This window comes from Stenotrophomonas sp. a6, assembly GCF_030913325.1.
GTDB classification, from domain to species: Bacteria; Pseudomonadota; Gammaproteobacteria; order Xanthomonadales; family Xanthomonadaceae; genus Stenotrophomonas; species Stenotrophomonas maltophilia.
This window is the reverse complement of sequence record NZ_CP133161.1, coordinates 224206-277665: the sequence shown is the minus strand read 5'-3', so window position 1 is coordinate 277665 and position 53460 is coordinate 224206. Positions and strand designations below refer to the sequence as shown.

General features: G+C 67.0%; 57 protein-coding genes, 1 tRNA gene and 1 riboswitch (2 of these 59 cut by a window edge). Of the genes, 21 read left to right on the top strand and 37 right to left on the bottom strand.

The annotated features are described in order from the left end of the window. Positions 1 to 90, top strand: the end of a protein-coding gene (locus tag Q9Q79_RS01290) for an MFS transporter (protein ID WP_005407717.1). 1245 nt of this gene lie to the left of the window's left edge; the window shows 90 of its 1335 coding nt (coding positions 1246–1335); its start codon lies beyond the left edge, outside the window; its stop codon occupies positions 88 to 90. 67 nt (positions 91 to 157) lie between these two features. Further along, a complete protein-coding gene (locus Q9Q79_RS01285; RefSeq protein WP_099530536.1) occupies positions 158 to 454 on the top strand; it encodes a hypothetical protein in 297 nt (98 codons plus the stop codon). Positions 455 to 674: 220 nt separating this feature from the next. Here Q9Q79_RS01285 and Q9Q79_RS01280 read toward each other — a convergent pair whose 3' ends face one another. From Q9Q79_RS01280 to Q9Q79_RS01265, 4 genes are all read right to left on the bottom strand, one after another. Beyond that, positions 675 to 2327 (bottom strand): M28 family metallopeptidase, encoded by a 1653-nt coding sequence (locus Q9Q79_RS01280; RefSeq protein WP_005407715.1) that lies wholly within the window; start codon positions 2325 to 2327, stop codon positions 675 to 677. Positions 2328 to 2432: 105 nt separating this feature from the next. Then, the gene (locus Q9Q79_RS01275) at positions 2433 to 3365 is read right to left on the bottom strand and encodes an MBL fold metallo-hydrolase (protein WP_024956158.1); all 933 of its coding nucleotides are present in this window, start codon (positions 3363 to 3365) and stop codon (positions 2433 to 2435) included. Positions 3366 to 3598: 233 nt separating this feature from the next. Further along, a complete protein-coding gene (locus Q9Q79_RS01270; RefSeq protein ID WP_024956159.1) occupies positions 3599 to 3895 on the bottom strand; it encodes a hypothetical protein in 297 nt (98 codons plus the stop codon). 210 nt (positions 3896 to 4105) lie between these two features. Continuing rightward, complete coding sequence (locus tag Q9Q79_RS01265) at positions 4106 to 5398, bottom strand: tryptophan--tRNA ligase (protein ID WP_076739073.1); 1293 nt, start codon at positions 5396 to 5398, stop codon at positions 4106 to 4108. A gap of 108 nt (positions 5399 to 5506) precedes the next feature. Between Q9Q79_RS01265 and Q9Q79_RS01260 the strand changes: the two genes are divergently transcribed. Next, a complete protein-coding gene (locus Q9Q79_RS01260) occupies positions 5507 to 6316 on the top strand; it encodes a hypothetical protein (protein ID WP_059034869.1) in 810 nt (269 codons plus the stop codon). 72 nt (positions 6317 to 6388) lie between these two features. Here the strand turns inward: Q9Q79_RS01260 and Q9Q79_RS01255 are convergent, their stop codons facing one another. The 3 genes from Q9Q79_RS01255 to rocF form a co-directional block, all read right to left on the bottom strand. Beyond that, complete coding sequence (locus Q9Q79_RS01255) at positions 6389 to 6610, bottom strand: CsbD family protein (RefSeq protein ID WP_004153772.1); 222 nt, start codon at positions 6608 to 6610, stop codon at positions 6389 to 6391. 206 nt (positions 6611 to 6816) lie between these two features. Beyond that, entirely contained in the window at positions 6817 to 6954 is a 138-nt protein-coding gene (locus tag Q9Q79_RS01250; RefSeq protein WP_005407710.1) for an entericidin A/B family lipoprotein, read from the bottom strand. 160 nt (positions 6955 to 7114) lie between these two features. Beyond that, on the bottom strand, positions 7115 to 8035 hold the full coding sequence (rocF, locus tag Q9Q79_RS01245; RefSeq protein WP_201863758.1) for an arginase: 921 nt from the start codon (positions 8033 to 8035) through the stop codon (positions 7115 to 7117). A gap of 130 nt (positions 8036 to 8165) precedes the next feature. On the opposite strand from rocF, the gene Q9Q79_RS01240 reads away from it, so the two are divergent. Next, positions 8166 to 8513: a hypothetical protein gene (locus Q9Q79_RS01240; RefSeq protein ID WP_049454229.1), complete on the top strand. Its 348-nt coding sequence runs from the start codon at positions 8166 to 8168 to the stop codon at positions 8511 to 8513. Positions 8514 to 8537: 24 nt separating this feature from the next. Here the strand turns inward: Q9Q79_RS01240 and Q9Q79_RS01235 are convergent, their stop codons facing one another. After that, positions 8538 to 9308, bottom strand: a complete 771-nt coding sequence (locus Q9Q79_RS01235; protein ID WP_005411960.1) for a DUF3011 domain-containing protein — start codon at positions 9306 to 9308, stop codon at positions 8538 to 8540. Between the two features lie 594 nt (positions 9309 to 9902). On the opposite strand from Q9Q79_RS01235, the gene Q9Q79_RS01230 reads away from it, so the two are divergent. Both Q9Q79_RS01230 and Q9Q79_RS01225 read left to right on the top strand, forming a co-directional pair. Continuing rightward, a complete protein-coding gene (locus Q9Q79_RS01230; protein WP_005407705.1) occupies positions 9903 to 10310 on the top strand; it encodes a hypothetical protein in 408 nt (135 codons plus the stop codon). 80 nt (positions 10311 to 10390) lie between these two features. Further along, on the top strand, positions 10391 to 10690 hold the full coding sequence (locus Q9Q79_RS01225) for a hypothetical protein (protein ID WP_005407704.1): 300 nt from the start codon (positions 10391 to 10393) through the stop codon (positions 10688 to 10690). 257 nt (positions 10691 to 10947) lie between these two features. Here Q9Q79_RS01225 and Q9Q79_RS01220 read toward each other — a convergent pair whose 3' ends face one another. The 6 genes from Q9Q79_RS01220 to birA form a co-directional block, all read right to left on the bottom strand. Beyond that, positions 10948 to 11250, bottom strand: a complete 303-nt coding sequence (locus Q9Q79_RS01220) for an addiction module antidote protein (protein ID WP_005407703.1) — start codon at positions 11248 to 11250, stop codon at positions 10948 to 10950. A gap of 40 nt (positions 11251 to 11290) precedes the next feature. Continuing rightward, complete coding sequence (locus tag Q9Q79_RS01215) at positions 11291 to 11596, bottom strand: type II toxin-antitoxin system RelE/ParE family toxin (protein ID WP_005407702.1); 306 nt, start codon at positions 11594 to 11596, stop codon at positions 11291 to 11293. Positions 11597 to 11787: 191 nt separating this feature from the next. Further along, positions 11788 to 11863 (bottom strand) — tRNA-Thr (locus Q9Q79_RS01210). Between the two features lie 40 nt (positions 11864 to 11903). Continuing rightward, positions 11904 to 12758, bottom strand: coding sequence for an SPOR domain-containing protein (locus Q9Q79_RS01205; RefSeq protein WP_005411958.1), 855 nt, complete (start codon positions 12756 to 12758; stop codon positions 11904 to 11906). A gap of 9 nt (positions 12759 to 12767) precedes the next feature. After that, on the bottom strand, positions 12768 to 13499 hold the full coding sequence (locus Q9Q79_RS01200; protein WP_005407698.1) for a type III pantothenate kinase: 732 nt from the start codon (positions 13497 to 13499) through the stop codon (positions 12768 to 12770). Beyond that, positions 13496 to 14461, bottom strand: a complete 966-nt coding sequence (birA, locus tag Q9Q79_RS01195; protein ID WP_043035430.1) for a bifunctional biotin--[acetyl-CoA-carboxylase] ligase/biotin operon repressor BirA — start codon at positions 14459 to 14461, stop codon at positions 13496 to 13498. Before birA ends, Q9Q79_RS01200 begins: the two co-directional genes overlap by 4 nt. Before the next feature lie 144 nt (positions 14462 to 14605). On the opposite strand from birA, the gene Q9Q79_RS01190 reads away from it, so the two are divergent. After that, positions 14606 to 14884, top strand: coding sequence for a hypothetical protein (locus Q9Q79_RS01190; protein ID WP_005407696.1), 279 nt, complete (start codon positions 14606 to 14608; stop codon positions 14882 to 14884). Beyond that, positions 14851 to 15642, top strand: a complete 792-nt coding sequence (locus Q9Q79_RS01185) for a M90 family metallopeptidase (RefSeq protein WP_197569412.1) — start codon at positions 14851 to 14853, stop codon at positions 15640 to 15642. The genes Q9Q79_RS01190 and Q9Q79_RS01185 overlap by 34 nt, the downstream gene beginning before the upstream one ends. Positions 15643 to 15727: 85 nt before the next feature. Here Q9Q79_RS01185 and Q9Q79_RS01180 read toward each other — a convergent pair whose 3' ends face one another. From Q9Q79_RS01180 to dusA, 4 genes are all read right to left on the bottom strand, one after another. Then, positions 15728 to 17152, bottom strand: coding sequence for a sensor histidine kinase (locus Q9Q79_RS01180; protein WP_032953760.1), 1425 nt, complete (start codon positions 17150 to 17152; stop codon positions 15728 to 15730). A gap of 25 nt (positions 17153 to 17177) precedes the next feature. Beyond that, positions 17178 to 17861, bottom strand: a complete 684-nt coding sequence (locus Q9Q79_RS01175; protein ID WP_004136763.1) for a response regulator transcription factor — start codon at positions 17859 to 17861, stop codon at positions 17178 to 17180. Positions 17862 to 17934: 73 nt separating this feature from the next. After that, positions 17935 to 18309, bottom strand: a complete 375-nt coding sequence (locus Q9Q79_RS01170; RefSeq protein WP_005407693.1) for a hypothetical protein — start codon at positions 18307 to 18309, stop codon at positions 17935 to 17937. A gap of 213 nt (positions 18310 to 18522) precedes the next feature. Beyond that, positions 18523 to 19554 (bottom strand): tRNA dihydrouridine(20/20a) synthase DusA, encoded by a 1032-nt coding sequence (gene dusA / locus Q9Q79_RS01165; protein WP_044569375.1) that lies wholly within the window; start codon positions 19552 to 19554, stop codon positions 18523 to 18525. 217 nt (positions 19555 to 19771) lie between these two features. Here dusA and Q9Q79_RS01160 point away from each other — a divergent pair, with 217 nt between their 5' ends. Further along, positions 19772 to 20191, top strand: coding sequence for a lysozyme inhibitor LprI family protein (locus Q9Q79_RS01160; protein ID WP_005407691.1), 420 nt, complete (start codon positions 19772 to 19774; stop codon positions 20189 to 20191). A gap of 42 nt (positions 20192 to 20233) precedes the next feature. Next, on the top strand, positions 20234 to 22015 hold the full coding sequence (locus Q9Q79_RS01155; RefSeq protein WP_012478814.1) for a peptidoglycan-binding protein: 1782 nt from the start codon (positions 20234 to 20236) through the stop codon (positions 22013 to 22015). A gap of 295 nt (positions 22016 to 22310) precedes the next feature. Here the strand turns inward: Q9Q79_RS01155 and Q9Q79_RS01150 are convergent, their stop codons facing one another. Further along, the gene (locus Q9Q79_RS01150; RefSeq protein WP_005407689.1) at positions 22311 to 22466 is read right to left on the bottom strand and encodes a hypothetical protein; all 156 of its coding nucleotides are present in this window, start codon (positions 22464 to 22466) and stop codon (positions 22311 to 22313) included. Between the two features lie 127 nt (positions 22467 to 22593). Between Q9Q79_RS01150 and Q9Q79_RS01145 the strand changes: the two genes are divergently transcribed. Then, positions 22594 to 23574 (top strand): cation transporter, encoded by a 981-nt coding sequence (locus Q9Q79_RS01145; RefSeq protein WP_005407688.1) that lies wholly within the window; start codon positions 22594 to 22596, stop codon positions 23572 to 23574. A gap of 111 nt (positions 23575 to 23685) precedes the next feature. After that, positions 23686 to 24111, top strand: a complete 426-nt coding sequence (locus Q9Q79_RS01140) for an organic hydroperoxide resistance protein (RefSeq protein WP_004153735.1) — start codon at positions 23686 to 23688, stop codon at positions 24109 to 24111. A 148-nt stretch (positions 24112 to 24259) separates the two neighbouring features. On the opposite strand, the gene mmsB is transcribed toward Q9Q79_RS01140, so the two are convergent. Genes mmsB through Q9Q79_RS01115 form a run of 5 tightly spaced genes read right to left on the bottom strand, consistent with a single transcriptional unit; the run spans position 24260 to position 29799 of the window. Beyond that, positions 24260 to 25150 (bottom strand): 3-hydroxyisobutyrate dehydrogenase, encoded by an 891-nt coding sequence (mmsB, locus tag Q9Q79_RS01135; RefSeq protein ID WP_005407687.1) that lies wholly within the window; start codon positions 25148 to 25150, stop codon positions 24260 to 24262. Then, complete coding sequence (locus Q9Q79_RS01130) at positions 25147 to 26322, bottom strand: enoyl-CoA hydratase/isomerase family protein (protein ID WP_012478810.1); 1176 nt, start codon at positions 26320 to 26322, stop codon at positions 25147 to 25149. The genes mmsB and Q9Q79_RS01130 overlap by 4 nt, the downstream gene beginning before the upstream one ends. Beyond that, positions 26319 to 27116, bottom strand: coding sequence for an enoyl-CoA hydratase (locus Q9Q79_RS01125; RefSeq protein WP_005411946.1), 798 nt, complete (start codon positions 27114 to 27116; stop codon positions 26319 to 26321). Before Q9Q79_RS01125 ends, Q9Q79_RS01130 begins: the two co-directional genes overlap by 4 nt. Next, a complete protein-coding gene (locus Q9Q79_RS01120; protein ID WP_005407684.1) occupies positions 27113 to 28279 on the bottom strand; it encodes an acyl-CoA dehydrogenase family protein in 1167 nt (388 codons plus the stop codon). Before Q9Q79_RS01120 ends, Q9Q79_RS01125 begins: the two co-directional genes overlap by 4 nt. Before the next feature lie 14 nt (positions 28280 to 28293). After that, complete coding sequence (locus Q9Q79_RS01115; RefSeq protein ID WP_012478809.1) at positions 28294 to 29799, bottom strand: CoA-acylating methylmalonate-semialdehyde dehydrogenase; 1506 nt, start codon at positions 29797 to 29799, stop codon at positions 28294 to 28296. Positions 29800 to 29914: 115 nt separating this feature from the next. On the opposite strand from Q9Q79_RS01115, the gene Q9Q79_RS01110 reads away from it, so the two are divergent. Both Q9Q79_RS01110 and Q9Q79_RS01105 read left to right on the top strand, forming a co-directional pair. Continuing rightward, the gene (locus tag Q9Q79_RS01110; protein WP_012478808.1) at positions 29915 to 31282 is read left to right on the top strand and encodes a short-chain fatty acyl-CoA regulator family protein; all 1368 of its coding nucleotides are present in this window, start codon (positions 29915 to 29917) and stop codon (positions 31280 to 31282) included. Positions 31283 to 31505: 223 nt separating this feature from the next. Beyond that, positions 31506 to 31676, top strand: coding sequence for a hypothetical protein (locus Q9Q79_RS01105; protein WP_201863760.1), 171 nt, complete (start codon positions 31506 to 31508; stop codon positions 31674 to 31676). On the opposite strand, the gene Q9Q79_RS01100 is transcribed toward Q9Q79_RS01105, so the two are convergent. Continuing rightward, positions 31670 to 33562: a patatin-like phospholipase family protein gene (locus tag Q9Q79_RS01100; protein WP_005407681.1), complete on the bottom strand. Its 1893-nt coding sequence runs from the start codon at positions 33560 to 33562 to the stop codon at positions 31670 to 31672. The two genes, Q9Q79_RS01105 and Q9Q79_RS01100, sit on opposite strands and share 7 nt — an antisense overlap. Positions 33563 to 33749: 187 nt before the next feature. On the opposite strand from Q9Q79_RS01100, the gene Q9Q79_RS01095 reads away from it, so the two are divergent. The 4 genes from Q9Q79_RS01095 to pncA all read left to right on the top strand — a co-directional run bounded on the left by Q9Q79_RS01095 (position 33750) and on the right by pncA (position 38172). Continuing rightward, positions 33750 to 34805: a bifunctional nicotinamide-nucleotide adenylyltransferase/Nudix hydroxylase gene (locus Q9Q79_RS01095; RefSeq protein ID WP_086016255.1), complete on the top strand. Its 1056-nt coding sequence runs from the start codon at positions 33750 to 33752 to the stop codon at positions 34803 to 34805. Between the two features lie 64 nt (positions 34806 to 34869). Further along, a complete protein-coding gene (locus Q9Q79_RS01090) occupies positions 34870 to 36279 on the top strand; it encodes a nicotinate phosphoribosyltransferase (protein ID WP_099474163.1) in 1410 nt (469 codons plus the stop codon). Positions 36280 to 36413: 134 nt separating this feature from the next. Continuing rightward, positions 36414 to 36643, top strand: a riboswitch (cobalamin riboswitch). A gap of 175 nt (positions 36644 to 36818) precedes the next feature. Then, positions 36819 to 37490 (top strand): epoxyqueuosine reductase QueH, encoded by a 672-nt coding sequence (locus tag Q9Q79_RS01085; protein ID WP_005411939.1) that lies wholly within the window; start codon positions 36819 to 36821, stop codon positions 37488 to 37490. A 55-nt stretch (positions 37491 to 37545) separates the two neighbouring features. Further along, positions 37546 to 38172 carry a bifunctional nicotinamidase/pyrazinamidase gene (gene pncA / locus Q9Q79_RS01080; RefSeq protein WP_024956219.1) on the top strand — a complete coding sequence of 209 codons (627 nt, stop codon included), beginning with the start codon at positions 37546 to 37548 and terminating at the stop codon, positions 38170 to 38172. 292 nt (positions 38173 to 38464) lie between these two features. Here the strand turns inward: pncA and purU are convergent, their stop codons facing one another. Further along, the gene (purU, locus tag Q9Q79_RS01075; RefSeq protein ID WP_005411937.1) at positions 38465 to 39316 is read right to left on the bottom strand and encodes a formyltetrahydrofolate deformylase; all 852 of its coding nucleotides are present in this window, start codon (positions 39314 to 39316) and stop codon (positions 38465 to 38467) included. Between the two features lie 114 nt (positions 39317 to 39430). Between purU and Q9Q79_RS01070 the strand changes: the two genes are divergently transcribed. Then, a complete protein-coding gene (locus tag Q9Q79_RS01070; protein WP_005407675.1) occupies positions 39431 to 40342 on the top strand; it encodes a LysR family transcriptional regulator in 912 nt (303 codons plus the stop codon). Positions 40343 to 40345: 3 nt separating this feature from the next. On the opposite strand, the gene Q9Q79_RS01065 is transcribed toward Q9Q79_RS01070, so the two are convergent. The 3 genes from Q9Q79_RS01065 to Q9Q79_RS01055 form a co-directional block, all read right to left on the bottom strand. Continuing rightward, positions 40346 to 41446: an NADH:flavin oxidoreductase/NADH oxidase gene (locus Q9Q79_RS01065; protein WP_099474165.1), complete on the bottom strand. Its 1101-nt coding sequence runs from the start codon at positions 41444 to 41446 to the stop codon at positions 40346 to 40348. A 121-nt stretch (positions 41447 to 41567) separates the two neighbouring features. Then, entirely contained in the window at positions 41568 to 42383 is an 816-nt protein-coding gene (locus Q9Q79_RS01060) for an NAD-dependent protein deacetylase (RefSeq protein ID WP_005407673.1), read from the bottom strand. A 55-nt stretch (positions 42384 to 42438) separates the two neighbouring features. After that, a complete protein-coding gene (locus tag Q9Q79_RS01055) occupies positions 42439 to 42840 on the bottom strand; it encodes an acyl-CoA thioesterase (protein ID WP_005407672.1) in 402 nt (133 codons plus the stop codon). 152 nt (positions 42841 to 42992) lie between these two features. On the opposite strand from Q9Q79_RS01055, the gene Q9Q79_RS01050 reads away from it, so the two are divergent. Continuing rightward, a complete protein-coding gene (locus Q9Q79_RS01050) occupies positions 42993 to 43628 on the top strand; it encodes a LysE family translocator (protein WP_005407671.1) in 636 nt (211 codons plus the stop codon). 39 nt (positions 43629 to 43667) lie between these two features. On the opposite strand, the gene Q9Q79_RS01045 is transcribed toward Q9Q79_RS01050, so the two are convergent. The 5 genes from Q9Q79_RS01045 to Q9Q79_RS01025 form a co-directional block, all read right to left on the bottom strand. Then, complete coding sequence (locus Q9Q79_RS01045; protein WP_236672477.1) at positions 43668 to 43925, bottom strand: hypothetical protein; 258 nt, start codon at positions 43923 to 43925, stop codon at positions 43668 to 43670. Positions 43926 to 44290: 365 nt separating this feature from the next. Further along, on the bottom strand, positions 44291 to 45310 hold the full coding sequence (locus Q9Q79_RS01040; protein ID WP_005407669.1) for a ribonucleotide-diphosphate reductase subunit beta: 1020 nt from the start codon (positions 45308 to 45310) through the stop codon (positions 44291 to 44293). Between the two features lie 143 nt (positions 45311 to 45453). Continuing rightward, complete coding sequence (locus Q9Q79_RS01035; protein ID WP_005407668.1) at positions 45454 to 47856, bottom strand: ribonucleoside-diphosphate reductase subunit alpha; 2403 nt, start codon at positions 47854 to 47856, stop codon at positions 45454 to 45456. A gap of 634 nt (positions 47857 to 48490) precedes the next feature. After that, positions 48491 to 49591: a cell division protein ZapE gene (zapE, locus tag Q9Q79_RS01030; protein ID WP_076739082.1), complete on the bottom strand. Its 1101-nt coding sequence runs from the start codon at positions 49589 to 49591 to the stop codon at positions 48491 to 48493. Next, positions 49588 to 50259, bottom strand: coding sequence for a CocE/NonD family hydrolase (locus tag Q9Q79_RS01025; protein WP_049460816.1), 672 nt, complete (start codon positions 50257 to 50259; stop codon positions 49588 to 49590). Before Q9Q79_RS01025 ends, zapE begins: the two co-directional genes overlap by 4 nt. A gap of 43 nt (positions 50260 to 50302) precedes the next feature. Here Q9Q79_RS01025 and Q9Q79_RS01020 point away from each other — a divergent pair, with 43 nt between their 5' ends. Then, positions 50303 to 51160, top strand: a complete 858-nt coding sequence (locus Q9Q79_RS01020; protein ID WP_076739083.1) for an EamA family transporter — start codon at positions 50303 to 50305, stop codon at positions 51158 to 51160. Between the two features lie 42 nt (positions 51161 to 51202). On the opposite strand, the gene Q9Q79_RS01015 is transcribed toward Q9Q79_RS01020, so the two are convergent. From Q9Q79_RS01015 to Q9Q79_RS01005, 3 genes are all read right to left on the bottom strand, one after another. Next, positions 51203 to 51343 carry a hypothetical protein gene (locus Q9Q79_RS01015; protein WP_157803237.1) on the bottom strand — a complete coding sequence of 47 codons (141 nt, stop codon included), beginning with the start codon at positions 51341 to 51343 and terminating at the stop codon, positions 51203 to 51205. Between the two features lie 125 nt (positions 51344 to 51468). Then, positions 51469 to 52914, bottom strand: a complete 1446-nt coding sequence (locus Q9Q79_RS01010; protein WP_201863768.1) for an ExeM/NucH family extracellular endonuclease — start codon at positions 52912 to 52914, stop codon at positions 51469 to 51471. 152 nt (positions 52915 to 53066) lie between these two features. Further along, a protein-coding gene (locus Q9Q79_RS01005) for an IS481-like element ISStma1 family transposase (protein ID WP_012478995.1) crosses the window boundary here: on the bottom strand, positions 53067 to 53460 show its final stretch. 551 nt of this gene lie beyond the right edge of the window; the window shows 394 of its 945 coding nt (coding positions 552–945); its start codon lies off the right edge, out of view; the stop codon is at positions 53067 to 53069.

Sequence of the window (53460 nt, the reverse complement as noted above, 5' to 3'; positions counted from 1 at the left end):
GTGACCGCAACGATCGCGGTATCGTTGGTGGTCTATGTGTTCTTCCTCACCAACAAGGGCCCGAACTGGCTCGACGGCACCCGCAAGTAAGCGCGTTGCCCTGATCGCGTCCACCGGTTCACTGCCGGTGGCCGCTGCGTCTCCCGCCACGTCACTGATGTGGATCGCGGCGACACTGGCCGCAGCCACGGCACTGGCCTGGCTGCTGCGCCGCCCCAACGCACAGGCCGCGTGGCCACGCACCGGATTCGGGGTCGCCCTGCTGGTGTTCTGCTCCGCGCTGGCGCTGCAGCTGGTGGTGGACCTGGGCAGCGGCCACAGCTCGCTGCAACTGCGCCTGCATCGCGGCATCAATGCAGGGTCGCCGGTTGGCCTGCGTACGATGGTGGCGTGCTATCTGGCAGCGCTCGCGGCCGCCGGCTGGGGCGCATGGACGCTGCTGCGCCGGCGCTGACGAACACCCGGTCGTGCCGGCCGCTGGCCGGCAATCCGCAATCGGCAATCGGCAATCGGCAATCAGCAATCAGCAATCAGCAATCAGCAATCGGTAGAGTCGACTGTTGGTCGACTGCTCTCTCTGTCGGCACCGGAAAACCCGCGCTGCGCGCGATAGTCGACTGGCAGTCGACTCTACCCCCCGGCGGAATGACATGACACCCCGCCGGTCCCGAGCCTCAGCGGCGGGCCGCTTCGCTCTTGTCGCGCGCGCCGCGGAACTCCGATTCCTTCTCCCACGTCGGCCAGCGGCGGCTGTTGGCCAGCTCGGCACCCAGGTCGTAGACCAGCAGAGTGTCAGCCGCGTGGCCGCTCGGATCCCAGCTCGGGGTCCAGGCATCGCAGGCCTGGTGGTAGCAGTCGGCGAAGTACTTCTCGCGCAGCGCGCGGCCGGCTTCAACACCGCCGTCCAGCTTGTCCAGGCCCGGGCCGATGGTGATCGCCGGCACGCCCAGGCGGGCAAAGGCGAAGTGGTCGGCGCGGTAGAAGAAGCCGGCCTCCAGGTTCGGGTCCGGGCTGTAGCTGCGACCGCGGGCCTTGGCCACGCGTTCCAGGTCGCCTTCCAGCGACACCCGGCCCTTGCCCCACGAAGCGATGTCGCGGGTCGCGCCATCCGGGCTGAACATCTCGATGTTCAGCACTGCAGCGGTCTTGTCCAGCGGCGCCAGCGGATGCGCGGCGTAGTAGCTGGCGCCCAGCAGGCCCTTCTCTTCGGCGGTGAGGGCCACGAAGTACAGCGTGCGCTGCGGCTGCGGGCCAGCGGCGAACACGCGGCCCAGCTCCAGCACCGTGGCCACGCCGGTAGCGTTGTCGATCGCACCACGGCGGATGCGGTCGCCCTTGGCGTCGGCTTGGCCGATACCGAACGCATCCCAGTGCGCGGAGAAGATCACGGCCTCGTCGGCGTGTTCACCACCGGGCAGCTTGGCCACCACGTTGCGGGTCACCACCTGCTCGCGCTTGAGCGCAAAATCCACGCTCAGCTTCGCGTTGTCCAGTGCCACCGGGCGGAAGTCCGCACGCATCGCCTTGCGCTTCTCGGCATCGAAGTCGAGGCCGGCGTCGGCGAAGATCGCCTCGGCAAGTTCGCGCTGCATCCAGCCACGCAGCGGCGTGTGCTGCGCCATCGCCTCGGCCTGGCCGCGTTCGATGTCGAACAGCGGCGAGGTGCCCGAGCTCTTCACAGTGGCCCAGCCATAGGCGGCCGGCGCGGTCTCGTGCACGATCAGCACACCCTCGGCACCACGGCGCGCGGCTTCCTCGAACTTGTAGGTCCAGCGGCCGTAGTAGGTCACCGCCTTGCCATCGAACGCGCCCGGCGCATCGGCTTCGAAATCGGCGTCGTTGATCAGCACCACGGCGATCTTGCCGTGCAGGTCCACGTCCTTGTAGTCGTTCCAGTGGCGTTCCGGTGCGTCGATGCCATAGCCGACGAACACCAGTGGCGCGTCCTTGATCTGCACGCGCTTGCGCGGCTGCAGGCTCTGCAGGGTCACGTCCACGCCGTTGGCCAGCGCGCGCTTGCCCTGCTTCAGCGACAGGCTGGCCTTGGCCGGCCCGTCCAGCTGCGCGCGCACCAGCGGCACCGGCTGCACCCAGCTGCCATCCACGCCACCCGGCTGCAGGCCGTAGCTGCGGAACTGCTCGATCAGGTACTGCACCGTGCGCTCTTCGCCCTCGGTGGCCGGCGCGCGACCCTCGAATTCATCCGACGCCAGCACACGCACGTGGCGCGACAGAGCCTGCGGATCGATGCCGCCACCCGGGAGGTCGTTGGCCGCATGGGCCAGGCCACCGACAAACAGGCAGGACGACAGCAGCAACACGCGCATCGGATTCACGGCAGTACCACGGCTAGCTTGGAAGTCACCAGAGTGTAACGTGGTCGTGACATCACGGCGCAGCCTGGGCCCACCTCATCCACGCATGGCGTGGATCTACCTGCTGATGCGGTCCAGCCAGCAGGCCAGGCCCTGCGCGTTGAGTTCGATGTCCATCGCCAGAACAGCGATCACCGCCGCATCGTCCAGCGCACAGCCATGCAGCTGTGCACGTTCCAGGTACAGCGCCTGCAGCGCGGCCAGCAGGCAGCGGTGGCGGTCCGGCCGGCCATCGCACTGGCGGCCGATGGTGGCCATCGCATCGATCTGTTCGAACAGGTCGTTGGCCAGTTTCTGCACCTGTTCCACACGTCCGTAGTGGGTCAGGTACATCGCCTGCGGGCCATAGCCCAGCATGCGCTGGATCGAGGCCTTCATCGCTTCCGGGTCGAACTGCACCGGCGACGAGGTCGGGAAGATGAAGGCCCCCTGCGCGCTGTCCAGCTCGCGGTAGGAAATGCCGAAGGTATCGCCGGTGAACCAGCTGCGGCTGCGTGCATCCCACACGCAGTAATGGTGCAGTGCGTGGCCCGGGGTGTGCAGCAGCACCAGCTCGCGGCCGGCCAGGTCGATACGGTGGCCGTCCTCGGCCACCACCACACGATGTTCGGGAATGGCCTCGATACGACCATAGCTGCGCGCGATTTCCTCGGCACCGTACACCGCCGTGGCACCGGCAATCAGCCGGGTCGGGTCGATCATGTGCGGCGCACCGCGCGGGTGCAGCACTGCCTTTGCGTTGGGCAGCTGCTGCATCAGCAGGCCGGCGCCGCCGGCGTGGTCCAGGTGCACGTGCGTGAGCAGCAGCCAGTCCACCGCGTCAACGGCCAGACCCGCGTTGGCCAGCGCCTGCAGCATCGCCGGCACCGACAGGCCGGTGCCACAGTCGACGAACGCGGCGCGGTCGTTTTCAACGATCAGATAGGCCGCGTCGAAGTCGGGACGCTGGAAGCCGGTATCGATGGTGTGGATGCTGGGGTCGGCGATCATCGGCACGCACCTGGCAGGATCGGGAACAGACGCCCATGGTAGGCGCGCGGGCGGTCCGGGTTCGATGCGGCTTTGGTCGGGTGGTGCCGGGTTGTGGCCGGGTAGAGTCGACTGTCAGTCGACTGTCGCGCGCAGCGCGGGCTTCCAGAAGAGCAGTCGACTCACAGTCGACTCTACCAAGGGCAAGCGCAGGCCAACCAACCGCAGGTCCAGCGGGTGCGCAAGGGCCAGGTTCAGCGCAATGCGAACCGCGGCCGCAGCAGCAGGGCCAGCACCAGCACCGCCAGGAATGCGCCGTAGGCGTACAGCACCGCCAGTACCTGCGGCCAGATCGGGCCGGCGCCGGGCTGTGCCATGCCAAGTCGATACCCCCACAGCATCGAGGCGATGCTCAGGGCGAAGGCCAGCAGCAGGGTGGAGCCATCGAACAGGCGCCGCCGCGGGGTGCGCGGCTGGCGCGGGAACAGCCAGTACAGGCTGCCCAGCAGCAGGAACCAGGGCAGGAACAGCAGCAGCGACAACCAGGCCATCGCAGACTCCATGTCATCGCGCCGGAGGCGCGCGGACATCATGCCATGACCTTCGTTCGCGGGTAGTGCCGGCCGCTGGCCGGCGTTTTCCTATGCAGTGCCGTGGTAGTGCCGGTCGCTGGCCGGCGTTTTCCTATGCAGTTGCCGTGGTAGTGCCGGCCGCTGGCCGGCATTTCCTATGCAGTTGCCGGCCAGCGGCCGGCACTACCCTTACGCTTCGCGCAGCATGGCCAGGGCCGCCAGCACGGCGTCCACTTCGGCTTCCAGCTTGAACAGTTCGCTCTGCAGCTGGTCACCCTGCTCCGCCTGCTTGATCACGGCAATCAACTGCCCCGCACCGCGCGGCGAATCGAAGCCTTCGCTCTGGATCAGCAGCGTGCCGTCACCGGCGGTCAGCTTGAAGTAGAAGCGGCCGTCCTTCTCGCGGTACTGCTTGAACAGTGGCGGTGCCACGCGGGCCACGCCGGCGTCCTCGCTGGCGATATCGCCTGCGGTGGACAGGTCACGCAGGCCCACCGCGTGGCGCAGCTCGTCCAGCAGCGGTGCCGCCAGCTGCTCGCGCAGCTGCTGGCCACGGCGCTTGAGCAGCGCCTCGATCTTCTCCGGCTCGGCCATCAGCGCGTTGTAGCGTTCGCGCAACGGCGACAGCTCGCTGTCGATGCGCTCGAACAGCTGCTGCTTGGCGTCACCCCAGCTGATGCCGGCGGCGAACGCCCTGGCGAATTCGGCGGTCTGTTCCGGGGTGGCGAAGGCCTGGTACATCTGGAACAGCGCAGAGCCCTCGGTGTCCTTCGGCTCGCCAGGTGCGCGCGAGTCGGTCAGGATCGAGAACACCAGCTTCTTCAGCTCCTCGCGCGGCACGAACAGCGGAATGGTGTTGTGGTAGCTCTTGCTCATCTTGCGGCCATCCAGGCCCGCCAGCGTCGCCACCTGCTCGTCGATCACCACGTCCGGCAGCGGGAAGTACTCCTTGCCATACACGTGGTTGAAGCGCTGGGCGAAGTCGCGCGCCATCTCGATGTGCTGGATCTGGTCACGGCCCACCGGTACCTGGTTGGCCTTGAAGATGAGGATATCTGCGGCCATCAGCACCGGGTACATGAACAGGCCGGCGCTGACGCCTGCGTCCTCGTCCACGCCTTCCTCGCGGTTCTTGTCCACCGCCGCCTTGTAGGCGTGCGCGCGGTTGAGGATGCCCTTGCTGGCGATGGCGGTCAGGAACCACATCAGCTCGGTGGTCTCGCGGATGTCGCTCTGCCGGTAGAACCACACGTGTTCCGGGTCCAGGCCACAGGCCAGCCAGCTGGCCGCGATCTCCAGGGTCGCGCGCTGGGTGCGCTGCGGGTCCTGGGACTTGATCAGGCTGTGCAGGTCGGCCAGGAAGAAGAAGCTCTCGATCCCCGGCGCGCGGCTGGCCGCGATGGCCGGACGGATGGCGCCAACGTAGTTGCCCAGGTGGGGCGTGCCGGAGGGGGTGATGCCGGTAAGGACTCGGGTGGTCATGACTGCGTGGGGTAACCTTCGATGAACGGGGCCAGTTTACCTTGCACGCCACCAACCCCGTCAGGGCCTGCGGCGCGTTCATTCACGCAACCCCGCTGGAGACACCCGATGAAACGCCTGCTGCCCCTGCTGTTGATCCTGCCCCTGGCCGGCTTCCGCCCCGCCCCGGTGCCGCCGCCGGCCTACGAGGGCGGCCCCGTGCGCATGTCTCTGGTCGACCGCGACCGCGGCACCGAATTGCGCAGCTACCCTGCCGAGGGCCAGCGCTGGGTGGCCGGCGAGCGCGGCCACCGCTACGCCGTGCGCCTGTACAACGACAGCCCGCGCCGGGTGCTGGTGGTGCTGTCGGTGGACGGCGTCAACGCCATCTCCGGCGAGGATGCCGATCCGTCGCAGACCGGCTACGTGCTCAACCCCGGCCAGCGCGCCGACATCACCGGCTGGCGCAAGAGCCAGGATGAAGTGGCGCAGTTCGTGTTCAGCAGCCCCAGCGGCAGCTATGCCAGCCGCACCGGTCGCCCGGACAACGTCGGCGTGGTCGGCGTGGCGGTGTTCGAGGAAGCGCGCCGCTGGCGTCCGGATCCGATCCTGCGCCGCAGTCTGCCGCTGCCGGCACCGGCCCCGACGGCCGAAGCGGCGGCCGATGCCAGCGCCAGCAACAGCCGCATCGAGGGCTATGCCAGCAAGTCACAGGCCCCTGCGCTGGGCACCGGCCACGGCGCACGCGAGCAGTCGTCGGTACGCGATACCGACTTCGAACGCGCCAGCCGCAGCCCGGCGCAGGTTCTGCAGCTGCGCTACGACAGCGCCCGCAATCTACGCGCGCGCGGCATCCTGGTCGATACACCGCCGTCGCGCCTGCCGCGCGAACCGCAGGCGTTCCCCAACCGCTATGTGCCGGACCCGCCGGCGCGTTGATCGGCCGCCCAGACAGCACAACGCCCGCAACCTCTGGGTGCGGGCGTTGTGCCGTGGGGAAAACCGTAGCGCTTACTTGTAGTCCGGGTAGTCCTTGCTCACGGCATCCTGGAACTCACGGACTTCCTTCTCAGCGCGGTCCTTGGCCCAGCCATAACGTTCCTGCAGGCGGCCGGCCAGATACTCGGCATTGCCTTCAGCCACATCGAAGTCGTCGTTGGTCAGATCGCCCCACTTGGCCTGGGCCTTGCCCTTCAGCTGCGACCACTTGCCGGAAATGATGTCTTTGTTCATTGCTGGGAATCCTTGGTTGCAACGGCGTTCTTACCGTGGCTACAGCTTCGCGCAGCGGCTGTTGAGTGCCGGTCAACCGACCATGAAAGCACTGCTCACCTGCTTGAATGGTTCACTACGCTTCGACACGTACGCTGCAGAAAAACGCGCAAGAAAAAAGGCCGGGGAGGTCCCCCCGGCCTTTTTGCTTTCCGTCCACTTCAGGCTCAACGGCCCTTGGCGGCATCCTCAACCTTTTCGCCAGCCTTCTGCACGTCCTTGCCGGCACCGGCAACGGTGTTGCAACCGGCCAGCAGGGCCACCGAGAACATCGACAACAGCATCAGGGCAACTACGCGCTTCATGGGCTTCTCCTTGGGTTCGCCGCTATACCGCTTCATTCGCGGATGGGGTTCGGTCGCTCGGCGGAAGGAGCCAATGCCACTGCCGCCGCGTGATGTGCAATCTGGCGGCAGGGGCGTGGAGCGCGTGTGAACGGATCATCGATCCGTTCAGGCGGAGAGCTCAGTCGCGCATCAGGGTGGACTTGCCGAACAGGCTTTCGACCAGGTCCACGGCCAGTTCGGCGGTGGCATTCTGCTTGTCCAGCAAGGGGTTGAGCTCGACGATGTCCAGCGAACCCATGCGCCCGGTGTCGGCAATCATCTCCATCACCAGCTGCGCCTCGCGGTAGTTCACCCCGCCCGGCACGGTGGTGCCGACGCCCGGTGCGATGCTCGGGTCGAGGAAATCCACATCGAAGCTGACATGCAGGTGGGTGTTCTCGTCGATGCCGGCCAGCGCCGCTTCCACCGCGCGCTTCATGCCGTTCTCATCGATGTAGCGCATGTCATAGACATCCACCTTGTGGGTCTTGATCAGGCGCTTCTCTTCCGGGTCCACCGAGCGGATGCCGATCTGGTGCATCTGCGCCGGGGTGATCGCCGGGGCGCTGCCACCGAGCTGGGTCAGCGCATCCGGGCCGAGGCCGCACAGGCAGGCCACCGGCATGCCGTGGATGTTGCCCGACGGAGTCACGTCGCTGGTGTTGAAGTCCGAATGTGCATCCAGCCACAGCACGCGCAGGCTCTTGCCCTGCTCGCGGCACCAGCGTGCCACGGCAGTGATCGAACCGATGCCCAGGCAGTGGTCGCCGCCGAGCATGATCGGCATGCGACCAGCCTGCAGTTCGGCGTAGCTGGCTTCCATCAACGCGTGGTTCCACGCCACCACTTCATCCAGGTGGCGGTAGCCTTCCACCGGCGCGGTCCACGGGTTGCGCGGACCATCCAGGTTGCCCAGGTCGCGCACGTCCACACCGCGCGCCTCCAGCGCCTCCGGCAGGCCCGCCACGCGCAGCGCCTCCGGGCCAAGCCTTGCACCGCGATGGCCGGCACCCACGTCGGTGGGAACGCCAATCAACGATACGGAAATGGGATGGGCCATGGGTGCCTCCTGCGGGGGAAAAAGAAGCACAGTCTAGCCAGAGCTGTGTGACACCACTCGCGGCGGTGCAGCAGGGCCATTGCATGGCATGATGCCGCGCGGAGCCAACCGCCCTTCATGGAAGATTGCGATGTCGCCTTTCATCAATACCGCCTGGCCACGCTTTTTCATGGTCGCGCTGCCCATCGCTGCGTTTGGTTTTTTTTTCAGCAGCTCGATTGATGCGTCGCCGAACGCCTGGCTGATGCAGGCGACGCTGCTGCTGGTGCCGTTCTCGACCCTGGTATTCCTCGGGTTGGGTTGGCAGCGTCTGCGCAAAGCACACGCCGAACACCCGATTCTGAAAAGCGAGCTGCCCCGTGTGGCGACGGCATTGATCGGCAACGTGAAGCTGGCGGCGCTATGGTTCGGCCTGACCTTCGTTGGCATGTTCACCCTGATGCTGGCGTGGGTGTTGCTGTATAAGTCCTGCGGCTGAAGCCTGCCCCAACCCGCTGCGCGCTCAGCGTCCGCGGCGGCGAACCGGCGTCAGGCTCTGCACCTGGCCGTTGTTGCGCATCATGCACAGGAAGCGGCCATCGGGGTAATCGATGATCAGTTCCTGGTAATCGCTGCCCACCGGCATCTGGGTGACCAGGGCGCCCTGCGCGCCCTTGCGCACATTGCAGGCCCCCAGTGCGGTATCGCCTGACGGCGCCGGGGTGGTCACCGAAGACACATTGCGGAACACCGCGCGGCAGCCGCCATTGACCCACACCGAGTGCCGCGACAGGCCCCAGTTCTTGCCTTCCTCGCAGCGGGTGCGGCTGAGCTGGCGCACGATCTCCACATTGCCACGGGTATTCAGATCGCACGACACCTGCTGCTGGCCGGTGGATTCGCAAGTGACTTCGCGCGGTAGCGCGGCATCCCCGGTGGCAGCGTCGCCAGGGCGGGCGCTGTTTGTGGCGGGCGCGGGCGCACCACGGCTGCTGACCTGGCAGATGCCAGTGGCGCCGCCTCGGCCGGTGTAGCTGACCTGCGGCGAGCCGTCATCGTTGCGGCTGATCGACAGGGTGATGCCGCTGTTGGCATCGCGTGCTTCGAAATAGCGGTCGTTGAAACGTTTCAACGCCGTCTCGCGGCCTTGCACGTAGACCGGACCGCCTTCGTCGGCGTGCACATCGATGCCGCCCGGGCAGCTGGCGTTGAAGAACGGTACCGCGGCCATGGCTGGGACCACGAAGGCGGTGGATACCAGTGCGACGGTGAGCGACAGGGCATGGCGACGCATGTGCGGATCCCGAAGGGGCCCAGGATGGGCGTGTGGCGGCAGTATGCGGTGGAGCGCTGCGGGCTGTCCGTGAGGAATATCAATTTCCGGGTAGCGCGCGTGGGGATTCATGTCTGGTAAGGTGTTCTGGAAGCCCTGCCGGGGAAGTTAAGCCAGCTTTACTTCCTGGGCGATGAAAGGCCCTGCGACAGCAATGACGCACCAGGATTCATCGTTGGTTGCAGCCCCGCGCGAAATGTCGCTTCTGGCATTGCAATGCTCGAAACGGGCCAAACGCGATAATTCATTTTTCCTTTCAGATCACCCGATGCCATCGAAACAAACGACTGGCAGGCGGTGATTTCACGTGCGCATGATGAATCGCCACCTGCGAGGGTGGCCGGGACTTCCAAGCCCGTGTTGTCAACGATGTATACGCTTGCCAGCCGGCGTCGTCCTCCCAAGTACGGCGCCGGCTGGCAATCCGTTAGCCGATCGACGGCGGGCGGTGCGTGGGGGCCTCGTGCCCGCCGATTCGTTGACCCGGTCTTGGAAGCCACGCATCGCCCGCCACCCTCCTCGGGTGGCACCTCTGTTCCCGACGAGGATGCCCGCATGCCCAAGGCCCATCACCCGTACCTGACCGCCACCCTGGGCGAGGCTGCCCTGCGCCTGCCGCCCGAACTGGCGCAGCCGTTGGAAGCCGCTTTCGCCGCCGCCAACGAGGCCCCTGCGCCGATCAACCTGCCCGGATGCCTGCAGCGCATCCGCGCCGGTGATGCCGCCGACGGACAGCCGTGGACGGGGCCCGCCAGCACACCCGGCCAGGCCGTGGCCGCCGCACGCCGGGATCGCGCCGCAGTCGGCCTGGTGTCGTTGTTGGAGCTGTATCACGCCGCAGAGCGCGTGCGCGTGGACGGGGAAGAGAAGGACGATATCGGCGATGGCACGCGCGAAGGGCTGATGCTGGCCTGTCGGGGGCTGGCGGAGTATGTGGCGTTGCAGGTGGGCGGGGCTCAATAATGCGGAACATTGGCGTCTCCAACGCACAGATTCAACACGCCGCAACCCCGACGAACGAATCAGGCAGACCCGCTGCTGGAATGAGCACACCCTACCCAAACCTGAAACCTGTCCTCGTTGAGCTGCGGCTGGACGAAGTGGATTCGCGCGGCGGCGCTGTTGCCGAGATGATCGCCTCCACCGCGCGCCCCATGGCGCTGTCCATAAGCCCTGAACTCATGTGGTACAGCTTCGTGCTGAATGACAGAGCCATCGCCCGGATCCGTCCTGGAACGCGGGCGAATTGCACAATCTCATTCATCAATTACGAAGGTGCGAAGGAGGTGTTCACTTGTGGCACGTTGGCCGCCTTCGGAGACGGATCATCAACAAAGGGTTGATCCGCATCATCCGGTTTGATTGAACCTGTTCGCGCCGAATGCCTTGATCTGGCAACGGCAGACGCGTGAGGCATCAATGCGCAGCGTGGCACACAAGCTGCTTCGAGCCAGAATGGCCAAACGACTCCTCCTTTGCCGCGTCATTGAGTTGACTCACCGGCTTGGGACGAAAAAACCGCCGAAAGGCGGTTTTTTCATGCTTTTCCGTGCGCTTTACGTCCAGCGACGTGCCAACGCATCAAGGTCCGCACGTACGCTCATGCAGCGCTGGCATGCAGGCGCACACCCAGGGCACGAGTCACCTTCAGGATGGTCGAGAAATCAGGGCTGCGCTCGCCAGACAGGGCACGATACAGACTCTCCCGCGACAGGCCCGCCGCACGTGCGACCTTGCTCATCCCTTGGGCACGCGCGATATCGCCCAGCGCCTTGGCGATGAATGCCGAATCGCCGTCGCTTTCTTCGATGCATGCATCGAGATAGGCCGCCATTTCCTTCGGTGTATGAAGGTGTTCGGCCACATCAAATGCTTCGAGTTCAACTTTCTTCTTGATAGCCATGATGGGACAGCTCCAGTACTTCGGTATTGAGTCGTTTCGCCTACAACCAGTTCGATGCTCGCAGGGCACGCGCAATCTCCTTGGCCTTCTCTATATCGCGCTGTTGCGAACCCTTGTCGCCTCCGACCAGAAGAATCACCAACTGCCTGCCCCGCTGGGTGTAGTACACGCGGTAACCGGGTCCTGCATCGATACGCAATTCAGAAACGCCATCCGCCAGATAGCGGTGATCACCAGGATGGCCTTCAGCGAGCCGACCGATACGGGCCAGGATGCGAGCGCGTGCGGTTACGTCCTTGAGAGCGTCAATCCATGTCGCGAACTGACGGGTACGCTGGATCTTCATGGAGAAATGTAGCCTACTGGCTACATACTTTCAACAATCAGGTTCAACAATCAGGATCGCGCGCAGGGAAGTGCAGAGCGACGCATCACACGCCGCGAGGGAGAACAGCGGAGAAGGAAGGAGGGGGGGCGGGATCGGCGCCCGACTGGCCAACGCGCAGCCGCTGCAAAAAGAGATTGGCAGATGCCCATTGGTGCCGCTTATCCGAATCGAACGGATGACCTACTGTTTACAAGACAGTTGCTCTACCAACTGAGCTAAAGCGGCATGGGTGGATCACCGGCGGCAGCGCCGCGGTCCGGGGATTCTAGCGCAACCTTGCGCATTCCAGCGACCGGCTCTGTGCCGCCCCGCTGCGCTGCTGGGCCTGGGCCGGTTGCGTGCCTGCCGCCAGCTGCCCTTCCAGCCACCACTGCCCGGCGTCGCCGCTGGCGACAAGGCGCGGCTGGAAGCCGGCGGCCTGCACCGCCGCCATGCGCCGCTCGGCGCCTTCGCGGTTGCGGTACTGGCCCAGCGCCACGGCGTTGGCCTCCTCGCCTTGGCTGATGATGTAGTAGTCGCTCAGGCCAGCGGCGACGATGCGTTTCACGGTGGCCTGGGCTTCTTCGCGGTTGGCGGCGGCCGGCAGCATCACCCGGTAACGGGCACTGCCGCTGGCAGCAGGCTGTTCGCGCAGGCGCACCTGGCTGAGCAGCGTGCTGGCCTTGCCCTGCGCACTGGTAGCGGCGGCGCGGTCGGCGAACGGGCCCAGCGCGACGCAGCGCGGCGGCTCGGCGGCCGCGGGCGGGGTTGCGGGCTTCTCCGGTGCCGGGGTCGGGGTCGGTGCAGGCGGTGTTGCCGGCTTGGCAGCGGCAGCAACCGGCGTAGCCTCAGCCGCCTGCGGCTTGGCAATCTCCGGCTTGGCCGGGGCGGCGGGCGCCGGCGTTACAGCCACGGCCGTCTTCTCCGCCGGTTCGCGCTCCATCAACGGCGCGGTCGGCGCGGCGGCCGTGGCTTCGGCGGCCGCAGCGGCATCCACGCCACCGGGCACCCAGCGCAGCTCGGCCACGCCGGCGGGTTGCGGCGGCGGCGCAGGCTTCTGCGGTGCATCGCGCAGCAGCCACCAGCAGGCGACGCCAAGATTGAGGATGGCCAGTACGACGATCAGGGCACGGGTCAGCATGCGCGGATACTAGCCTGCGGGCTGGTGCACCGCCCAGCGGGCGAGGCCATCCAGCACCAGCGAGGGGTGGTAGTCGGCGCCAGGCAGCAACGGCATCAGCGCCGGTGCGCCGCCACCATGCACCAGCAGCGAGGGCGCAACGCCCAGCAGCGTGTGCGCCTGCTGTGCGCTGCGTTCGATCAGTGCCACGGCCGCACCATCGCAGCCGGAGGCGAGCGCGTCGGCGGTGTCGTTGGCGAATTCGCTGTAGTCACCGCCGGTAGCCGGCAGCTGCACCGCGCGGGCATGCAGTGCTTCGCGCATGGTGGTGGGCGATGCGGAAATGCGGCCACCGTGGTGCTGGCCGTCGGCGTCGAGCAGATCAATCGTCAGTGCGGTGCCCACCCCGACCACCAGCACCGGGCGCTGCGCCTTGGCCGCGGCCAGCAGGGCCAGGAAGCGGTCCACACCGAATTTTTCGGGCTTGGCATAGGCAATGCGCACACCGGCGCATTCGGCGCTGGTACGCACCACGTGCACGTGCTCGAAGCGACGCTGCAGCTGGTCCAGCATCGCGCTGGTCAGCGACGGTGCGGCCACGCTGGCCACGAACGCGGTGGTGCCGCTGGGCAGGCTGTGCGGCGGCTGTCCGGCCATGCCTTCGGCGCCATGCGCCCAGGCCTGCACGTCACCGGCACGGTCACCCTGCAACGGCGCGAACTTGAAGCGCGAGTTGCCGAGGTCGAACAACCAATCGCTCATGCCGCCCTCACGCTGACTTCGCCGGCGTGCAGCAGGCGCTCACGGCCATCGATGCGCACGCGCAAGGCGCCGTCATCAGCCAGGCCGAGTGCGGTGCCATGCTGCCACTGCCCTTCCAGTTCCACCCGTACTTCGCGACCGGCCAGCATGTCGAACGCGGCGTAGCGCGGCAGGAAGGGAGCGAGGCCTTCGCGATCGAATTCTTCCAGTGCCGGCAGCAGGCGCGCCAGCACGGCAGCAACCACCACGTTGCGGTCCACCGGCTTGCCGGCCAGCGTGTCCAGGTCCACCCACGGCTGGGTGATCTGCTCGGCGAAGGACGGCGGCATGTGCGTGTTGATGCCGATGCCGATCACCGCGCGCGCCGGGCCGGCGTATTCGCCACCGCCTTCTGCGAGCAGGCCGACCAGCTTGCGGCCATCGACCAGCAGGTCGTTCGGCCACTTCAGCTGCGCCTGGGTGTAGCCCAGGTCGTGCAGCGCTTCGGCCACGGCGATGCCGGCCACCAGGCTCAGCCCGGCCAGGCGACCGAGGCCACCGGAAAACAGCCGCAGCACCGACAGGTAGATATGCGCGGCCAGCGGCGACGCCCACGTACGGCCGCGACGGCCGCGGCCGCCGGTCTGGCGCTCGGCCAGCAGGACGCTCACCCCGCGCTGGGGCGCGCTGCAACGCAGCAATTCGGCGTTGGTCGAGTCCACTGTCCAGGCGACCTGCAGGTCGTGCAGCAGGGCTTGGACGCCGGCAGGCAGGCCGGCACGGATCGCGTCCGGGTCCAGTAGGTCGACCGGGCGGGTCAGGCCATAGCCCTCACCTGCACGCCCCTCGATGTCTACACCGGCGGCTCTAAGTCCTTGAATACGCTTCCAAATGGCCGCCCGGGTCTGGCCCAGCTCACGGGCCAGGGCGTCGCCGGAGAGGCGACCGGCAGCGAGTTTGGCCAGCAATTGGCGGTCGTCCACGGCAGCTTCCACGAAGTCAGGAAGGAATTATGCGGGAAAGCCGCCAGCGGCGCCCGCCACGCTGGGTTCCGCGGGGGCTTCCAACGGGGCGCCGGGTTCGGGCTAGAATCGGGAACTCACCTTCCCTTAACGTGGATGTCGTCAATGCGCCGTTATGCCCATTGCCTGATCCTGCTGACGATGCCCTTCGCGGCGTCTGCGACGGCAGCGCTGGACGACAGCCGCGGCGCCTGCGTGTCCTCCAACGGCGATGCCGCTTCGCAGCGTGCACCGACCGCGACCGCTTCGGCCGCCACCACCAAGCCGGCACCGGTCCGCCCGGCAGCCAGCACCAGCACGGGCGGCGGTGGCAGCGATGACGACGTGCTGCAGCGCATCCGCGCGCCGAAGTGGCACAGCTACCTGCCGGGAATGTTCCGCTGATCAAGTCGTTGCTGCAGTGGCTGCGGCCTGCGCCGCGGCCGATCGACGATGCACAGTGGGATGAGGCCTGCCGCCGTGCGGCTTGGCTGCACGGTCTGGACGACGATCGCCGCGCGCGATTGCGCCTGCTGGCCACGCGCTTCCTGCACGAGAAGACCATTACCCCGATCGGCGAGCTGCAGCTGGAGGCCGGCGATGGCGTGCTGCTGGCGGCACTGTGCTGCCTGCCGCTGCTGGAGTTCGGTGAGGTGGGTCTGGAAGGCTGGTCGCAGCTGATCGTCTACCCCGATGCATTCCGCGTACATCGCAGCCACATGGATGCGGCCGGCGTACTGCATGAGTGGGATGACGAACTGATTGGCGAGTCGTGGGACAGCGGTCCGTTGATCCTGTCGTGGGCCGATGTGCAGGCCGACCTGGCGACGCCGCACGAGGGCTACTGCGTGGCGGTGCACGAGATGGTGCACAAGCTGGATGCGCTGGATGGTGCGATGGACGGCACGCCGCCACTGCCGCGCGAGTGGCAGCGCGAGTGGGCAGCCACCTTCCAGCGTTCCTACGATGCCTTCTGCGCGCAGGTGGATGCCGGCGAGGAGACGTTGATCGACCCGTACGCGGCCGAGGCGCCGGAAGAGTTCTTCGCGGTGGCCAGCGAGTATCACTTCTCGGCACCGGATCTGCTGCAGCAGGCGTTGCCGGAGGTGGCCGCGCAGCTGCAGCGGTTCTATGGCGAGCCGCCAAAGTTCGAAACACGGTAGTGCCGGCCGCTGGCCGGCAACCTCATGATCTTAGATGGCATTGCTTGGTTGCCGGCCAGCGGCCGGCACTACCGATCAACGAAGCTTACGGCCCTGGCGGCAAACGCACTTCGAAACGGGCGCCGCCCAGTTCGCTGGAACGGCCGACGGCCAGTTCGCCGCGGTAATCCTTGATCAGGTCCTGCACGATCGACAGGCCGATGCCGTGGCCCTGCACGCGCTCGTCGCCACGCACGCCACGCTGCAGCACCTTGCCGATGTCGTCCGGGGCGATACCCGGGCCATCGTCGTCCACCGCCAGCAGCAGGCCAGCGCGGCGCGCGTTCGGTGCCGGCAGCGGCTGCGCGGTCAGCAACACGCGGCGGTTGGCCCACTTGAAGGCGTTTTCCAGCAGGTTGCCAAGCAGTTCCTGCAGATCGCCCGGTTCGCCGTGGAAGCGTGCGGCCGGATCGATGTCGAACTCGCACAGCACGCCCTTGGAGGCGTAGACCTTCTCCAGGCCACGTACGATTTCCTCAGCGTTGGACTCGATCGGCAGCGGCGCGGAGAACAGCTTGTGGCCCGACGACGCAGCACGTGCCAGCTGGTACGAAACCAGGTTGTTCATGCGCTGCAGCTGCACGTCCAGCTCCTCGCGCAGCGCGCCATCGCCCGCGCCGCTGTCCATCTGCGTGCGCAGCACCGCAATGGGCGTCTTCAGGCTGTGTGCCAGGTCGGCCAGGGTGTTGCGCTGGCGCTCGAGGTTCTCGCGCTCGCTTTCAATGAAGGCGTTGATGCTGTCGGTCAGCGGTTCCAGCTCGCGCGGGTGGCGCTCGCTCATGCGCTCGGTCTCGCCGCGCTGCACTTTGGTCAGCTCGGTGATCACCCGACGCAGCGGACGCAGGCTCCACTGCAGGATGACGGTCTGCAGCAGCAGCAGGATCAGGCCGATGCCGCCCAGGTAGAACCAGACACGGCCGCGGAACACGCGCAGCTGCGCGCCCAGCGCGCGCGAGTCTTCCATCACATAGATGGTGTACGGGAATTCGGTGGCCGGGTCGGCGTCGGCATCCCACACCAGGCCCAGGCCATAGCGGTACACCGAGCCCTGGCTGCCGTCGATCTGGATCATCGGCAGCGGGCCTTCGAACACTTCCTGGCGCGGCGCCAGCAGGCCGCCGCCGACGGTGGGCAGCATCGGGCCTTCGGCGGACATCGAATTGCCCTTGCCGTGCGGCATCACCACCTGCAGGTACAGGCCACTGCCCGGCACGTCGAAGCGCGAATCCGGCGGCTGCTCGCGGATGTACAGCGAGCGGTCGCGGGTGAAGTCGATGCCGGCCGCGTAGGCGGTGGCGTAGTTCTTCAGGCGCTCACGCAGGTTCGCCTTCGCCGTATCGGCGAAGGCGGCGTCGAGCGCGTAACCGGCCAGGGCCAGGAACGCGACCAGACCCACGGACGCGGCAAGCATCTGGCGCGCCTGCAGGGAGCGCGGCCGCCAGCGTCGGAAGAACCACAGACGGCCGGACATCATGGTCTCGCCAGGCTGAGCCGGCTCAGCCCTCGTTGCGCGGAATCGCGAAACGGTAGCCGCGACCGCGCACGGTCTCGATCGGCTTCAGTTCGCCATCCGGGTCCAGCTTCTTGCGCAGGCGGCCGATGAAGACCTCCAGCACGTTCGAGTCGCGGTCGAAGTCCTGCTGGTAGATGTGCTCGGTGAGGTCGGCCTTGGAGACCAGTTCACCGGCGTGCATCATCAGGTACTCCAGCACCTTGTATTCGTAGCTGGTCAGGTCGACATTGCTGCCGGCCACGCTGACGGTCTGCGCAGCCAGGTCCAGAGCGACCGGGCCGCATTCCAGGGTCGGCTTGCTCCAGCCGGCGGCGCGGCGCAGCAGCGCGTTGACGCGGGCCAGCAGCTCTTCGACGTGGAACGGCTTGACCAGGTAGTCGTCGGCGCCCTGCTTCAGGCCTTCGACCTTGTCCTGCCAGCTCGAACGCGCGGTCAGGATCAGCACCGGGAACTTCTTGCCTTCGTCACGCAGGGCCTTGATCAGCTCCATGCCCGACATCTTGGGCAGGCCGAGGTCGATGATGCCGACATCGAACGGAACTTCGCGCCCCATGTAGAGGCCTTCCTCGCCGTCCTGCGCAGCATCGACGGCAAAGCCTTCGCGCTTGAGCCGGGCTGCCAGGGTCTCACGCAGCGGGGCTTCGTCTTCGACCAGAAGGATACGCATGAACTCTCCCTAGTGTCCTGGGTGTGGCCCGGAGGCCTGTGGGGTACGGGTTGATAGCGACAACTATCCCTGTTCAGGGGTTATCGCCGCGTAGTGATGACATATCCGACCGCGGCGTGCGCGGCTGTGAACGCGACGGTGCGGGGTCGTCCATGTAGCGGACCCGGCCCCGGTCGTCCATGTACTTCACCCGGTTGATGTCACGCCCATCGAACGGCACGCGCTCGGCGCCGAGGATGTGGCCGCCGGTGGTGCGCTGCACGCGGCGCACGGCATCGGACAGCGAGCGCTCGTCGCCACGGCCACCGCGCTCGCCCCGCTCCATCATCTCCGCGCGCCCCTGATCGCCACGCGGCGGCTGTTGCGCCAGCGCCGAAGACAGCGGCGCAGCCGCCAGCACCACGCAGGTGGCCAGGGCAATGCGGCGATGGAAGGGAGCGGAAGACATCGATGCGATCCTAGCCGAGCACGGCGATTCGTTCAAAAGTCGTAAATCCGGGAGCCGGGTTCGGGACCCGGCGCTTTACAAATCCTTTGCAAATTCTTGGTTTGGGGCAGTGAATCCGGTCTGAACTTTTCCGGCCCTGCGCTCGCGTCGTTCATCTAGGTGAACATTCGGGACGAATCGCCGCCCCTTGTCAAGTCAGGACCGTGACCGACGTCACGCTGCGGCGCGATCAGCTTCGCGTTCGGTGACCGCCAAGGCCTGTTCGATCAAGCTCCAGCCGGCGCCCGGGCGGTGTGCGCCCTCGCTCAGCACCTGGCGGAAGGCGCGACCACCGGGCTGGCCATGGAACAGGCCGAGCAGGTGGCGGGTGATGTGCTTCAGCGCCAGGCCTTCGCGCAGCCGCGCCTCGATGTAGGGGCGCATCGCGCGCAGCAGGTCACCACGTGCCTGTAGCGGGGCGCCGGTGTGCAGCGCCTCCAGCTGATGCAGCAGATAGGGGTCGTGATAGGCCGCCCGGCCCAGCATCACGCCATCGACGTGCGCGGCCTGCGCCTGTACCGCCTCGATGCTGGCCAGGCCACCGTTGATCACCACCGGCAGTGCCGGGCGCTCCTGCTTCAGGCGGTAGGCCCAGTCGTACTTCAGCGGCGGAACCTCGCGGTTCTCCTTCGGCGACAGGCCCTTCAGCCACGCGTTGCGCGCATGCACCACCACCATCGCCGCACCAGCGGCGACCTGGCGGTCGACGAAGCTGGCAAACACGTCGTAGTCGTTGTCCTCGTCCACGCCCAGGCGGCACTTCACCGTTACCGGGATGTCGACCGCATCGACCATGGCCGCCACGCACTCGGCCACCAGTACCGGCTCGCGCATCAGGCAGGCGCCGAAACGCCCGGCCTGCACGCGGTCGGACGGGCAGCCGCAGTTGAGGTTGACCTCGTCGTATCCCCACTCGGCGGCAATGCGCGCAGCCTGCGCCAGCAGGGCCGGATCGCTGCCGCCAAGCTGCAGCGCCAGCGGCTGTTCGCTGCGGTCGAAGCCGAGCAGGCGCTCGCGGTCGCCGTGGATGACCGCGTTGGCGTGCACCATCTCCGTGTACAGGCGTGCACCCGGCGCCAGCACGCGATGGAACACGCGGCAATGGCGGTCGGTCCAGTCCATCATCGGGGCAACGGACAGGCGCAGGGAATCAGCGTAACGGGCGGTGGCGGACGTCATCGGGGTGTTGATCGTGGAGACTGGCATTGCCAGTGAGATCAATAGTTTACACCGCTCGGCTGAATGGCGGCGGCTGGCGCCCGGATAGCGGGGCGCCCGGGCCCGAGGGCCGTCCGCAGGCCGGGCGGCGCCACCCCACAATGACGGGCAACCGGTCACAGTTGTCGCGATTCGTTGACGACGACGAAATATTGACGCCGTTATAGTCCGTCGCTCGCAATGGATTGGACGTGTGGAGCAGATGATGCAGCACAAGCGTTTGAGCAGGACCCTCGCCACCGCGCTGGCGGTCGCCGTACTGGCCATCGGCACGGCAACCGCAGCACCGGCTGCCACCGGGCTGAGCCCGACCTTCACCACCTGCCGTGACAAGGCACAGGGTGCGATCGAGCAGGCCGCCTGCCTGACCTCGGAAAGCGCGCGCCAGGACCAGCGCCTGAACCAGGCCTACCGCCAGCTGCAGGCAAAGCTGAGTGGCGCAAAGAAGACCAAGCTGGTGAATGCCCAGCGCGCGTGGCTGCAGTCGCGCAGCCGCGATAGCGAACTGGATACCGCGCTGTACGACGATTCGCAGCCCGGCAACCTGCAGGGCGAGCTGAACGATGTGATGCGCCTGAGCGCGCGTGCCGACCAGCTGCAGAAGTATCTGCAGCTGCTGGACTGACCCTTGAGGGGCAAACCCTCTGACTGCACAAGGATGTAAGACATGCCAACCAACATCGATACCCATGATCTCGATGCCACCTCCGGCGCCGTGTATTTCGCCGTCGGCCGTGGTACCGAAGGGGGTCCCGCCTCCTACCATCTGGCCATCGCCGGCATCACCCAGGGCGTGACCGAACCGCACTGGGGCACGGTGAACAAAGTCGCGCAGAACAGCGGTTACAGCCTGGGCGCGATCCAGGTCGACTTCGGCCAGCGCGGCGAGTGGGCGCTGGGCGCCATCGACGGCCACGCACTGAAGGCGGGCGAGACGACCTATGTCGACGCCGTGATCGATCAGGCCAGCACCTATGCCAAGGCGCACAACCTGCCCTTCACCCAGGACCACGCCGACCTGCGCCGCGACCTGCTCAGCCACGGCAATGGCCTGAGCGGGCGCAGCTCGATCCAGTTCATCGATACCAACACGCGCGACAGCATCAACGCCTGGGCCGGTTCGGCCGAGGGCAAGCAGTGGATCCACGCGAACATCGACTACCCGCAGGTGCGCAACGCCACCCGGATCGGCATGGCGATGGTGGACGCACACGGCAGCGGCATCGCCGAGGAAAACCGCTTCGAAGCGATCAGCCTGATCGCCAAGACCGCCAACCAGTTGCCCAGCCAGCTGCCCAAGCTGCAGAAGGTGCTGGAAGAAGGCGGTGACTACGAGGCGCTGCGCGCGAAGGCCGGGCAGATCCGCGAGACCTACCAGTACTTCGACGCGCCCAAGGCCGGCGACATCGCCGTGCGCTACGAAAATGCCTACGCCAACAACAAGGACGCAATGGACCGCGCCCATGCCAAGGTCAGCAGCCGCGACTACTCGCCCGCCGGTGAGCACAACGATGCGGACATCAAGGTGGCGCTGGACCAGATCGGCGCACCGCGCCAGCAGGCCGGTTCGCAGACGTTGAAGGAAGGGTCCAGCGGCCGTGACGTGCTGAAGCTGGAGAGCAATCTGGTCACGCTGGGCTATGCCAGTGCTGGCGGCCAGCAGACGCTGAATCCGGACCGGCGCTTCGATGCCACCACCCGCAAGGCGGTGGAAGACTTCCAGCGCGCGCACAACCTGGACCCGGTGGACGGCAAGGCCGGGCCAGCCACGCTGGCCGCGATCGACCGCGACGCGCGCGAACTCCAGGGCAACCTGGCCGCGCTGGGGCTGACCGACGCCAAGGGCCAGGCCATCGGCAGCGATGGCTATCTGGGCGGTGGCAGCCGCCATGCGATCAACGCTTTCCAGCAGCAGCATGGCCTGCCAGCGACCGGCATTGCCGATGCGGAAACCCGCCAGGCGCTGGCCAATGAAGTGCAGCAGCGTGCGCAGGCACAGGGCAGCACCCCGGAACAGCAGGCCGCGGCCGAGCCTGCGCGCGAGACGGTGTACCCGATGTCCGACCCGCGCAGCCCGCAGAACTGGCTGTACACCGAGACCCTGGTGCAGGTGAAGTTCGCCGAGGAAGCGCGTGGCCTGCCCTCCGGCGAGCACAGCGAGAAGCTGGCCGCTGCGCTTACCGTGGAAGCTGCACGTGCCGGCCTGTACCGGGTTGATCGCGTTGAGCTGAACCAGGATGGCTCGATGGCGCGCGCGGTGCAGGCCAATGCACTGCACGACGAAAGCGCGTTGAACCGCAATACCGCGCCGGTATCGACGGCAGACGCGATGCGCCAGAGCGTGCAGGAAAACAGCGAGCGGGCATTGCAGGTGAGCGATCAGCAGCGCGAGCAGCAGAAGATCGACCAGCAGACCCAGCAGCACGGCCCGCGGGCCATGATGGCGTAAGAGAGCGGGCCAACCGGCCCGTGAGTGCCATTGCCTTGCTCACCCCTCGTCGGCTTGAGGCCGACGAGGGCGTTGGTTGAGGTGCGTCGAGGATTGTCGCAAATGCGAGGTCTTGCGTCCCCCGGAGCGTGCCCACGCTTCGAGGGAGTCGGCCTCGAGGTGTAGCCGATCCGGTTTGATCGCGTCGACGCTTTGACGACAGATAAGTCCGTCCGGAGCTTTCCCCAAGTGATCAGTACCCGCCATCCATAGGCGGTCTGCTTCTTGAAACACTGCCGCCTCAGGCGGTCAGGTCTCACGGGTGGGCGTCGCGCAGATCAATCTGTACCCTCGGCGTCACGTGCTGGTAATCGAACACCGCACCCAGATGGCCGGCCGAGGCAAGGAACACCTGCCCACGCACGCGGTAGACCTGCGTGTCACCGGCATCGTAGCGCTGCATATCCAGCATGCGGCCGAGGAATCGATGACCATGTTGGCCACGCCCTGGGCGACGCATTCGCGGTCACGCTCGCTGGGCATCTCGGCGATGTCCTCGACGTTCTGCGACGATGCCGGACAGCGGAAGGCAGCGAAGCATGCCGCCGCTCTACAATCGGGCCATGGCCACCCACCGCCCGCAGTTCTTCGACCCCGCCACCGAACAGGGCGTGCTGCGCCTGTCGATCGCCGCCTCGCTGCTGCTGGCCGCCGCCGCAGTGGTATTCGGCCTGCTGGCCAATTCCTCGCTGATCATCTTCGACGGCATCTACGGCCTGATCGATGTGGTCATGACCTGGCTGTCGCTGCTGGTGGCACGCCTGATCGCGCTGTCCACCCAGACCGATGCGCTGCAGTCGAGGCTCAACCAGCGCTTCACCATGGGTTTCTGGCACCTTGAGCCGATCGTGCTGGGGGTCAGCGGCACGCTGATGATCGGTGCGGCACTGTATGCCCTGGTCAATGCGGTGGATGCACTGATGTCCGGGGGCCGCCACATTGCGCTGGGCCCGGCCATCGCCTTCGCCGGGCTGTCGATCGTCGGCGAAGGCGCGCTGGCCTGGTTCATCCTGCGCGCCAACCGCCGCATCGGCTCGGAGTTCATCGCACTGGATGCGAAGAACTGGGTGATCGCGGCCAGCATGTCGGCCTGCTACCTGCTGGCCTTCCTCGGCGGCGTGCTGGTGCAGGGCACGTCCTGGGCCTGGGTCGGGCCGTACATCGACCCGGCCATCCTTGCCTTCGTCTGCGTGCTGGTGATGATCGCCCCGCTCGGCACCGTGCGCCGGGCGCTGGCCGGCATCCTGCTGGTCACCCCGCCGGAGCTGCAGGCGCACGTGGATGCCGTGGCACGCGCGATCGTGGCCAAGCATGGCTTCGTCGAGCACCGCAGCTACGTGGCGCAGGTGGGGCGAGGCGAGCAGATCGAGCTGTTCTTCGTGGTTCCGGAAAACGACCCGCCGCGGCCGCTGGTGGAATGGGACCAGCTGCGCGACGAGATCGGCGACGCGCTGGGCGAGGCCTCGCCGGACCGCTGGTTGACCATCATGTTCACCACCGACCGCGAGTGGACGATCTAGGCCAACAGGACGATCGATCAAGTTTTTCGTACGCCCTGCAACCCAACGTACGCGGAAAGCGGGCAAAGTAGGCTCCAACGCAGTACCCACCCACTGACCAGGAGCATCCCGATGTCCATCGAAAAGGTTCTGTACACCGCCCAGGCCACCTCCACCGGCGGCCGTGAAGGCCGTTCCGTCTCGTCCGACAACGTGCTGGACATCCAGCTGTCGACCCCGCGCGAGCTGGGCGGCGCCGGTGGCCCGGGCACCAACCCCGAACAGCTGTTCGCCGCCGGCTATTCGGCCTGCTTCCTGGGCGCGCTGAAGTTCGTGGCCGGCCAGGCCAAGGTCGCGCTGCCGGCCGACACCACCGTGACCGGCAAAGTGGGCATCGGCCAGATCCCGACCGGCTTCGGCATCGAAGCCGAGCTGACCATCAACGTGCCGGGCGTGCCGCGCGAGCAGGTGGAAGAACTGGTGCAGAAGGCGCACATCGTGTGCCCGTACTCCAACGCCACCCGCGGCAACATCGACGTGACGCTGATCGTTGCCTGATGGGGTGCTGCCGGCCAGCGGCCGGCACTACCAACGTAAAGAGCAAAAAAATGGGCGGATGCCAGTCGAAACCGAACATCCGCCCATCCCACCTTCGTTGTCCCACAGGGGGGCATGAGGTTGCCGGCCAGCGGCCGGCACTACCAGGTCATTTTTCGCTGGTGATGAGCTGCACGACGCTGGAGAAATCCAGCTTGCCGCGGCCGGCCTGGTGGTTCATCGAGTACAGGTTGCGGGCCACTTCGCCCAGCGGAATCGAGGCACCGACACTCATCGCCGCTTCCACCGCCAGGCCCATGTCCTTCAGCATCAGATCGCTGCCGAAACCGCCGCTGTAACCGCGCGACGCAGGCGCGTTTTCCAGCACGCCCGGCCACGGGTTGCACACTTCGGTGGCCCAGCTGCGGCCGGTGCTGACCGCCATCATCTGCGACAGCACCTTCGGGTCCAGGCCGTGCGCCACGCCCAGCGCGATGGCTTCACCGGTCACCGCCATGATCACGCCCAGCGCCATGTTGTTGCACAGCTTGGCGACCTGGCCGGCGCCGCTGGCGCCGACATGGAAGATGTTCTTGCCCATCGCCTGCAGCACCGGGCGCGCGCGTTCCAGCGCGTCCTCTTCGCCACCGACGATGAAGGTAAGGGTGCCGGCCTGGGCACCGGCGGTACCGCCGGATACCGGCGCGTCGATCATCTGCAGGCCACGTGCGGCAGCGGCTTCGGAGACCTTGCGCGCGCTGGCCGGGGCAATGGTGCTGCAGTCGATGACCAGTGCACCCGCCGGAATCGCGGCGAGGATGCCGTCATCGCCCAGATACACGCCTTCGACGTGGCGGCTGGCCGGCAGCATCGAGATCACCACTTCGGCATCTGCCAGGGTGTCGCGTGCCGACGACGCAGCGCTGGCACCGGCGTCAACGGCGGCCTGCACCGCGGCCGGGACCAGATCGAACACGCGCACGCTGTGGCCGTTCTTGACCAGATTGGCGGCCATCGGGCCACCCATGTTGCCCAACCCGATGAATGCAATGCGGCTCATGCAAGGCTCCTTTCAACAAGGGGAGTGCCCAGGTCGGCCAGCGGATGCGCGGCGGCGGCCCAGGGGGAAGCGAAGAAGGTGTCGGCCCACGCGCCGGTGGCCTCGGCCAGGGTGGCCGGGTTCCACTGCGGATTGCGGTCCTTGTCGACCAGCAACGCGCGGATGCCTTCGGCGAAATCACCGTGGGCGGCGCAATGCAGGGCGACGATGTACTCCAGGCGATAGATCGCGGCCAGATCCTGGCCGGCACTGCGGCGCTGCAGTTCGTACGCCAACCGTGCCGAACCGGGTGCACCGGCGGCGAGAGTCTTCTGTGCGGCCTGCAACCAGGCGTCGTCGGTCTGCAGGCCGGCAATGCGCGCCACGATGGCCTGCAGGTCATCGCCTTCGCACAGCGCCTCGACCTGCGCCGCATTGGCCAGCAACGGGCCGGTGGCGGCGTCGCTGGCGTGCGACTGCAGCAGATGGGTCAGGCGTTCGTGGTTGTGTGCGGCATCGCCCGACCAGGCCACCTGCAGCAGCGCATCGAACACCGCGCTGCGGCGTTCTTCTGCCACGTGCACGTCGGCCAGGCCGGCGTAGATAGCGTCGCCCGGGTTGAGCAGCGCGCCGGTCAGCGCCAGGAACAGGCCGCCCTTGCCCGGTACGCGCGGCAGCAGCCAGCTGCCACCGACATCGGGGAACAGGCCAACGGTGATTTCCGGGAAGGCCAGCTTGGAGCGCTCGCTGACCACGCGGTGGCTGGCGCCGGACATCAGGCCGATGCCGCCGCCCATCACGATGCCATGGCCCCAGCACAGGATCGGCTTGGCGTAGGTGTGGATGAGATGATCGACGCGGTACTCGACGTCGAAGAACTCGGCGGCGTAGTCGTTCTCGCGGATGTCGCTGCAGCCGGCCTCGCGGAAGGCGACCATGCTCTTGTACAGGCTGTGCAGGTCGCCGCCGGCGCAGAACGCCTTCTCACCGGCACCCTGCAGCACCACCATGGCGATGCCGTCGTCATCGGCCCAGGCATTCAGCTGCTTCAGCAGCAGGTGCGCCATCGGCAGCGAGAAACCATTGAGCGTACGCGGCGCATTGAGCGTGGCGATGCCGATGCGCGCGCCGTTGCCGGCCACGCGCTCCTCGAACAGCACCGGTGCGTCGTCGGCAACGGTGTCGGTGCTCATGCGTTCTTCCACTGCGCGGTGCGCTTTTCCAGGAAGGCGGTCACGCCCTCGACCTGGTCGGCGGTGTCGAACAGGTCGACGAAGGCTTCACGCTCGGCCACCAGCGCCGAGGCGTGGGTGCCGGTGCGGGTGGACTGCACCAGGGTCTTGCAGGCGGCGATGCTGGTCGGGCTCTGCTTGCCGGCCTTCTTCGCCCATTCCAGGGCCAGTGCCTTGGCTTCGCCCTTGCCGACCTTTTCTTCGGCCAGGCCAATGCGCAGTGCGGTCTCGGCATTGATGCGCTCGCCCAGCAGGATCATGCGCTTGGCCCAGCCCTCGCCGACCAGGCGCGGCAGGTTCTGGGTGCCACCGGCACACGGCAGCAGGCCGACGGTGGCCTCCGGCAGCGCGACCTGGGCGTGGTCTTCAATGATGCGCAGGTCGCAGGCCAGTGCGCATTCCAGGCCACCGCCCATGGCGTAGCCGTTGATCGCGGCGATCGACACGCCACGGAAACCGGACAGCGCTTCGAAGGCTTCACCGAAGCGGCGCGCGGCCTCGCGTGCAGCGGCCTTGTCGCCGGAGGCGAACTGGTTGAGGTCGGCACCGGCGGAGAAGAACTTCTCGCCGTCACCGGTGATCACCAGCGCGTAGATGTCGCGGTCTGCGTTGAGCGCGCCCACCAGGTCGCGCAGCGCCGACAGGCTGTGCACGGTCCAGGTGTGCGCCGGCGGGTTGTTCAGGGTGACCACGGCGGTGTGGCCATCGACCTCCACCTTCAGGCCCACGTGCTCCTGGGTACGCCAATCCTTCATCGCAGTTCCTCTTCGGTGTTGAGCAGGTGACGGGCAACGATCACCCGCATGATCTCGTTGGTGCCTTCCAGGATCTGGTGCACGCGGCAGTCACGCAGCAGGCGCTCGATCGGGTATTCGCGGATGTAGCCGTAGCCGCCGTGGATCTGCAGCGCTTCGTTGCAGACGTTGAAGCCGGCATCGGTGGCGAAGCGCTTGGCCATCGCGCACCACACGTTGGCGTCGCTGGCACCGGCATCGAGCTTGCGCGCGGCGGTGTGCACCATCTGCCGGGCGGCGACCAGCTGGGTGACCATGTCGGCCAGCTTGAACTGCAGCGCCTGGAACTCGGCCAGCGCCTTGCCGAACTGGCGGCGCTCGCCCATGTAGCGGCGCGCGGCATCCAGCGCACCCTGCGCGGCGCCCAGCGAGCAGGCGGCGATGTTGATGCGGCCGCCGTCCAGGCCCTTCATCGCCAGCTTGAATCCGCCGCCTTCCTCTCCCAGAAGGTGGCTGACCGGCACGCGGACGTTTTCGAAGGTGATGCCACGGGTGGGCTGGCTGTTCCAGCCCATCTTCTCTTCCTTGCGGCCGAAGCTGATGCCCGGCAGGTCCGACGGCACCGCAATGGCGCTGACACCGCCGGCACCGGCACCACCGGTGCGCGCCATCACCACCAGCAGCTCGGTGGCACCGGCGCCGGAAATGAAGGCCTTGGAGCCATTCAGCACATAGAAGTCGCCATCGCGCACGGCGGTGGTCTTCAGCGACGCCGCATCGGAACCCGCACCCGGTTCGGTCAGGCAGTACGAGGCCAGCTTGAGGCCCGAGGACAGATCGGTGCCCCACGCATCGCGCAGGGCCGGCTGGCCCCACTTGGACACCATCCACGAGGCCATGTTGTGGATGCTGATGTACGCCGCGGTCGACGGATCGACGTTGGCGAGCTCCTCGATGACGACGGCGGCGTCCAGTCGGCTCAAGCCGCTGCCGCCCACTTCCGGGTCCATGTACAGACCGCAGAAGCCCAGTTCACCGGCCTTGGCGATCGCCTCGCGCGGAAAGATGCCCTCCGCATCCCATCGCGCGGCGTGCGGCGCCAGTTCGGCCTGTGCGAAGTCGCGCGCCGCCTCGCGGTACGCCTGCTGCGCTTCTTCCAGTTCCGTCGTCATCGAGTGGCTCATGGCTGCTCCTGCCGTTACTTCAGGCTGATCGTGGTGTTGACGCCGTGGCTCAGCGTCTCGTCATCGAACCAGCGCGCGGTGACCGTCTTGGTCTGGGTGTAGAACAGCACCACCTGCTTGCCGTACGGGCCCAGGTCACCCAGCTTGGAGGCGCGCGAACCGGTGAACGAGAACAGCGGCACCGGCACCGGGATCGGCACGTTGATGCCGACCTGGCCGACGTCGATGTCTTCCTGGAACTTGCGCGCGGCCGCGCCGGACTGGGTGAACAGTGCGGTGCCGTTGCCGTTCGGGTTGCTGTTGACCATCGCGATGGCGTCTTCCAGCGTTTCCGCTTCAAGGATGACCAGCACCGGCCCGAAGATTTCTTCCTGGTAGATGCGCATGTCGGTGGTGACACCGGCAAAGATGGTCGGGCCGACGAAGTTGCCCTTCTCGAAACCATCGACCTGCGGCTTGCGGCCATCCAGCACCAGCTTGGCGCCCTGCTCCACGCCCGAGGCGATCAGGCCTTCCACGCGCTCGCGGGCGCTGCAGGAAATGACCGGGCCGACGTCGGTACCGGACACGGTGCCGGCGCTGACCTTCAACGTCTTGGCCTTTTCGACCAGGTCCTGCACCCAGTTGCGCGCCTCACCGACCAGCACCAGGGTGGAAGCGGCCATGCAGCGCTGGCCCGCAGCACCAAAGGCGGCACCGACCATCGCGTTGAGGGTCTGTTCCTTGTTGGCGTCCGGCAGCACCACGGCGTGGTTCTTGGCGCCCATCATGCACTGCACGCGCTTGCCGGCCAGCGAGGCACGATTGTAGACGTGGGTGCCGACGCGGGTGGAACCGACGAACGACACGGCCTTGATGTCCGGGTGGTCGCAGATCGCGTTGACCACTTCCTCGCCGCCGTGGACGACGTTCAGAACGCCCTTCGGAATGCCGGCTTCCAGGGCAAGCTCGACCAGGCGCATGGTGACCATCGGGTCCTGCTCGGACGGCTTGAGGATGAAGGTGTTGCCCGTTGCAATCGCCATCGGGAACATCCACAGCGGGATCATCGCCGGGAAGTTGAACGGGGTGATGCCAGCGCACACGCCCAGCGGCTGCATGATCGTGTAGGTGTCCACGCCATTGGCCACGTTGTTGGCCAGCTCGCCCAGCTGCAGGTTGCCGATGGCGGCAGCGTGCTCGACCACTTCCAGGCCACGGAACACATCACCTTCGGCGTCCGGCAGGGTCTTGCCCTGTTCGGCGGTGAGGATGTGGGCCAGCTCGCTCATGTTCTCGCGGATCAGCTGCTGGTACTTCAGGAAGATGCGCGCGCGGGTACCGATCGGGGTCTTGCGCCAGGTCTTGAAGGCTTCCTTGGCGGCGGCGACGGCGGCGTCCACTTCGCCGGTGGTGGCGAACGGCACCTTGGCCAGCACGTCCTGGGTGGCCGGATTGATCACGTCCTGCCAGTGGGAGGTGGCCGATTCAACGAACTGGCCATCGATCAGCATGCGGATACGGGGCGCTGCAACAGTCATGACGACAATCCCACGGGGTGCGAAAGATGCTTGGCATTATTCACAGCACCCGTCTCGATTTCCGGGCTGAATCCGCTTAATCTGGCCAACACGCCAGACGATTCATGTTAATTTTGTGAATTATTCAGCCACCCAGCGGCAGCTTGGCCTGCGCTTGCTACGGCTGCGCGAGCAGCGCGGCTACAGCCAGGTGGACCTGGCCCGCGCCTTGGGCCTGTCGGCCAGTTACCTGAACCAGATCGAGCGCAACAAACGCCCACTCACCCCGGCCGTGCAGAAGAAGCTGGGCGAGGTATTGGGCGATGTTTCCTCACTGTTCGACGAAGATGAGCCCGCTGCCCTGCAGGAAGCGCTGGGCGAGACCCTGCGCGATCTGGGCCTGGCCGAAGTCAGTGCCACTGAACTGCGCGCCCTGGCGGGCAACCTGCCGCAGGTCAGCCGCGCACTGCTGGACCTGCACCGCCGCCACCTGGCGCTGCGCGAGCATGCCGCCGCGCTGGAGTTCCAGCTGGGCGAGCCCGGGGCCGGCAGCACCCTGCCCGCCGGCGACCAGGTGCGCGAGTTCTTCAACCGCATGCACAACCACATCCCCGAACTGGACGAGCTGGCCGAGCAGCTGTTCGCCGAATGGGGGCTGTCGCCCGGGCATGTGGCACCGCGGCTGCGCCAGCTGCTGGCCGACCGCCATGGCGTGCTGGTGGAAGTGGCCGCACTGCAGGCCGGGCGCGAGAAACGGCAATACGATGCCGGTGCGCGGCGGCTGTGGCTGCCCGATTACCTTGAGCCCGGCCAGCAGGCGTTCCAGATGGCGGCCGAGCTGGCCCTTCACGGCTACCTGCCGCAGATCGATGCGGTAGTGGCGCGCGCTGGCTTTACCGATGAGGCACGCATCGCGCAGGCGCGGATTGGCTTGTCGAATTACTTCGCCGGTGCGTTGGTGATGCCGTACATGCGTTTCCTGCGTGCGGCCGAGGCCAGCAGTTACGACATCGAGCTGCTGGCGCACCAGTTCGGCGTGGGCTTCGAAGCGGTCTGTCATCGGCTGAGCACGTTGGCGCGGCGCAGTGCGCCCGGGTTGCCGTTCTTCTTCATCCGCGTGGACCGTGCCGGCAACGTCTCCAAGCGCCATTCGGCCACCGATTTCCATTTCTCGCAGGTGGGAGGGTCGTGCCCGCTGTGGATCGTCTACGAGGCGTTCAACCAGCCCGGCCGCATCCTCACCCAGACCGCGCGCATGCCCGATGGCCGCCGTCATTTCTGGCTGGCGCGGCAGGTCAGCAGCGGGCCGGTGGGCCATGGCCAGCCACGCAAGACGTTCGCGGTGGCGTTGGGCTGCGACCTGCAGCATGCCGAACGCCTGGTGTATTCGCTGGGGCTGGATGTACAGAGCCCGGGCAATTCGGTGTCGATCGGGCCGGGTTGCCGGGTGTGCCCGCGCGAGGACTGCATGCAGCGCGCGTTCGCGCAGTTGCCGGGGCGGTAGGGTTGGTTCGGCAGGGCTGCGCCCTGCACCTGCGGTAGTGCCGGCCGCTGGCCGGCAACCTCAAAAGCAACAGCGGGCTTTCCGTGGGATGGCGGGGCGGTGTCGGATTGCGGGGACGCCGTGAGCCCGTCCCTGGGGGCTTGGCCGCGGCATCCATGCCGCGGACACCCCGCAATCCGACACCACCCCGCCTTCGACAGTTTCCTCCTGCTGCTGGAACCTGATGCTGATGCTGATGCTGATGCTGATGGTGATGGTGATGCTGATGGTGATGCTGATGGTGATGCTGATGCTGATGCTGATGCTGATGGTGGGTGCCGACCGTTGGTCGGCACGCTCTCGCCCTGCGCGAAATGCATCCACGCATGGCGTGGATCTACTGCCGGCTCAGTAGATCGGCGTGACCTTCATCTGCGGCAGCGGACGCGGTGCGCCGTCAGTAAGGTCCGGGCCGAGGTCTTCCCAGGTACGTCCCTGCTCGACCATCAACCCCCACAGCTGCTGCGAGGCCAGCCGCTTGTCTTCCGAGCCCAGCTTGTACGACGGCGGTGCCGGTTCCCCGCGGGCAACCATCGAATAGGCCGCGCGGTAGGCCAGTACCTGCTGCGCCGGATCATCGGTGCGTGCCACTTCCAGCGTGTAGCGCTGGTAGGCCGAGGCCAGGTTGCGCCAGCGGATCCAGTAGTGGTTCTCGAACGAGAACGAACAGAAGCGCGCACCGGCGAGGCTGCCCTTGTCGGCGATGCGGGTCAGCACCTCCTGCGGCATGTCCAGGTTCATGCCGCCTTCGTCGCCCTGCAGGCTGACGTGCACGATGCGGTCGCGGTAGCCCGGCGCGCGCGCCTGCAGCAGATCGCGCCAGTTCTGCATGGTCGCCACCACCGCGAACAGGAAGCGGCCCAGCTCGGCGGCCGCCAGCGGTGTGGCGATCGACTGGTAGGTGCGCTGCCAGCCGTGTCGGTTCTCGGTGGGCAGGAACACCGCGTGCTCCAGCGACTGGCGGCCATTGCTGCCGTGGTTCACCTCTTCGGCGTGCTGCGGGTAGACCAGATTGATGGCGAAGGTAGGCCAGCGCGGCAACGCGGCATCGAACAGATGGATCGGGAAATTGCTGCTGATGCCACCATCGGAGAACCAGCAGATGCGGAAGGCGGTGATCACCGGGCCGCAAGCCTGCCCGGCGCTGGTCAGCCCTTCCATGCTGTCGGCCACGTTGTGCTCGGGGTCGGCCGCCGGCGCGGTCGGCTCGCAGCGTCGTTCGCGGCGTGAGGGTTCATGCAGCGGCACCGCGCTGATCAGCAGCGGGAAGCTCAGGCTCATGCGCGTGGCCACCAGCACCGGCAGCTTCGGGCCCGGCGGCAGGTGGTAGTACTGTCGCCCTTCCACCTCCAGCGGCGGGCCGGCCTGCGTCACCAGCCACTGCACCACGCTGGCCGGGAACAGCTGCTCGAATTCCTCGCGCAGGAACCAGAACTGCGCGCCGCCCAGCGGCAGCGTGCGCGGCTCGTTGTGCGACACGCAGGTGGTGATCATCTGCAGGCTGATCGCATGCGGGCTGTCCGGCTCGCCGGCATAGCGCGGCGCATCGTGCAGGTCGGCGAAGGTGAGCGGTGCATCCAGCGGCTTGCCGGACAACTGCTGCAGGCATTCGTGCAGCCACTCGGTCAGTGCCGGCGTGCGTGCATCGCGGCCGAGGCCGCTGCACAGGCCCAGCAGATTGCGTCGCGCCACGCGTGCCACACGAAGCGCGGCACCGGCCACACCTGCACCGTACGCACACAGCAGCGACGGCAGCAGCGTGGCCGCCACCCCGCTCCAACCACCGCCCCACCAGCCCAGGCCGAGCAGCAGCGCCAGCGACACCAGCACTTCCAGCGGCGCGATCTCGAACACGGCAACGGCCAGGCACAGCAGTTTGTGCGGCAGGCTGGCATTGCCGGTCAGCACCACCAGCAGGCGATAGGCCGCGCGTGCGCCGCGTGCGGGCTGGAACAGGCTGTAGATGAAGCCGCGCCGCGACAGCTGCGCCGACACCGCCGACAACCCGCCATAGCCTGCATCGCCGGGCAGGTGCTCGCCGGCCTGCTGACGACGATCACCGCAGGCCGCCGCAGCCGCCACGGCGGCGGCGATGGCGCCGGCCGAAGTGCCGCCGATGCTCTTGAAGCGATACTCGCGCGCCAGCGCCAGTACCGCATTGGGGTACACGATGCCGCTGGTGATGCCGCCTTTCATGACCAGATCGCAGTACTTGTCCGCCACTGTCTTGCCCCCGAGCATGCCGTCCGCCGCGTGGGTGCCAGTATGGCGCAGAGGCTTCTCAGGGCCTGAGAACAACGGCGCAGTCCGCGCACGCGATGCGCCGTTCAGCAGAATGCACGGCTGCAGGCTTGACCCGCCCCGCCATCGGCGTAGCATCTGCAGCAAGCCAAGGGACAGACCCGCGGCTGCCACAACGACATGAGGGATTCTCATGGAATTCGACTATCTCGTCTTCATCGGGCGATTCGAGCCCTTCCACAACGGCCACGCCGCCGTTGCCCGCCTGGCCCTGAGCCGGGCCCGCAAGCTGATCTTCCTGGTCGGCTCTGCCGATACCCCCCGCAGCCTGCGCAATCCCTGGACCGTGGCCGAACGTGCCGTGATGATCCAGGCCGCCCTCGATGGCCACACCGACCGCCTGCTGATCCGCCCGCTGCGTGACCACCTGTACAACGAAGCGCAGTGGATCGCCAACGTGCAGCGCCAGGTGGCTGAAGCCCTGCGCAACGACGGCGCCGCCGCCGATGCGAAGGTAGGCCTGATCGGCATGGACAAGGACGCGTCCAGCTACTACCTGCGCGAGTTCCCGCAGTGGCCGCTGGTGGACGTGCAGCACACCGCCACCCTGTCGGCCACCGAGCTGCGGCGCTACCTGTTCGAAGCCGGCGACGTCGACTTCCACGGCGCGCTGCTGATGCTGCGTGGCAATGTGCCGGCGCCGGTGTACGACATGCTTGAAGCGTTCCGCAAAAGCGCGCCTGCCTATGGCCAGCTGGTGGCCGAGTACCGCTTCATCGAACAGTACAAGGCCGCCTGGAAGGATGCGCCCTACGCGCCCACCTTCGTCACCACCGATGCGGTGGTGGTGCATTCAGGCCACGTGCTGCTGGTGCGTCGCCGCTCGGAACCCGGCAAGGGGCTGTGGGCGCTGCCCGGCGGCTTCGTCGGCCAGGAACAGAGCCTGCTCGACAGCTGCCTGCGCGAACTGCGCGAGGAAACCCGGCTGAAGATTCCGCTGCCGGTGCTGAAGGGTTCGCTGAAGGGCCAGCAGGTCTTCGACCACCCCGACCGCAGCCAGCGCGGCCGCACCATCACCCACGGCTTCCACTTCGAGTTTCCGGCCGGTGACCTGCCGCCGGTGCGCGGCGGCGATGACGCCGACAAGGCGCGCTGGATACCGGTGAGTGAAGCCCTGGACATGGGCCCGCAGCTGTTCGAAGACCACCTGCACATCCTGGAGTATTTCCTCGGCCGCGGCTGACAGGCCCGGCCTTCCCACTGGCGGACAGACCGCTGGTGTCACTCGACGCGAAGGAGCTTCCGTCATGCACTACCTCGATAATCTTCTCCTCAACACCGACAGCTACAAGGCCAGCCATTGGCTGCAGTATCCGCCGGGTACCGATGCCACGTTCTTCTACGTCGAATCACGTGGCGGCCTGCACGATCGCACGGTGTTCTTCGGCCTGCAGGCGATCCTCAAGGACGCGCTGGCACGACCGGTCACCCACGCCGACATCGACGACGCTGCTGCGGTATTCGCCGCGCACGGCGAACCGTTCAACGAGGCCGGCTGGCGCGATATCGTCGACCGGCTTGGCGGCCACCTGCCGGTGCGCATCCGCGCCGTTCCCGAGGGCAGCGTGGTGCCCACCCACCAGGCACTGATGACCATCGAGTCGACCGATCCGGCTGCGTTCTGGGTGCCGTCGTATCTGGAAACGCTGCTGCTGCGCGTGTGGTATCCGGTCACGGTGGCCACCATCAGCTGGCACGCACGGCAGACCATCGCCGCGTTCCTGCAGCAGACCAGCGACGACCCGCAGGAGCAGCTGCCGTTCAAGCTGCACGACTTCGGCGCGCGCGGTGTATCGAGCCTGGAATCGGCCGCGTTGGGCGGTGCCGCGCACCTGGTCAACTTCCTCGGCACCGATACCGTGTCGGCGCTGTGCCTGGCACGCGCGCACTACCACACGCCGATGGCCGGCTATTCGATTCCGGCCGCTGAGCACAGCACCATCACCAGTTGGGGCCGCGAACGCGAGGTGGACGCCTATCGCAACATGCTGCGCCAGTTCGGCAAGCCCGGTTCGATCGTGGCGGTGGTGTCGGACAGCTATGACATCTACCACGCGATCAGCGAACACTGGGGCACCACCCTGCGCGATGACGTGATCGCGTCGGGCGCCACCCTGGTCATCCGACCCGACTCGGGTGACCCGGTGGAGGTGGTGGCCGAAAGCCTGCGCCGGCTGGATGAAGCCTTCGGCCACAGCCTCAACGGCAAGGGCTATCGCGTGCTCAACCACGTGCGGGTGATCCAGGGCGATGGCATCAATCCGGACACCATCCGCGCGATCCTGCAGCGCACCACCGACGACGGCTACGCTGCCGACAACGTGGCCTTCGGCATGGGCGGTGCACTGCTGCAGCGACTGGACCGCGATACGCAGAAGTTCGCGCTGAAGTGCTCGGCGGCGCGGGTCGAGGGTGAGTGGATCGACGTCTACAAGGATCCGGTCACCGACGCCGGCAAGGCCAGCAAGCGCGGCCGCATGCGCCTGCTGCGCCGCCTGGACGATGGCAGCCTGCATACGGTGCCACTGCCGGCCAACGGCGACGACACCCTGCCGGACGGCTTCGAGGACGCAATGGTGACCGTGTGGGAGAACGGCCATCTTCTGTACGACCAGCGGCTGGACGACATCCGCACGCGGGCGGCCGTGGGGCATTGAAGGTGCATCCCGACCGGGGTCAGAGCCCGCTGCGTGGCAGCGGGATCCGACCCCTTCCTTCCGCTGGGGTCGGATCCCGTTGCAGCGCAGCGGGTTCTGACCCCTGCGCTCTTGACCGGCGCCACCAACAGGTCCACCTTGCACACGCCGAAGGTATCCCTCCCATCGCTGCGGCGCGGGGAGGGGTTTAAACGGGAATCCGGTGAAGGCGCCTCGCGCGTCCATTCCGGAGCTGCCCCGCAGCGGTGAATGGAAACGAATCCTGCCAACAGCACTGGGCTCGCGCCTGGGAAGCGGCAGGTAGTAGGTGGGCTGCGGCCCGTGTCCATCAGCCCGAATACCGGCCCCGGCCGGGGGACACGACCGTCCCCTGACTCGACCTGGAATCTCCGCGGGGAGGTTGCCGGGGCCGTCGTCGTCCTGCGCGTGCAGGCGGCGTGGCCGCGCGCGTCCTGTTCACGGTATCCGGCCAGACCCGTTCACCCACGCGCTGATGCATGGACCACCGCCGTTGCCGGCGGTCCATGCGGTACCTGACGATGACCGAGCTCCAACGCCCCACCCTGACCCTGCCCGCCGACGGCAAGCGCCTGCTGCTGCATTCGTGCTGCGCGCCCTGTTCCGGCGAAGTGATGGAGGCGATCACCGCCTCCGGGATCGACTACGCGATCTTCTTCTACAACCCCAACATCCACCCGGTGAAGGAGTATGAGCTGCGCAAGCAGGAGAACATCCGCTTCGCCGAGCAGCACGGCATTCCCTTCATCGACTGCGACTACGACACCGACAACTGGTTCAGCCGTGCACGCGGCATGGAAAACGAGCCCGAGCGCGGCATCCGCTGCACGATGTGCTTCGACATGCGCTTCGAGCGCACTGCGTTGTACGCGCACGAGCACGGTTACGACACCATCAGTTCTTCGCTGGGCATCTCGCGCTGGAAGAACATGGCGCAGATCAACGACTGCGGCATCCGCGCCGCCTCGCGCTATGAAGGCCTGCAGTACTGGGACTACAACTGGCGCAAGGGCGGCGGTGCCAGCCGCATGATCGAGATCAGCAAGCGCGAGCAGTTCTACCAGCAGGAATACTGCGGCTGCGTGTACTCGCTGCGCGATGCCAACCGCCATCGCCGCGAGAATGGCCGCGAGCGGATCAAGATCGGCCTGTTGTACTACGGGCAGGACGCTGGGACGCCGCAGGACGATTGACGTGCAGGCATGGGGCGGCCACGCTGGTCGCCCCTTCTGTTGTACCGGAACTGCCATGACCGCCCTGCCCGCCGATGTCGCCCTGCTGGTGATCGACCTGCAGCCGGACTTCATGCCCGGTGGCGCCCTGGCCTGCGACCAGGGCGATGCGCTGGTGGCACCCATTGCCGATCTGCTGGTGCAGCGCCGCTACCGCACCGTGGTGGCAACACAGGACTGGCACCCGGCCGACCATGCCTCGTTCGCCAGCCAGCACCCCGGCCAACGCCCGTTCGAGACCATCCTGCTGCACGCGCAGCCGCAGACCCTGTGGCCGGACCACTGCGTGCAGGGCAGCGCCGGTGCCGCCCTGCACCCGGGCGTGGACTGGACCGTGGCCGACCTGATCCTGCGCAAGGGCACGCGCCAACAGGTGGATTCGTACAGCGCCTTCCGCGAGAACCACGGCCCCGATGGCGAGCGCCCGGCCACCGGCCTGGCCGGCTGGCTGCATGAACGCCGCATCCGCGAAGTGCACGTATGCGGCCTGGCCCGTGACTACTGCGTGCTGTGGAGCGCGCAGGACGCGGTGAAGTCCGGCTTCCGGGTGAAGTTCCTGTGGGAGCTGACCAAGCCGGTGACCGAAGCCAACGACGTGATGGTGCGCGAGGCGCTGGGCAAGGCGGGGATCGCGATCGTCTGAGGCGTGACCGCCGGGCATGGCCCGGCGCGGCGCTACCGCGCACGTCGCTTATGCCGCTTGCGCGCTCCTGCCCACAACAACACAATCGATTCATCCAGCCCCCTAACTACGCCCCCCTACAGATCGCGGGACGGCCGAACCGGGGGCTTTTCATTGGATGAAATCAGGATTCGGTAGTGCCGGCCGCTGGCCGGCAACCTCGGGATCTCTGCAGTTGCCGGCCAGCGGCCGGCACTACCGGATAGCACCCGTGGTAGCGCCGGGCCATGCCCGGCGGACGCGGGATGGGCGATTACCGGAATACCACCGTGCGATGCCCATTGAGCAGGATGCGGTGCTCCACATGGCGGCGAACCGCGCGTGCCAGCACCAGCGATTCGGTATCACTTCCCAGCCGCACCAGTTCACGCGGTGCCATCGCATGGTCCACGCGGGCCACGTCCTGTTCGATGATCGGGCCTTCGTCCAGGTCCTCGGTGACGTAGTGCGCGGTGGCGCCGATGATCTTGACCCCACGCGCGTGTGCCTGGTGGTACGGCTGCGCGCCCTTGAAGCTGGGCAGGAAGCTGTGGTGGATGTTGATCGCACGGCCGGCCAGCGCGCGGCACAGCGTGGGTGACAGGATCTGCATGTAGCGCGCCAGCACCACCAGATCGATGCGTTCGCGCTCGACCAGGTCGATGATCTGCTGCTCCTGCACCGCGCGTGTATCGGCGGTCACCGGCAGGTGGTGGAACGGCACCTGGTAGGACGCCGCCAGCGGCGCGAAGTCGGCGTGGTTGGATGCCACTGCTGCGATGTCCACCTTCAGCTGGCCGCTGTGGGCGCGGAACAGCAGGTCGTTGAGGCAATGCCCCTGTTTGCTGACCAGCACCAGCAGCCGTGCGCGGCGTCGGCCATCGTGCAGCTGCCAGTCCATGCCGAAGCCTTCGGCAAGCGTGGCCATGGCGGCGTGCACGGTCTCCAGCGGCAGGCCGGCATCGCGATCGAAGTGCACGCGCAGGAAGAAGCGGCCACTCTCCTCATCGCCGAACTGCTGGGCGTCGAGGATGTTGCAGCCGTGGTCGAACAGCAGGCCGGACACGCGGTAGACGATGCCGGTGCGGTCGGGGCAGGACAGGGTAAGAATGGAATCGGGGCGCATCGCTACAGTGTAGGGCAGCGCCCTGCCCAGCGGCCGGATGATCACGGGTGCAACCGACCTGCTTGGTTCAGTACCAAGCGATACTTGGACCTTCCCGTGGCAAGCTGGTCGGTCATGAACCTGTTGCAACTGATCCGCAGCTTCACCCGCACCGCAGAGACCGGCAGCATTGCCGCCGCGGCCCGCATCCTTGGCATCAGCGCCACCGCGGTCGGCCAGAACATCAACCGGCTGGAGGCCCATCTGGGCGTACGGTTGCTGAACCGGAGTACGCGGCAGCTGGCCCTCAGCGAGGCCGGCGCGCTGTACCTGGCGCAGGTGCGCCACATCGAAGCCGACCTGGCGCGCGCGCAGGCGATGGTCACCGCCGGTGACATCGAACCGGCCGGGCCGCTGCGCATCGCCAGCAGCAGTGCCTTCGGTCGCCACGTGCTTGCCCCCTTGTTGCCTTCACTGCAGCAGCGCTACCCACAACTGCAGCTGGAGCTGCGCCTGACCGACCGCGCCGTGCAGCATGGGCCGGAAGCGGTGGATGCCAGCATCCGCATCGGGGCGCAGCTGGAGGATGGGGTGGTCGCGCGGCAGCTGGCGCGTGTTCCGTTCGTGTTCTGTGCCTCGCCGGCCTACCTGAAGGCGCACGGTACCCCGCAACAGCCTTCCGATCTGGGCGGTCATCGCGGGTTGCTGCACCGCTTCCCCACCGATGGCCGACCATTGCGCTGGGGCCTGCTGAAGGACGGCCAGCGCGTGGACGCCGCGCTGCCACCGAGCATGGTCTGCGATGACATCGATGCGCTGGCGACGCTGGCGGCGGCCGGTGCCGGCATCACCCGGCTGGCCGCATTCGTGGCCGAGCCGTACCTGCGCGAGGGCCGCCTGCAGGCGGTGTTCGACGCCGACACCGCGTGGCGCCCGGAACCGATGGAGGTCTACTTCTGCGTCAGCGACCGCCGCGATTTCACCGCCAAGATCCGCGCGCTGTTCGAACACCTTCAGGCCGGCATCGCGCCGGCCTGGCGGGTGTGAGCCTCAGCGCGTCTTGAACACGCCGCGCGCATCGCGCGGCTCGCAGCGCAGGTACTGTGGCGCCGGTTCCACGCTGTCGCGCAATGCGGCAGCGGCATGCCACGGCCAGCGCGGGTCGTAGAGGATGCCGCGCGCCAGGGCCACGGCATCGGCGTGGCGATGGCGCAGGATCGATTCGGCCTGCTCGGGCTCGGTGATCATGCCCACGGCGATGACCGGCATGCGCACCTTGGCCTTGATCGCTGCCGCGAACGGCACCTGGTAGCCCGGACCGACGGTGATCTTCTGGCGTTCGTCCAGGCCACCGCTGGAGACGTGCAGGAAATTGCAGCCGCGCGCGTCCAGCACCTGGGCCAGCGCTTCGCTCTGCACCAGATCCCAGCCGCCATCGACCCAGTCGCTGGCGGAGATGCGCACGCCCACGGCGACCTTGTCCGATACCGCCGCACGCACGGCGTCGAACACTTCCACCAGCAGGCGCAGGCGGTTCGGCAATGAGCCACCGTAGCCATCAGTGCGACGGTTGCTCAGCGGCGACAGGAACTGGTGCAGCAGGTAGCCGTGGGCGGCATGCAGCTCGATCAGCTCGAAGCCGAGGCGCTCGGCACGCACCGCACTGGCGGCGAAGGCGGCGATGACCTCGGCGATGCCGGCGTCGTCCAGTTCCTGCGGTGCCGGATCGGCGGCGTGGAACGGCAGCGGCGACGGCGCCACGGTGGCCCAGCCACGCGCATCGTCGGCCGGCAGCTGGCCACCGCCGTCCCAAGGGCGGTTCACCGAGGCCTTGCGACCGGCATGGCCGAGCTGGATGCCCAGCGGCATCGGCGACCAGCGGCGGACGCTGGCCAGTACCTGTGCCAACGCGGCCTCGGTGCCGTCATCCCAAAGGCCCAGGTCGGCCCAGCTGATGCGGCCACGCGGCTCGACTGCGGTGGCTTCCAGGATCAGCAGGCCGGCGCCGGATTGCGCCAGGTTGCCCAGGTGCATGGCATGCCAGTCGCTGGCGCGGCCGTCTTCGGCGGAGTACTGGCACATCGGCGCGACGACGATGCGGTTGGACAGGGTCAGGGGGCCGAACGAGATCGGCGAAAACAGCTGGCTCAAGACAGTGATGGACGACGTAGGGGATGCGTATTGCACCGCCGCACGGCTCCGGGATCAACCATCTGGATGGATCGCTGTTTCGCGGCGGCGGGTGGCCTGTAGAGTCGACTGACAGTCGACTCTACCCAGCCGATGGTTCGATAACCGACGCCAGCGCCTCAGCACAATCGCGTTCATCCTTGAACTGCAGCAGGTCGTCTGCACGGGTGCGGCCACGGTTCAACGCCGCCACCGGCAGTCCTGCTTTGGCCGCCGCCTGCACGAAGCGGAAGCCGGAATAGACCATCAGCGACGAGCCCACCACCAGCACGGCGTCGGCCTGCTGCAGGTGCTCGTGCACCGCCTCCACCCGCTCGCGCGGCACGTTTTCGCCGAAAAACACCACGTCCGGCTTCAACACCCCGCCGCAGTGCGGGCACCCGGGTACCACGAAGCTGGAGAAATCGGTCTCCAGGTCGGCGTCGCCATCAGGCGCGACGCCGGCCTCCAGCGCATCCCAGCCGGGGTTGGCGTCCAGCAGGCGCTGCTGGAAGTCCTCGCGGCCGCTACGGCGCTCGCAGCCCATGCAGCGCACCAGGTCCAGGCGGCCATGCAGGTCGATCACGTTACGGCTGCCGGCGCGCTGGTGCAGGCCGTCCACGTTCTGGGTCAGCAGCACCTGCAGCTTGCCACGGCTTTCCAGTGCGGCCAGGGCCTGGTGGGTACCATTGGGCCGGGCCAGGCCGAAGCGCGGCCAGCCCAGCAGGCTGCGCGCCCAGTAGCGCTGGCGGGTAGCGGCCTCGCCCATGAAGGCCTGGTAGGTCACCGGTGGCGTGCGTTTCCACTGGCCGTCGCTGTCGCGGTAATCGGGAATGCCCGAGGCGGTGCTGCAGCCGGCGCCGGTCAGCACGAACAGGCGCTGGGCGCGGTCGATGAAGTCGGTCAGTGGCGGGGTCATGGCTGCCAGATGGGGGCGCTGCGGCGCCCCTGCAAGCGCCGGTCGGTTGGCCGGGTCAGGCCGCCGGCAGCGGCGGCACCGCGATCGGGTGGCCTTCCTCGTCCAGCGCGATCATCACGAAGTGGCCGCGGGTGCACAGCTTGCGCTCGCCGCTGTGCAGGTCTTCGGCGACCAGTTCCACCTCCACCTTCATCGAGCTGCGGCCGACTTCGACGATGCGGCCGATGGTTTCCACCATCTGGCCGATGCGGATCGGCAGTTTGAAGTCGACCTGGTCGCTGCGCGCGGTCACCACGGTACGGCGCGAGTAGCGGGCGGCGGCCAGGAACGCGGCCTTGTCCATCCACGCCAGTGCCTGGCCACCGAACAGGGTGCCGAGGTGGTTGGTGTGGTTGGGGAAGACGATTTCGGCCATGCGCACTTCGATGGGCGGCACGGTCTCGGGGATCGGGGTCATGGGGGAGCTTCGGTGTGGGGTGCTGCGGATTCTAAGCGACCGGCGTGACGGCCATCGGAATGCACGTGCAACGGTCACCCGGCAGCGGTGCCTGCGCAGGCCGCGCCTGCAGCAGGCGTTACACTGCTTCACGCCCACTGCCAGGACCCCCCATGCCCGCCACTTCCGATCTGCTGGCCTTTGCGCTGGTTTCGCTGGCCATGGTGCTCACGCCCGGGCCGAACATGATCTACGTCATCTCGCGCTCGATCTGCCAGGGGCCGATGGCGGGACTGATCTCGCTGGGCGGGGTGGCACTGGGCTTCGTGTTCTACATGCTGTGCGCGGCATTGGGCATCACCGCCCTGCTGATGACCGTACCGTTCGCCTACGACGCGCTGCGCATCGGTGGCGCGCTGTACCTGCTGTACCTGGCCTGGCAGGCGCTCAAGCCCGGTGGCCGTTCGCCGTTCGCGGTGCGCGAACTGCCGCAGGACAGCCCGCGCAAGCTGTTCACGATGGGATTCCTGACCAATCTGCTGAACCCGAAAGTGGCGGTGATGTACCTGTCGCTGCTGCCGCAGTTCCTGCACCCGGACAGCGAAGGCAGCGTGCTGATGCAGTCGATCGTGCTGGGCTCCACCCAGATCCTGGTCAGCGTCAGCGTGAACGGCATGATCGCGCTGACCGCCGGCAGCATCGCCGGCTTCCTGGCCGCACGCCCGACCTGGCAGATGGTGCAGCGCTGGCTGATGGGCACGGTGCTGGCCGGACTGGCGGTGCGCATGGCGGTGGAAGGGCGGCGCTGATCGCGGCGTGCCCTCCAGGCGATACGCCCGGCCCCGTAATCAGAACAGTTCAGCGTGGTAGAAGCTCGGTTGTGCCGACCAGGCCTTGATATCGCCACATTGCGGCACGCTGGTGTAGTACAGGCGGATGGGAATGGCGGAGACCTTCGCACTCATCAGCATCGCGTAGGTCGCCTTGCAGACCTCCGGCGGCATGCTGAAGTCGCCTTTGCTGACGATGTTGCAGACCGCGTGGATGGGCGAGATGGTGGTCGCCACGAACACCTTGCCGCTGGCATCGATGGAAACGTTGGTCACCTTGGAATCGCAGTTCGTGCCGTGGGCGAGGGGCGGACAGGCGACCAGGACGGCGAACAGTCCTCCCGTCCACCCACGAAACACGGTCCTGCGGGTTGCTGTTCCAGGCACTGCAGTCTCCATTGCGACCTCCAGGGTCCATTCAGTTGCGCCACCATGGCAGGACCACGCGCACGGGAACCCGGCGCTGGGATTGTCCACGCGTCATTCCTGCAGTGGCATCCCCTCTTCCTCCCCAGGCCCGGCATGGATGCGAAGCACCGCCACCACTGGCGTCCAGCGAGAATAGCTCATCCTTCTGATGCGCAACGAAAAACCCCGGCATTGGCCGGGGTTCTTCGTTGCGACAGGCCGGGCCGGTTCGATCAGAAGTTCATGTCGAAGGCGACTTCGCCCTGCACGCCGACCTGGTAGGCCGAGACGCGGCGTTCGAAGAAGTTGGTCAGTTCCTGCACGTCCTGCAGTTCCATGAACGGCAGCGGGTTGCGCACGTTGTACTTCTTTTCCATGCCCAGCTTGGCGAAGTGCTGGTCGGCACAGTGCTGCAGGTACTGGCGCATGTCGCGGGTGGAGATGCCGGCCACGCCGCCGGACAGCACGTCCTCGGCGAACTGCACTTCGCATTCGATGGCTTCGGCCAGCATGTCGTAGACCTGCTGCTTCATCTCTTCGTCGAACAGGTCCGGTTCTTCCTCACGCACCACGCGCACCGACTCGAACGCGAACTCCATGTGCGCGCTCTCGTCGCGGAACACCCAGTTGGTGCCCGAGGCCAGGCCCGGCAGCAGGCCGCGCGAACGGAAGTAGTACACGTAGGCAAAGGCCGCGAAGAAGAACAGGCCTTCGATGCAGGCGGCGAAGCAGATCTGGTTGAGCAGGAACTGGCGGCGCTGTTCGCGGGTCTCGATGCGGGTCAGGCTCTGGATCGAGTCGATCCACTTGAAGCAGAAATCGGCCTTCTTCTTGATCGAGTCGATGTTCTCCACCGCCGAGAACGCCTTGGCGCGCTCTTCCGGATCCGGCAGGTAGTTGTCGAGCAGGGTCAGGTAGAACTGCACGTGCAGCGCTTCTTCATACAGCTGGCGCGACAGGTACATGCGCGCTTCCGGCGCATTGAGATGCTGGTACAGGTTCAGCACCAGGTTGTTGGAGACGATCGAGTCGCCGGTGGCGAAGAACGCGACCAGGCGGTGGATCAGGTGGCGCTCGCCCGGCGACATCTTGCTGTGCAGGTCGGTGATGTCGATCTGGAAGTTGATCTCTTCCACCGTCCAGGTGTTCTTGATCGCGTTCCGGTACATGTCATAGAACTGCGGGTAGCGCATCGGGCGCAGGGTCAGTTCAAAACCGGGATCGAGCAGCATCTGCTTGGGCTTGTCGGCCATGGGTGTTTCCTTGAATTCCTGGGTGAGCCGCCGGGCGTGGCCCGGCCTACCGTGGGTGTTTTTCCGCAGCCGAGCATGGCTCGGCTCTACAGGTGCGAGGTGTTCGAGTGCCGACCAACGGTCGGCACCCACCGCGCGGTGTGTTACTGGCAGGCCTCGCAGGCTTCCGGGTTTTCCAGCGAGCAGGCGATGGCTTCGTCCGGGCTGAATACCTTGGCCGGGGCCGCAGCGCTCACCGTGGTCTTGGCGATCTTGGTGGCCGGGCGCGAACGCAGGTAGTAGGTGGTCTTGATGCCCTGCTTCCAGGCGTACATGTACATGGAGGACATCGCGCCGATGTTCGGGCTTTCCATGAACAGGTTGAGCGAGGCCGACTGGTCGATGAAGGCGCCACGCTCGGCGGCCATGTCGATCAGCGAACGCATCGGCAGTTCCCACGCGGTGCGGTAGACCTCGCGCAGCGTTTCCGGAATCTGCGCCACGCCGGCGATGGAACCTTCGGCCAGCTTGATGGCATCGCGCATTTCCGGCGTCCACAGGCCCAGCTTCTTCAGCTCGTTCACCAGGTAACGGTTGACCTGCAGGAAGTCACCGGACAGGGTTTCGCGCTTGAACAGGTTGGACACCTGCGGCTCGACGCACTCGTAGCAGCCGGCGATCGAGGCGATGGTCGCGGTCGGCGCAATCGCGATCATCAGCGAATTGCGCAGGCCGTGTTCCTTGATGCGGGCGCGCAGGGCGTCCCAGCGTGCGGTGTCTTCCGGCACCACGTTCCAGGCGTCGAACTGCAGTTCGCCACTCGCAGCGCGGGTGTCGTTGAACGACGGGTGCTTGCCACGTTCCTGGGCCAGCTCGCAGGAGGTTTCCAGCGCGTGGAAGTAGATCGCTTCGGCAATCTTCTTCGACAGGGCGCGGGCCTCGGCGCTGTCGAACGGCAGGCGCTTGCGGAAGAACACGTCCTGCAGGCCCATGCAGCCCAGGCCGACCGGACGCCAGCGCAGGTTGGCGCGGCGGGCGGTTTCGATCGGGTAGAAGTTCAGGTCGATGACGCGGTCGAGCTGGCGCACGGCCAGGCGCACGGTCTCGGCCAGCTTCTCGAAATCGAACTCGTTGTGCTCGTCGAAGTGGTTGCCCAGGTTGATCGAACCCAGGTTGCACACCGCGGTTTCATCGTTGGAAGTGACTTCCAGGATTTCGGTGCACAGGTTGGACAGGTGGATCACGTTGCCCGGACGCAGGGTCTGGTTGCTGGCGCGGTTGCACTTGTCCTTGAAGGTCATCCAGCCGTTGCCGGTCTCGGCCAGCGTACGCATCATGCGGGCGTACAGCTTGCGGGCGGAGATGGTGCGGTTGGCCTTGCCCTGGGCTTCGGCCTGCAGGTAGGCGGCCTCGAAGGCTTCGCCGAACAGGTCGGTGAACTCCGGCACGACGCGCGGATCGAACAGCGACCATTCCTGGTCGGCTTCGACGCGCTTCATGAACAGGTCCGGCACCCAGTTGGCCAGGTTCAGGTTGTGCGCGCGGCGGGCTTCGTCACCGGTGTTGTCACGCAGCTCGAGGAAGTCCTCGATGTCGGCGTGCCAGGTTTCCAGGTACACGCAGGCCGCGCCCTTGCGCTTGCCGCCCTGGTTCACTGCGGCCACGGACGAATCCATGGTCTTCAGCCACGGCACGATGCCGTTGGAGTGGCCGTTGGTCGACTTGATGAGCGAACCACGCGAACGCACGCGGGTGTAGCTGACGCCGATGCCGCCGGAGAACTTCGACAGCTGGGCGATGTCGCCGTACTTGGAGTAGATCGACTCCAGCGAGTCCTGCGGCGAGTCCAGCAGGAAGCACGAGGACAGCTGCTCGTGGGTGGTGCCGGAATTGAACAGGGTCGGGCTGGACGGCAGGTAGTCCAGGTTGCCCATGCGCTTGTACAGCGCCAGGGTCTCGGACACGTCCTCGCTCAGCGCGCTGGCGATGCGCAGGAAGAACTGCTGCGGGGTCTCGATCACCTTGCGGGTGTGCGGGTGGCGCAGCAGGTAACGGTCGTACAGGGTACGCAGGCCGAAGTAATCGAAGTTCAGGTCCAGCGAGATGTCGATGGCATCGTTGAGCTTGCGCGCGTTGGTCTGCACGAAGTTCAGCAGGCGGTCGTTGATCAGGCCGACTTCATGGCCACGGCTGACCGACTGCGAGAAGGCGTAGATTTCCTGGCCCGAGACTTCCTTGGCGATGTAGTTGGCCAACAGGCGCGCAGCCAGGCGGCCGTACTCGGGCTCTTCACCGATCAGCAGGGCGGCGGTGCGGATGGACAGTTCGTCCAGCTCGCGGGTGGTGGCGCCGTTGTACAGGCCGGAAATGGTGCGGGTGGCCACGCGCATCGGATCGACGGCGTGCAGGCCTTCGGAGGAACGCTGCACCGCGCGCACGATCTTGTTCAGGTCCACCAGTTCGGTCGTGCCATTGCGCTTGGTCACACTCATCGCGTTGGCCGTCGGCGGCGACGTCAACAGGAATTCGCTTTCCTTCTCGATGGTGGCGCTGGATTCGGTGGTCACGGCGTGTGTCCTCTTGGCGTGATTGGTGGGTGCTCGATGCATCGGGTGACGCAGCCCGGGACATGACAGCCCAGGATGGCAGGACGGCGTCGCAGCGGATGAGACCCTGCGCCTGCCACTGCCGTTGACGATCGCGGATGGGTACCCGGGCATCCCTGGAATTGGGGTTGCTGCGACCGACGGCCACAAGATAGTGGGGGTGATGGGGCCCGTCAACGCCAAATGTAGTGAAATTCGGCAATCCCTTGCGCCGCAAGGATCGTGCCACCGGCGTCCGGATCAGACGCTTCAGACCTGCCGGAACGGGCTGCGCAGTCAAGCCCGAAAGGCGTCATTGCGGTGGTACAACGCACCGCGAAAACGGAACAATGACAGCTTTACATGACAGTGATGAAACTGGCTAGGGACAACCCTGTGGACAGGTGGTGGGCAGCCGGTGGGAATCCGGTGGACGCCGGGACCGCCCGCCGGGCAGCGACGCGAGGCTGCATGTGCCGGCCAGGCCGGAGCAGCGGCCGCAGGGAAACGCCGTTGCGCCCTCCTTCCCCCGATCATTGCCGGCCAGCGGCCGGCACTACCGGAATCCCAGGGGGTCGTGCCGGCCGCTGGCCGGCAACGCACGCCCGCAGGCCCCTCACGCCCGGTGCGGGGTGCCCAGGTACTCGGCGCTCTGCATTTCGATCAGGCGCGAGGCGGTACGTTCGAACGCCCCTTGCAGGCGCTGGCCGGTGTACAGCTCGATCGGCGAGGTGCTGGCGGTGCAGACCAGGTTGACGTGGCGGTCGTACAGCTCGTCGATCAGGTTGACGAAGCGGCGCGCGGCATCTTCGTTCAGGCGGTCGAAGGCGGGAATGCCGCCCAGCAGCACCGTGTTGAACTCGTGCGCGATCTCGATGTAATCCGAGGGCCCGCGCGGGCCTTCGCACAGCGCGGCGAAATCGAACCAGGCAATGCTCTTGCCGCGGCCACGCACCGGAATCTTGCGGCCCTCGATCTCGATGTTGCCGGGCTTGGCCGGCTGGCCGCCGCTCAGCTCGTTCCAGCGCGTGGCCAGCCACTCATCGCTGTCGGTCGCCAGCGGTGCGCGGTATACCGGCGAGCGGGTCAGCGCGCGCATGCGGTAATCCTCGGTACCTTCGGCGTACAGCTCGACGCAGAAGCGCTGCAGCAGGCCAATGGCCGGCAGGAAGCTCTCGCGCTGCAGGCCGTTGAGGTACAGGTTCTCCACTGCGGTGTTGGAGGTGGTGACCAGGGTCACGCCCTCGGCGAACAGGCGCTCCAGCAGCCGCGCCAGCAGCATCGCATCGCCGATGTCGGTGACGAAGAATTCGTCCAGCACCAGCACGCGCAGGTTGCTGCGCCATTCCTGGGCGATCTTCGCCAGCGGGTCGCTCTGGCCCTGGTGCTCGCGCAGGCGCTCGTGGACGCTGCGCATGAAGCGGTGGAAGTGGGTGCGGTACTTCTGCTTGATCGGCAGCCCGTCGTAGAACAGGTCGACCAGGAAGGTCTTGCCGCGGCCGACCCCGCCCCAGAAGTACAGGCCCTTCACCGGCTCGGGCTTCTTCCAGAACGAGGACAGGCGGTCCAGCCAACCGTCCTCGGCACTGTCCAGCAGGCCCAGGTGGATGCGGTCCAGCTCGGCCAGCGCCGCATGCTGGGCCGGGTCGTTCTGCCAGTCGCCACGGGCAACCCCTTCCGCGTACCGCTGCGACGGGGTCAGTTCCACGTCGCTCATGCCGCCGCGCCCAGCCAGTGCTTGACGCCGTGGGTCAGCGCGCCGCGCAGGTCGATCAGCTTGCGGTGGAAGAAGTGGCTGGTCTCGGGCATGCGCACCAGCTCATGCGGGAAATCCAGCGAGTCCAGCCACTGGTAGACAGCCTGCGGGTCGACGATCTCGTCCTGCTCGCCCTGGATCACCAGCCAGCGGGCCGGCGGTGCGATGCCATCGAAGTCCCAGCGGCCGGCCGGCGGCGCGATCGAGATCAGCGCTTCCGGCTGCAACTCGGCCGCGGCCTTCAGTGAAACGAACGCGCCGAAGCTGAAACCGGCCAGCCACAGGCGGTCGTCCGGACGCTGGCTGCGCACCCAGGCGGCGACGGCCTTCAGGTCGTCCTGCTCGCCCACGCCATGGTCGAACTCACCGGCCGAACCACCCACGCTGCGGAAGTTGAATCGCACCGTGGCGATGCCCAGCTCGCGCAGGGTGGTGGCGGTCATGGTGACCACCTTGTTGTGCAGGGTGCCGCCTTCGGTGGACAACGGGTGGCAGATGATGGCCACGATCGGCTGCACCGGCACATCGGCCTTGGGCAGGTCGACGACCACTTCCAGCGGGCCGGCCGGGCCGTCCAGTTCGAGGCAGGCGGTTTCGCCGGGGGCGACGGGGAACGAGTGCTTGTGCATGGCACCATGATACCGTCCCCCGCCCCTGCCCTGTGCCTGTCCCATGCTCTACCTGTCTTTGGCCGTGATCTGCAGCGTGCTGGTTTCGGTGTTGTTGAAGGTGGCCGGACGCCGCCAGCTGGATGTTTCGCAGATGGTCACCTGGAACTATCTGGTGGCGGCAACGCTCACCGCCGTGGTGCTGCAGCCGCCGCTGGATGCGCTGCGCGCGCCGCACGCGCCGTGGCTGTCATTGCTGGCGCTGGCGGTGGTGCTGCCCTCGATTTTCCTGGTGCTGGGCCGCGCGGTGGCGGTGGCCGGCATCGTCCGCAGCGACGTGGCGCAGCGGCTGTCGCTGCTGCTGTCATTGGCCGCCGCCTTCCTGTTCTTCGGCCAGACTGCCACACCGTGGAAGCTGGCCGGGCTCGGCCTGGGCCTGCTGGCGATGGTGGCCATCAGCCTGCGCCCACGCGGGCCGGTGGTCGCGCCCTCGCCCGGCGGCTGGGGCTGGCTGCTGGGGGTATGGGCTGGGTTTGCGGTGGTGGACGTGCTGCTCAAGCAGGTGGCGCTGTCCGGCACGCCGTCGATGGCGGCGGTGCTGGCCAGCTTCAGCGTGGCCTTCGTGCTGATGCTGGCGCTGCAGCTGTGGCGGCATGCGCGTGGCCGCAGCCGGCTGGCCTGGCGCAACCTGGGCGCGGGCGCGCTGCTGGGCCTGCTCAATGGCGGCAACATCCTCTTCTATGTGCACGCGCACCAGTCGATGCCGGACAACCCGGCCACCGTGTTCGCCGGCATGAACATCGGCGTGGTGGTGCTGGGCGCGCTGGTGGGCGTGTTCGCCTTCGGCGAGGCCACCACGAAGTGGAACCGCGCCGGCCTGGCGCTGGCGGTGCTGGCGATCGGACTGATCGCCTGGGGGTGAGCGTTGGTTGCGGCGGGCCATTTCCGCGCCCGCGGTGGGATGTCACTTTTCTTTTCGCGCGAAAAGAAAAGTAACCAAAAGAAACGCGCCGCCAGCCGCGAGCCGCGAGCCGGTGCTGTGCACCGGTACCCTGCGCTTCTCGATGAACCAGGGGACGGCGCCGAACTCGCTGCGCTCAAACATCGGCGCCTCTTCGCCCCTGATTCACCTGCGATGCTCGGCTCGCTTGAAGACGGACTGGAAGATCAAAAGCAACGGCAGGATCCGTGCCGATCAAGGTCCCTCCCAGAGCAGATCCCCGCCGAACCTTATTTGTCGAAACCCAGCAGCAGCGGGTCGTGGTCGGAGCTGCGCCACGGGCCCTGCACGTTGCGGTCCTGGTAGCCGCTGGCATCCTGCTCGTCGGCGTTGCTGTGCCACTCGGCGGCACCGCGCAGGCGCTTGGCCATGCCCGGGCTCAACAGCGCGTGGTCGAGGCGGCCGGTATAGCCGTTGTAGACGTAGCTGTAGGGATGCTCGACCTTGGCGACCTTGAACGCGTCCTGCCAGCCCAGGTCATGCAGGGTGCGGATCGGGTCTTCCATCGCGTAGGCATTGAAATCGCCGAGCAGCACCGCGTCCTTTGCACCGGTACCGGTCGGGTCGGTCTGCAGCCAGGCGTGCAGCTGCTGCGCCGAGGTCACGCGGGTGGCGTTCCAGCAGCCCTGGTTGTCGTTGTGGTCGGCGTCGGCACCGGCGGCGTCGCGGCAGCCCTTCGACTTGAAGTGGTTGGCCACCACCACGAACGGCGCGCCCTGCTTGCCCTGGAAGGCCTGCGCCAGCGGCACGCGGCTGTGCTCGACGAACGGGCCACCGGTCAGCGTGGCCGGCTTGCCCACCGGCTGCAGGCGCGCGCTGCGGTAGATGATGCCGACCCGGATCGGGTTGTCACCGGGGCCGTTGCCGGCATCGACAAAGCGCCAGTCGCCCTGCGCGCCGCGGTCGCGGTTGAGCGCATCGACCAGTTCGGCGATGGCCGACTGCGGACCGTAGCCATCGTTCTCCAGCTCCATCAGCGCGGCGACATCGGCGCCCAGCGCGTTGACCGTGGTGACCAGCTTGGCCACCTGCGCCTTGTGTTCCTCCAGCGTGCGTGCGCCGCGCAGGGTCGGGAAGCCACCGCCCTGGCCGTCGCCGTTGAAGAAGTTCTCCAGGTTGAAGGCCGCCACATGCAGGTTGCCCGGCACGGTCGGCACCGCCGGGCGCTTCAGCTCCGGCAGCTTCAGCGCGCCTTCGACCTGCAGGCGCGGATGGCCCTGCGCGTCCATGCGCACGATGCCCTGCACATCGCGCAGTTGCATGCCGGTGCGCAGCACCGGGTTGCCCGGCAGGTAAGCCACGCTGGCCGGGTCGCGGGCATCGCTGCCATCTTCCAGCACCAGGCGGCGGCGCTGGTTGTCGGCCATCACCTGCTCATAGCCGGCAGTGCCCGGCGTGGCCACTTCGGTCGGCTGCCAGAGGCGGCCATCGAAGGCCACGGTGAGCTGGCCGAAGCGCTCCAGGCCGTCGGTACCGGCCAGGGTCAGCGGTGCGGCAATGCGCACGCGCTGGCCATCCAGTGCACGCCAGTCGGCCGGCGCGGCGGTCAGCACCACGGTGGCGCTGCTGCGCGCAGCGGAGGGCGCCGCGGCCGGTGCGGCCTGCGGCTGGGCCTGGGCAAAGGCGCCGGCCGGCAGCAGCAGGGACAGGGCAAGGGCGAGGGAACGGCGGCGCATCAACGGGCGACTCCATGGAAGAGGCGCACAGACTAACCCTGAAATGCGAAACCCCAGCGACGCGCGCGGTTTTGGCCTTGGCCGGCAAAGCCGCCGGCGGCAGACGGAGAACGACCGCGGCGATTGGGGCGACCGGCGGGTAGAGTCGACTGTTAGTTGTGTAAACCCACCACGTTGTTCAGCAGGACTCTGGAAATAGGTGGCTGGCCACCGATCCCCATGTGAGGGCGGTGCCAGTTGTAGTGGTGCAGCCATTGGGTCAGCACGGAATTGCGCTGGTCCGAGGAGGCGTATTCGCGGGCGTAGGCCCATTCGCGCAGGCTGGTTTGGATGAAGCGCTCGGCTTTGCCATTGGTCCGCGGCGTGTAGGGCTTGGTTCTGATGTGCTTGATCCCAAGGGATTTGAGCAGCTTGGCAAAGGCGGTGGAGCGATAGCAGGCACCGTTGTCGGTCAGGATCCGCTTGAAGGTGATTCCCAGGCTGGCGTAGTACTGCAGAGCGCCCAGCAGCGCCTGGCAGGCGGTTTCGGCCTGTTCGTTGGGGTGG

What these genes read in the sequence shown, in the direction of transcription:
- Q9Q79_RS01285 (WP_099530536.1), top strand. Translation starts at nt 158, where the DNA reads ATGTGGATCGCGGCGACACTGGCCGCAGCCACGGCACTGGCCTGGCTG.
- Q9Q79_RS01280 (WP_005407715.1), bottom strand. Translation starts at nt 2,327, where the DNA reads ATGCGCGTGTTGCTGCTGTCGTCCTGCCTGTTTGTCGGTGGCCTGGCC.
- Q9Q79_RS01275 (WP_024956158.1), bottom strand. Translation starts at nt 3,365, where the DNA reads ATGATCGCCGACCCCAGCATCCACACCATCGATACCGGCTTCCAGCGT.
- Q9Q79_RS01270 (WP_024956159.1), bottom strand. Translation starts at nt 3,895, where the DNA reads ATGGCCTGGTTGTCGCTGCTGCTGTTCCTGCCCTGGTTCCTGCTGCTG.
- Q9Q79_RS01265 (WP_076739073.1), bottom strand. Translation starts at nt 5,398, where the DNA reads ATGACCACCCGAGTCCTTACCGGCATCACCCCCTCCGGCACGCCCCAC.
- Q9Q79_RS01260 (WP_059034869.1), top strand. Translation starts at nt 5,507, where the DNA reads ATGAAACGCCTGCTGCCCCTGCTGTTGATCCTGCCCCTGGCCGGCTTC.
- Q9Q79_RS01255 (WP_004153772.1), bottom strand. Translation starts at nt 6,610, where the DNA reads ATGAACAAAGACATCATTTCCGGCAAGTGGTCGCAGCTGAAGGGCAAG.
- Q9Q79_RS01250 (WP_005407710.1), bottom strand. Translation starts at nt 6,954, where the DNA reads ATGAAGCGCGTAGTTGCCCTGATGCTGTTGTCGATGTTCTCGGTGGCC.
- rocF (WP_201863758.1), bottom strand. Translation starts at nt 8,035, where the DNA reads ATGGCCCATCCCATTTCCGTATCGTTGATTGGCGTTCCCACCGACGTG.
- Q9Q79_RS01240 (WP_049454229.1), top strand. Translation starts at nt 8,166, where the DNA reads ATGTCGCCTTTCATCAATACCGCCTGGCCACGCTTTTTCATGGTCGCG.
- Q9Q79_RS01235 (WP_005411960.1), bottom strand. Translation starts at nt 9,308, where the DNA reads ATGCGTCGCCATGCCCTGTCGCTCACCGTCGCACTGGTATCCACCGCC.
- Q9Q79_RS01230 (WP_005407705.1), top strand. Translation starts at nt 9,903, where the DNA reads ATGCCCAAGGCCCATCACCCGTACCTGACCGCCACCCTGGGCGAGGCT.
- Q9Q79_RS01225 (WP_005407704.1), top strand. Translation starts at nt 10,391, where the DNA reads ATGAGCACACCCTACCCAAACCTGAAACCTGTCCTCGTTGAGCTGCGG.
- Q9Q79_RS01220 (WP_005407703.1), bottom strand. Translation starts at nt 11,250, where the DNA reads ATGGCTATCAAGAAGAAAGTTGAACTCGAAGCATTTGATGTGGCCGAA.
- Q9Q79_RS01215 (WP_005407702.1), bottom strand. Translation starts at nt 11,596, where the DNA reads ATGAAGATCCAGCGTACCCGTCAGTTCGCGACATGGATTGACGCTCTC.
- Q9Q79_RS01205 (WP_005411958.1), bottom strand. Translation starts at nt 12,758, where the DNA reads ATGCTGACCCGTGCCCTGATCGTCGTACTGGCCATCCTCAATCTTGGC.
- Q9Q79_RS01200 (WP_005407698.1), bottom strand. Translation starts at nt 13,499, where the DNA reads ATGAGCGATTGGTTGTTCGACCTCGGCAACTCGCGCTTCAAGTTCGCG.
- Q9Q79_RS01190 (WP_005407696.1), top strand. Translation starts at nt 14,606, where the DNA reads ATGCGCCGTTATGCCCATTGCCTGATCCTGCTGACGATGCCCTTCGCG.
- Q9Q79_RS01180 (WP_032953760.1), bottom strand. Translation starts at nt 17,152, where the DNA reads ATGTCCGGCCGTCTGTGGTTCTTCCGACGCTGGCGGCCGCGCTCCCTG.
- Q9Q79_RS01175 (WP_004136763.1), bottom strand. Translation starts at nt 17,861, where the DNA reads ATGCGTATCCTTCTGGTCGAAGACGAAGCCCCGCTGCGTGAGACCCTG.
- Q9Q79_RS01170 (WP_005407693.1), bottom strand. Translation starts at nt 18,309, where the DNA reads ATGTCTTCCGCTCCCTTCCATCGCCGCATTGCCCTGGCCACCTGCGTG.
- dusA (WP_044569375.1), bottom strand. Translation starts at nt 19,554, where the DNA reads ATGCCAGTCTCCACGATCAACACCCCGATGACGTCCGCCACCGCCCGT.
- Q9Q79_RS01160 (WP_005407691.1), top strand. Translation starts at nt 19,772, where the DNA reads ATGCAGCACAAGCGTTTGAGCAGGACCCTCGCCACCGCGCTGGCGGTC.
- Q9Q79_RS01155 (WP_012478814.1), top strand. Translation starts at nt 20,234, where the DNA reads ATGCCAACCAACATCGATACCCATGATCTCGATGCCACCTCCGGCGCC.
- Q9Q79_RS01150 (WP_005407689.1), bottom strand. Translation starts at nt 22,466, where the DNA reads ATGCTGGATATGCAGCGCTACGATGCCGGTGACACGCAGGTCTACCGC.
- Q9Q79_RS01145 (WP_005407688.1), top strand. Translation starts at nt 22,594, where the DNA reads ATGCCGCCGCTCTACAATCGGGCCATGGCCACCCACCGCCCGCAGTTC.
- Q9Q79_RS01140 (WP_004153735.1), top strand. Translation starts at nt 23,686, where the DNA reads ATGTCCATCGAAAAGGTTCTGTACACCGCCCAGGCCACCTCCACCGGC.
- mmsB (WP_005407687.1), bottom strand. Translation starts at nt 25,150, where the DNA reads ATGAGCCGCATTGCATTCATCGGGTTGGGCAACATGGGTGGCCCGATG.
- Q9Q79_RS01130 (WP_012478810.1), bottom strand. Translation starts at nt 26,322, where the DNA reads ATGAGCACCGACACCGTTGCCGACGACGCACCGGTGCTGTTCGAGGAG.
- Q9Q79_RS01125 (WP_005411946.1), bottom strand. Translation starts at nt 27,116, where the DNA reads ATGAAGGATTGGCGTACCCAGGAGCACGTGGGCCTGAAGGTGGAGGTC.
- Q9Q79_RS01120 (WP_005407684.1), bottom strand. Translation starts at nt 28,279, where the DNA reads ATGAGCCACTCGATGACGACGGAACTGGAAGAAGCGCAGCAGGCGTAC.
- Q9Q79_RS01115 (WP_012478809.1), bottom strand. Translation starts at nt 29,799, where the DNA reads ATGACTGTTGCAGCGCCCCGTATCCGCATGCTGATCGATGGCCAGTTC.
- Q9Q79_RS01105 (WP_201863760.1), top strand. Translation starts at nt 31,506, where the DNA reads ATGCTGATGCTGATGCTGATGCTGATGGTGATGGTGATGCTGATGGTG.
- Q9Q79_RS01100 (WP_005407681.1), bottom strand. Translation starts at nt 33,562, where the DNA reads ATGCTCGGGGGCAAGACAGTGGCGGACAAGTACTGCGATCTGGTCATG.
- Q9Q79_RS01090 (WP_099474163.1), top strand. Translation starts at nt 34,870, where the DNA reads ATGCACTACCTCGATAATCTTCTCCTCAACACCGACAGCTACAAGGCC.
- Q9Q79_RS01085 (WP_005411939.1), top strand. Translation starts at nt 36,819, where the DNA reads ATGACCGAGCTCCAACGCCCCACCCTGACCCTGCCCGCCGACGGCAAG.
- pncA (WP_024956219.1), top strand. Translation starts at nt 37,546, where the DNA reads ATGACCGCCCTGCCCGCCGATGTCGCCCTGCTGGTGATCGACCTGCAG.
- purU (WP_005411937.1), bottom strand. Translation starts at nt 39,316, where the DNA reads ATGCGCCCCGATTCCATTCTTACCCTGTCCTGCCCCGACCGCACCGGC.
- Q9Q79_RS01070 (WP_005407675.1), top strand. Translation starts at nt 39,431, where the DNA reads ATGAACCTGTTGCAACTGATCCGCAGCTTCACCCGCACCGCAGAGACC.
- Q9Q79_RS01060 (WP_005407673.1), bottom strand. Translation starts at nt 42,383, where the DNA reads ATGACCCCGCCACTGACCGACTTCATCGACCGCGCCCAGCGCCTGTTC.
- Q9Q79_RS01055 (WP_005407672.1), bottom strand. Translation starts at nt 42,840, where the DNA reads ATGACCCCGATCCCCGAGACCGTGCCGCCCATCGAAGTGCGCATGGCC.
- Q9Q79_RS01050 (WP_005407671.1), top strand. Translation starts at nt 42,993, where the DNA reads ATGCCCGCCACTTCCGATCTGCTGGCCTTTGCGCTGGTTTCGCTGGCC.
- Q9Q79_RS01040 (WP_005407669.1), bottom strand. Translation starts at nt 45,310, where the DNA reads ATGGCCGACAAGCCCAAGCAGATGCTGCTCGATCCCGGTTTTGAACTG.
- zapE (WP_076739082.1), bottom strand. Translation starts at nt 49,591, where the DNA reads ATGAGCGACGTGGAACTGACCCCGTCGCAGCGGTACGCGGAAGGGGTT.
- Q9Q79_RS01025 (WP_049460816.1), bottom strand. Translation starts at nt 50,259, where the DNA reads ATGCACAAGCACTCGTTCCCCGTCGCCCCCGGCGAAACCGCCTGCCTC.
- Q9Q79_RS01020 (WP_076739083.1), top strand. Translation starts at nt 50,303, where the DNA reads ATGCTCTACCTGTCTTTGGCCGTGATCTGCAGCGTGCTGGTTTCGGTG.
- Q9Q79_RS01015 (WP_157803237.1), bottom strand. Translation starts at nt 51,343, where the DNA reads ATGTTTGAGCGCAGCGAGTTCGGCGCCGTCCCCTGGTTCATCGAGAAG.
- Q9Q79_RS01010 (WP_201863768.1), bottom strand. Translation starts at nt 52,914, where the DNA reads ATGCGCCGCCGTTCCCTCGCCCTTGCCCTGTCCCTGCTGCTGCCGGCC.